Below are 57,671 nucleotides of genomic sequence, written 5' to 3' on the forward strand. Positions count from 1 at the left end.
CTCGGTCAACCCGGTGCGCATCGAGGGCCAGAAGACGGCGGCGTTCGAGATCGTCGACGCGCTGGGCGCCGCGCCGGACGTGCACGCCCTTCCTGTGGGCAACGCGGGCAACATCACCGCGTACTGGAAGGGCTACACCGAATATCACCACGACGGAGTCATCGACAAGCTGCCCCGCATGCTCGGCACCCAGGCGGCCGGCGCGGCGCCACTGGTGCACGGCACCCCGGTCCGCCACCCCGAGACGATCGCGACCGCTATCCGCATCGGTGCGCCCGCATCGTGGGCCGCCGCGGTCAACGCGCAGCAGCAGTCCAACGGGCGCTTCCTGGCCGCCACCGACGAGGAGATCCTCGCCGCGTACCACCTGGTGGCCGAGAGCGAAGGCGTCTTCGTCGAGCCCGCATCCGCAGCCAGCATCGCGGGTCTGCTCAAGGCGGTTGACGACGGTTGGGTGGCGCGCGGCTCGACCGTGGTGTGCACGGTCACCGGCAACGGCCTCAAGGATCCCGACACCGCGCTGAGGGACATGCCGACCGTGTCCCCGCTGCCGGTTGATCCGGTGCTCGTCGTCGAAAAGCTGGGGCTGGCCTGAGAAATGACGTCCCAGATGCTGCCCGCCGGGCTGGTTGCGAGCGCCGTGGTGTCGGCCTCCAGCGCCAACCTTGGTCCCGGTTTCGACAGCCTCGGCCTGGCATTGAGTCTCAGCGATGAGATCGTCCTGGAGACAACGGATTCGGGCCTGGTGGTGCTGGTCGAGGGGGAGGGTGCCGGGCAGGTGCCGCGCGGCCCCGAACACTTGGTGGTGCGCGCCGTCGAATGCGGGCTGCGCGCCGCGGGCGTGCGCGCGTCAGGGCTGGTGGTCCGCTGCCGCAACGCCATCCCGCACTCCCGCGGCCTCGGCTCGTCCGCGGCCGCCGTGGTTGGCGGCCTGGCAGCAGCGAATGGCCTTGTGACACAGGCGGATTCGAAGCCGTTGAGCGACGCGCAGCTAATTCAGCTGTCTTCGGAGTTCGAGGGTCATCCCGACAACGCCGCCGCCGCGGTGCTCGGCGGTGCGGTGGTCTCCTGGATCGATCGCTCCGGTGAGCGGCCCCGCTACTCGGCAGTGTCGGTGCGGCTCCACCCCGACATCCGTCTGTACTGCGCGATACCCCAAGAGCGCTCCCTGACCGCCGAGACGCGGGTGCTGCTGCCCGCTCAGGTGAGTCATGACGATGCCCGGTTCAACGTCAGCCGCGCGGCCCTGCTGGTGGTAGCGCTCACCGAACGCCCGGACCTGCTCATGCCGGCCACCGAGGATCTGCTCCACCAACCGCAGCGCGCGCCGGCGATGCCGGCCTCCGCGGAATATTTGCGGCTGTTGCGGCGTAATAACGTGGCAGCGACGCTTTCGGGGGCAGGCCCGGCGCTGATCGCGCTGAGCACGGAGCCGGAGTTGCCCGCGGACGTGGTGGAGTACGGGGCCGCGAACGGATTTGCCCTCGCTGAGATGACCGCCGGCGAACGAGTTCGCTGGAGCCCGGGAGTCACAGTCCCCGGTTGATCCACAGCGTGGCCGGAGGGTTTGCTTGCTTCCGACAAAGATGCGGGCTATCCTCGGACGCGTCCAGCAATTGCAGCATCTGCATCTGCATCAATACTGCGTTGCCGCTAGGACAACACCAATTCTTCTCGTGAACGAGGTTCGCCGCTTACTCCGCCGACTGAGGCGATCACCGTTGCAGAGTCGATGATTGGGTGCACTCGGCAAATTTGGCTGAATGCAACGAACCCCCCGAATGACCTGATCAACGGGGGAAGAAAGGAAATCCGTGACCGATACGGACCTGTTCACGGCTGACGCGAGCACCGACAGCAATGACGTGCCGAACGCCGTGACCCCGGACACATCCGACGTCAAAACCAATGCCCCGGTTGGCTCTCTGTCGACCATGGTGCTTCCCGAACTGCGCGCGCTGGCTAACCAGGTCGGCGTCAAGGGGACGTCGGGCATGCGCAAGAACGAACTCATCGCCGCCATAAAGGAAATCAGGGGGCAGTCCAACGGGACGTCTGCCCCTGCCGCCCCCGAGGACGGCGGCAAATCCGACGCCGCCAGTGCTGACGCACCGGTCGGCGAGGACCACCAGAACGGTTCGACAACTGAGCAGCCCCGCCGTGAACGGCGCAGCGCCTCCCGCGAGCCGGGATCAGCCCGCACCGGTGACGAGGCGGATGGCGAGCGCTCACGCAACCGCGAGGCCAATGCGACCGGTGAGGACCACACCCGCCAGGGCGGCAAGCGCGACAACCAGAGCGACGAGCGCGGCCAAGACTCAGGCAGTGATCAAAGCGGTGATCAGCAGGGCTCGGGCGGCCAGCAGTCTCGTGGCGGCTCCAACCAGCAGGACGACGACGGCGAGGGCCGTGGAGGCAGGCGCGGCCGCCGCTTCCGCGACCGCGATCGCAGGCGGCGCGGTGAGCGGTCCGGCGAGGGCGGCGACACCGAACTTCGTGAGGACGACGTCGTGCAGCCGGTCGCCGGCATCCTTGACGTGCTCGACAATTACGCGTTCGTCCGCACCTCCGGTTACCTGGCCGGTCCGCACGACGTCTACGTGTCCATGAACATGGTGCGCAAAAACGGCCTGCGCCGTGGTGACGCGGTGACCGGCGCGGTTCGCGTGCCCAAGGACGGCGAACAGCCCAACCAGCGTCAGAAGTTCAACCCGCTGGTCCGCCTGGACAGCGTCAACGGCGGTCCGGTCGAGGACGCGAAGAAGCGGCCCGATTTTTCCAAACTGACGCCGCTCTACCCCAACCAGCGGCTTCGCCTGGAGACCACGCCCGACCGGTTGACCACGCGGGTCATCGACCTGATCATGCCGATCGGTAAGGGTCAGCGCGCCCTGATCGTGTCACCGCCCAAAGCGGGTAAGACGACGATCCTGCAGGACATCGCCAACGCGATCACCAAGAACAATCCCGAATGCCACCTCATGGTCGTGCTCGTCGACGAGCGCCCCGAGGAAGTCACCGACATGACGCGCTCCGTCAAGGGCGAGGTCATCGCCTCGACATTCGACCGGCCGCCTACGGACCACACGGCCGTCGCCGAGCTGGCCATCGAGCGCGCCAAGCGGCTCGTCGAGCAGGGCAAAGACGTCGTGGTGCTGCTCGACTCGATCACCCGTCTGGGCCGCGCCTACAACAACGCGTCGCCCGCATCGGGCCGGATCCTGTCCGGTGGTGTCGACTCCACCGCCCTGTACCCGCCGAAGCGATTCCTGGGTGCGGCGCGAAACATCGAGGAAGGCGGGTCGCTGACGATCATCGCCACGGCGATGGTCGAGACCGGATCCACCGGTGACACGGTCATCTTCGAGGAGTTCAAGGGCACCGGTAACGCCGAGCTCAAGCTGGACCGCAAGATCTCCGAGCGGCGGGTCTTCCCGGCGGTCGACGTCAACCCCTCCGGCACCCGTAAGGATGAGCTGCTGCTGTCGCCCGACGAGTTCGGCATCGTGCACAAGCTGCGCCGGGTGCTGTCGGGTCTGGATTCGCACCAGGCCATCGACTTGCTGATGTCGCAGTTGCGCAAGACGAAGACGAACTACGAGTTCCTGGTGCAGGTCTCCAAGACCACACCCGGATCCATGGACAACGACTAGCCGAACCAGGTTCCCCCCGCATCGTCGCCGCGACACATAAACCACGTACGCGACACGCCGGCTGACGCCGCCATGGTTTACGTTTCGACGCAACCCAAGCGCCGGGAATGCCGACGGGTACCCCGTTGTTTTGGGAGAGCAACGGTTGACCTGGCATAATCGGTGCTCGACAAGATCGAAGAGGACAGCATGAAATCTGACATTCACCCCGCTTACGCGGAGACCACCGTGCACTGCGGGTGCGGAAACACGTTCCAGACCCGCAGCACCAAGCCCGGCGGCAACGTCGTCGTCGAGGTGTGCTCGCAGTGCCACCCGTTCTACACCGGCAAGCAGAAGATTCTGGACAGCGGCGGCCGGGTGGCCCGCTTCGAGAAGCGTTACGGCAAGCGCAAAGGCGCCGCGGCGGACAACACCGACAAATAGCTGCGTTGCCGACGCCCGAACTGTGCCAGCGAGCACAGGCCGGGCGTCGGTTTGCGTTTGCGGCAATGGGAACGCGGGAGCGGACCGGGCAGGAGGTGACACGTGACGCAGTCGGTGCAGACGATTGATGTGCTGCTGGCCGAGCACGCCGAGCTCGAGCGACGGCTGGCCGATCCCGACCTGCACAGCAACCCCGTCGAGGCGCGCAAAGCCGGCCGCCGCTTCGCCAGGCTGGCTCCCATCGTCGCCACCTACCGCAAGCTGGAGTCGGCGCGCGGCGACCTGGAGGCCGCGCGTGAGCTGGCCGCCGACGACGACTCGTTCGCCGAGGAGGTCACCGAACTTCAGTCACGGGTCGCCGAACTGGACACCCAATTGACCGACATGCTGGCCCCCCGCGACCCGCACGATCCCGACGACATCGTGCTCGAAGTCAAATCGGGTGAGGGCGGCGAGGAATCGGCGTTGTTCGCGGCGGATCTGGCCCGGATGTACATCCGTTATGCCGAGCGGCACGGCTGGACGGTGACGGTGCTGGATGAAACGACGTCGGACCTCGGTGGCTACAAGGATGCGACGCTGTCCATTGCCAGCAAGGGCGACTCGCCCGACGGCGTGTGGTCCCGGATGAAGTTCGAGGGCGGGGTGCATCGGGTTCAGCGCGTCCCGGTGACGGAATCCCAAGGGCGCGTTCACACTTCGGCCGCCGGGGTCCTCGTCTATCCCGAACCGGAGGAAGTGGGCGAGGTACAGATCGACGAGTCGGATCTGCGCATCGACGTATACCGTTCGTCCGGCAAGGGCGGGCAGGGGGTGAACACCACCGACTCCGCGGTGCGGATCACACATCTGCCCACCGGCATCGTGGTCACCTGCCAGAACGAACGCTCGCAGCTGCAGAACAAGGCGCGTGCGTTGCAGGTGCTCGCCGCCCGGCTGCAAGCGCTGGCCGAAGAACAGGCGCTGGCCGACGCGTCGGCCGACCGGGCCAGCCAGATCCGGACCGTGGACCGCAGCGAACGGATTCGCACCTACAACTTTCCGGAGAACCGGATCACCGACCACCGGATCGGTTTCAAGGCACACAATCTCGATCAGGTGCTCGACGGCGACCTCGACGCGATGTTCGACGCGCTGAGCGCCGCCGAAAAACAGTCCCGGCTGCAGCAGGCATGAGTGCGTTGCGGCGCGCGATCGACTCCGCTGCGGCGCGGCTCGCCGAGGCCGGGATCGACTCCGCGCGTTGGGATGCCGAGGAGTTGGCCGCGCACTTGACCGGCACCGAACGCGGTCGGCTGGCCTTGCTCGAGTCGGCCGGTGACGATTTCCTCGATCGCTACCGCGACGTGGTGGCCGCGCGTTCCCGACGGGTGCCGTTGCAGCACCTCACCGGCACGGCCGCGTTCGGCCCGCTGACGCTGCACGTCGGCCCGGGCGTCTTCATACCGCGCCCGGAAACCGAAGCGCTTCTCGCGTGGGCCACCCGACAGCGCCTCCCGGCCCGGCCCGTCATCGTCGACCTGTGTACCGGTTCGGGTGCATTGGCGGTGGCGCTCGCCCACGAGCACCCCGATGCGCGGGTCATCGGCATCGACGACTCCGACGTGGCCCTCCAATACGCGCGGCGCAACGCGGCCGGCACCGCCGTCGAATTCATCCGCGCCGACGCCACCGAGCCCACGCTGCTGTCCGAACTGGACGGCGAGGTCGACGTGGTGGTGGCCAATCCGCCCTATGTTCCCGACGCGGCAGACGTGGAACCCGAAGTCGCTCAACACGATCCGCATCACGCGGTGTTCGGCGGACCGGACGGGATGGCGGTGATCGCCCCCGTCGTCGCCCTGGCCGGCCGCTGGCTTCGCCCGGGCGGCATCTTCGCCGTCGAGCATGACGACACCACCTCGTCGCAAGCGGTGGAAATAATCCGCACGACAGGGCTTTTCGACGACGTCCTGGCCCGCCGCGACCTCGCCGGCCGACCGCGGTTCGTCACCGCCCGCAGAAAGCGGGGGCGGGCGTGACAGAGGTCTTCGACTGCTCCGATCCCGGCCAGCGTTCCCGCGGGATCGCCTCGGCGGCCGGCGCGCTCAAGGGTGGCCGATTGGTCGTCATGCCGACCGACACCGTCTACGGCATCGGCGCCGACGCGTTCAACAGCGCCGCGGTCGCCGCCCTGCTATCGGCGAAGGGGCGGGGCCGCGACATGCCGGTCGGCGTGCTGGTCGGTTCCTGGCACACCATCGAGGGCCTGGTCTACACCATGCCGGGCGGGGCCCGAGACCTGATCCGCGCGTTCTGGCCGGGCGCGCTGAGCCTGGTGGTGACGCAGGCACCGTCGCTGCAATGGGACCTCGGCGACGCCCGCGGCACCGTGATGCTGCGGATGCCGTTGCACCCGGTGGCCATCGAGTTGTTGCGTGAAGTGGGACCCATGGCCGTTTCCAGCGCGAACGTCTCCGGTCGTCCGCCCGCGGTGGACGCCGACGAGGCCCGCAGTCAACTCGGCGATCTCGTCGACGTCTATCTCGACGCGGGGACGGCCGAGCAACGAGCGGCCTCCACGATCGTCGACCTGACCGGACCCGCCCCGCGGATCCTGCGACCCGGCCCGGTGAGCGCCGAACGGATCGCGGAAGTGCTCGGTGTCGATCCCGAAAGCCTGACCGTTCAGGCCTGACCGGAGCGGTTCCCCCGTTGCCAGGTTGGTGCAGTACGGTCTCGACGTGTCCAGCGACCCGGCCGGTGATGTAGCGAACCTTGCCAGTGGTTTGCTCGCACTGTCTGACCGGGGCGCCGGCGTCCCCCTGCGCGAGCTGGCACTCGTGGGGCTGACCGCGGCGATCATCACCTACTTCGCGACCGGCCCGGTGCGGGTGCTCGCCACCCGGCTCGGTGCGGTTGCCTATCCGCGGGAACGCGACGTGCACGTGACGCCCACCCCGCGCATGGGGGGGTTGGCGATGTTTCTCGGCGTCGTCTCGGCCGTCTTCCTGGCGTCGCAGCTTCCGGCGCTCACCCGCGGGTTCGTCTACTCGACGGGTATGCCCGCGGTGCTGGTGGCAGGCGCGGTCATCATGGGCATCGGCCTCATCGATGATCGTTGGGGGCTCGACGCCCTGACGAAGTTCGCCGGCCAGATCACCGCGGCCAGCGTGTTGGTCACCATGGGCGTGGCCTGGAGCGTCCTGTACATCCCGATCGGCGGCGTCGGCACCATCGTGCTGGACCAGGCCTCGTCGATCCTGCTCACGCTGGCGTTGACCGTCTCCATCGTCAACGCGATGAACTTCGTCGACGGGCTCGACGGGCTGGCCGCCGGGCTCGGGCTGATCACCGCGCTGGCGATCTGCATGTTCTCGGTCGGACTGCTGCGCGATCACGGCGGCGATGTCCTTTTCTATCCGCCCGCCGTGATCTCCGTGGTGCTCGCGGGGGCCTGTCTGGGCTTCCTGCCGCACAACTTTCACCGCGCCAAGATCTTCATGGGTGATTCCGGCTCGATGCTGATCGGCCTGATGCTCGCCGCGGCCTCCACCACCGCGGCCGGCCCCGTCTCGCAAAACGCCTATGGCGCGCGCGACGTGTTCGCGCTGCTGTCGCCGTTCCTGCTGGTCGTCGCCGTCATGTTCGTGCCGATGCTCGATTTGCTGCTGGCGATCGTGCGCCGCACCCGCGCGGGCCGCAGCGCGTTCAGCCCCGACAAGATGCACCTGCATCACCGGTTGCTGCAGATCGGGCACTCCCACCGCCGGGTGGTGTTGCTGATCTACCTCTGGGTGGGCATCGTCGCCTTCGGCGCCGCCAGCACCATCTTCTTCAATCCCCGCCACACCGCGGCGGTGATGCTGGGCGCCATCGTGATCGCCGGCATCGCGACGGCGATCCCGCTCATACGCCGGCGCGACGAGTACGACGACGAGGACTACGACAGCTAGTAGTAGGGGTGCCTTTCGATATGGTACGGTGCAGGTAGAGCCCCAAAAAGCCGCACAAATTGCCGGTCCATCGGACACAGATCCGGTCGGGTCGGCTGAGGACTCGCGCCGGGAGATACCCCTTGGGCGATTCCACTGTGACGTGCGATACGCTCGGCGGGCCACCGATCAGTCGGTCGGGGGACTCCCGCTCCATCAACTTGGGATTGAGGTGCTGCAGTGACGACACCAGCGCAGGACGCGCCGTTGGTGTTTCCCTCTGTTGCGTTCCGCCCGGTCCGCCTGTTGGTTCTCAGCATTGCCGTCACCGCGGTGGCAGTCATCGCCGCCAGCATGACCGGTCACCCGATGGCCGGGGTATTCTTCGGCGTCGGGTTGCTGCTCGGTTTGCTCAACGCCCTCTTGGTGCGTCGCTCGGTCGCGTCGATCACCGCGAAGGAACATCCGCTGAAAAGCACGATGGCGCTCAACTCGGCCACCCGGCTGGCCATCATCACCGTCATCGGGCTGATCATCGCCTACGTCTTCCGGCCCGCCGGCCTGGGCGTCGTGTTCGGATTGGCGCTTTTCCAGGTCTTGTTGGTGGCGTCGACGGCGCTTCCGGTTTGGAAGAAGCTGCGCGCCGGCGACTGGGCGGAGGCCCATCCCGCGGACGGAGGCGGCGTGATCGCGGGATCGGACGGAACGGAAGGAAAGAACAGCAACGATGACTGAGACGACGTTCCTGGCCGAATCCGCCATCGAGGTCGGCGAGCACACCCACGCCACGTGGCTGGGCATGACGGTGAATACGGACACGATCCTGTCCACCGCGATCGCGGCGGTGATCGTGCTCGCGCTGGCCTTCTTCCTGCGCGCGAAGATCACCTCCACCGGCGTTCCCAGTGGCGTGCAGCTGTTCTGGGAGGCCATCACCGTCCAGATGCGCGACCAGATCGAAAGCGCGATCGGGATGCGGATCGCGCCGTTCGTGTTGCCACTGGCCGTCACGATCTTCGTGTTCATCCTGATCTCCAACTGGCTGTCGGTGCTGCCGCTGCAGTACACCGACAAGTCCGGGCACACCACCGAGCTACTGAAGTCGGCGGCCGCCGACATCAATTACGTCCTGGCGCTGGCCCTCTTCGTCTTCGTCTGCTATCACGTGGCCGGCATCTGGCGCCGCGGCATCGTCGGACACCCGCTCGCGGTGCTCAAAGGTCACGTCGCGTTCTTGGCGCCGATCAACCTCGTCGAAGAACTGGCCAAGCCGATCTCGTTGTCGCTCCGACTTTTCGGCAACATCTTCGCGGGCGGCATCCTGGTCGCATTGATCGCGCTCTTCCCGCCATACATCATGTGGGCACCCAACGCCATCTGGAAGGCCTTCGACCTGTTCGTCGGGGCGATCCAGGCGTTCATCTTCTCGATCTTGACCATCCTCTACTTCAGCCAAGCCATGGAGATCGAGGAACACCATGACTGAGACCATCACGAATTGCTTTGTCCCACGCACCATTACAGAGGCCTGGTAGACCGCTACCAGCTATCAAGGAGGATAAGAATGGCTCTGGACCCCCAAGTCGCTGCCGCTGCGCTCATCGGCGGTGGACTCATCATGGGCGGCGGCGCGATCGGCGCCGGTATCGGTGACGGTATCGCCGGTAACGCGCTGGTCTCCGGCATCGCCCGGCAACCCGAGGCACAAGGCCGGCTGTTCACGCCGTTCTTCATCACCGTCGGTCTGGTCGAGGCGGCCTACTTCATCAACCTGGCGTTCATGGCGCTGTTCGTCTTCGCCACACCCGTCGGCACCTAATTCGCTGTGATGGGTGACGCGAACCTGAGCGTTCTGGCATCCAGCCAGGTGCTGGCCGAGGGAGGCAACAACTTCCTCGTTCCGAACGGCACTTTCTTCTTCGTGCTGGCGATCTTCTTGATCGTGCTGGCCGTCATCGGCACGTTCGTCGTGCCGCCGGTCATGCGGGTGTTGCGCGAGCGTGACGCCATGGTCGCCAAGACGGTCGCCGACAACAAGAAGGCCGGCGAGCAGTTCGACGCCGCCAAGGCCGACTACGAAGAAGCCCTGACGGAAGCGCGGGTTCAGGCGTCGTCATTGCGCGACAATGCCCGCGCCGAGGGCCGTAAGCTGGTCGAAGACGCGCGCGCCCGGGCGGAGCAGCAGGTGATGTCGACGTTGCAAATGGCCTCCGAGCAATTGAAGCGGGAGAGAGACGCCGTGGAGCTGGATCTGCGCGCCAATGTGGCGGCCATGTCGGCGACGCTGGCCAGCCGGATCCTCGGTGTAGAGGTGGCTCCGGCCACCGCGGCCACCGGTAAGTCTGGGCGGTAAGCGCGTATGTCGACTTTCATCGGGCAGTTGATCGGTTTCGCGGCCATCGTCTTCTTGGTCGTGCGGTACGTCGTGCCCCCGGTGCGCCGTCTGATGGCCGCTCGCCAAGACGCCGTCCGCCAGCAGTTGAAAGACTCTGCGGCGGCGGCCGATCGGCTGAGTGAGTCGACCACGGCCCACAGCAAGGCCGTGGAATCCGCCAAGGTCGAAGCCGAACGGCTCGTCGAGGAGGCCCAAACGGACGCGGGCCGCATCGCCGAGCAGTTCCGGGCCCAGTCCGAGGTCGAGTCCGAGCGCATCACCGTCCAAGGCGGCCGCCAGGTCGACCTGCTGCGTACGCAACTGAGCCGCCAGCTTCGCCTGGAGCTCGGCCACGAAGCGGTGCGGCAGGCCGGCGAATTGGTGCGCAACTACGTCGCCGGGCCGGCGCAGCAATCGGCCACCGTCGACCGATTCCTGGACGACCTCGAAGCGATGGCCCCTGCGCCCGCGGAGGTTCAATACCCGCTGATGGCGAAGATGCGCTCCGCCAGTCGCGCGGCGGTGGCGGGGCTGTCGGAGCGGTTCAGTGACATCGCCAAAGGCCTTGACAACAAAGCCCTTTCCGATCTGTCAGCCGAGCTTGTTTCGGTAGCCGAAATGCTGGACCGCGAGATCGTCGTCACCCGGTATCTGACGGTGCCCGCCGAGGATGCGGCGCCGCGGGTCCGGTTGATCGAGCGGTTGGTCTCCGGCAAGGTCGCCGACGCCACGCTCGACGTCTTGCGGCTGGCCGTCTCGGAGCGTTGGTCGGCCAACTCCGACCTGGGCGCCGCCATCGAGCACATCTCGCGGCAGGCGCTGCTCGAAGTCGCCGAACGTGAGAACAAGGTCGACGAAGTCGAAGAGCAGTTGTTCCGGTTCTCCCGCATCCTGGACTCGCAGCCGCGGCTCGCCATCCTGCTGGGCGACTACGGCGTCCCGGTGGAAGGCCGAATCGGCTTGCTGCGCAAGGTGCTTGACAGCGCGAGCGACACAGTCAATCCGATCGTGCAGGCGCTGCTGACGCAGACCGTCCAACTGCTCAGAGGCGAGTCGGCCGAGGAGGCCGTCCAGTTCCTGGCGAAGGTCGCGGTGGCACGTCGCGGCGAGATCGTCGCACAGGTCGGTGCGGCGGCCGAGCTCAGCGATGCTCAGCGGTCTCGCCTCACCGACGTGCTCGGCCGCATCTACGGCCACCCGGTGACGGTGCAGCTGCAGATCTCCGATGAACTGCTGGGCGGCCTGCTCATCTCCGTGGCGGACGAAGTGATTGACGGGACACTCGCTTCGCGCCTTACGGCAGCCCAGGCGCAACTGCCCGACTGACACCAACCATTCATCACAAGCACACGCGAACCAAGATCAAGTAGGAAGACGAAAAGCCATGGCCGAGTTGACAATCTCCGCTGATGACATCCAAAGCGCCATCGAGGAGTATGTAGGCTCTTTCACCTCCGACACCTCACGTGAAGAGGTCGGTACCGTCGTCGAGGCCGGGGACGGCATCGCGCACGTCGAAGGCTTGCCCTCCGTCATGACGCAGGAGCTGCTCGAGTTTCCGGGCGGGGTTCTCGGCGTCGCCCTGAACCTCGACGAACACAGCGTCGGCGCGGTGATCCTGGGTGACTTCGAGAAAATCGAAGAGGGTCAACAGGTCAAGCGCACCGGGGAGGTCCTGTCCGTCCCGGTCGGCGACGCCTTCCTGGGGCGCGTGGTCAATCCGCTCGGCCAGCCCATCGACGGTCGGGGGGACATCGACACCGACATCCGCCGCGCGCTGGAGATCCAGGCTCCGTCGGTGGTGCAGCGGCAGAGCGTGAGCGAGCCGCTGCAGACCGGCATCAAAGCCATCGACGCGATGACCCCGATCGGTCGAGGCCAGCGGCAGCTGATCATTGGCGACCGGAAGACCGGCAAGACCGCTGTGTGCGTCGACACCATCCTCAACCAGCGGGAGAACTGGGAGAGCGGCGACGAGAAAAAGCAGGTCCGCTGCGTGTACGTCGCGATCGGGCAGAAGGGCACCACGATCGCGTCGGTCCGGCGAGCGCTCGAAGAGGGCGGCGCTATGGACTACACCACCATCGTCGCGGCCCCGGCATCGGACTCGGCAGGCTTCAAATGGCTTGCGCCATATACCGGTTCGGCGATCGCCCAGCACTGGATGTACGACGGCAAGCACGTACTGATCGTCTTCGACGACCTGAGCAAGCAGGCCGAGGCGTACCGCGCGATCTCGCTGCTGCTGCGCCGCCCGCCGGGCCGCGAGGCCTACCCCGGCGACGTTTTCTACCTGCACTCGCGGCTGCTGGAGCGCTGCGCAAAGCTCTCCGACGAACTCGGTGGCGGCTCGCTGACCGGCCTGCCGATCATCGAGACCAAGGCCAACGACATCTCGGCCTACATCCCGACCAACGTCATCTCGATCACCGACGGGCAGTGCTTCCTGGAGTCCGACCTGTTCAACCAGGGGGTGCGGCCCGCCATCAACGTCGGTGTGTCGGTGTCCCGCGTGGGTGGTGCGGCACAGATCAAGGCCATGAAAGAGGTGGCAGGCTCGCTGCGTCTGGACCTGTCGCAGTACCGCGAACTGGAATCGTTTGCCGCCTTCGCTTCGGACCTGGACGCCACCTCCAAGGCGCAGCTGGAGCGGGGTGAGCGGCTCGTCGAACTGCTCAAGCAACCGCAATACCAGCCCATGCCGGTTGAGGAGCAGGTGGTTTCGATCTTCCTGGGTACCGGGGGTCACCTGGACTCCGTGCCCGTCGAGGACGTCAGGCGTTTCGAAACCGAGCTGCTCGACCACATGCGCGCGTCCGAGGAGAAGTTCCTGGCCGGTGTCCGCGACAGCGGAAAGCTTCCCGAAGAGGCCGAAAAGCAGCTGACCGACATCATCAACAACTTCAAGAAGGGCTTCGCAGCCACCGGCGGCGGATCGGTCGTGCCCGACGAACACGTCGAGCCGCTGGACGAAGAAGACCTCGGGAAGGAATCGGTGAAGGTGAAGAAGCCGGCGCCGGAGAAGAAGGCAAAGAAAGAGAAGAAGTAGCAACCCATGGCTGCCACACTTCGCGAATTACGCGGCCGGATCCGCTCGGCGGGGTCGATCAAAAAGATCACCAAGGCGCAGGAGATGATCGCGACATCGCGCATCGGAAAGGCGCAAGCCCGGCTGGAAGCCGCCAGGCCCTACGCATTTCAGATCACGGCGATGCTGACCACGCTGTCGTCCGAAGCCGCGCTGGATCACCCCCTGTTGGTCGAACGGGAAGAACCCAAGCGGGCCGGCGTCCTGGTGGTGTCCTCCGACCGTGGTCTGTGCGGCGCCTACAACTCCAGCATCTTCCGTCGGTCCGAGGAGCTGTTCTCCCTGCTGCGGGAGGAAGGTAAGACGCCGGTCGTGTACACGGTCGGCCGGAAGGCGCTGAACTACTTCAAGTTCCGCAACTGGGACATCACCGACTCGTGGACGGGCTTCTCCGAGCAACCTCAGTACGAGAACGCCGCCGAGATCGCTTCGACACTGGTCGACGCCTTCATGAAGGGCACCGGCGACGAGTCGCAGGACGACCAGGGCGTCGACGAACTGCACGTCGTCTACTCGGAGTTCAAGTCGATGATGTCGCAGGCGGCGGTCGCTCACCGGATCGCTCCCATGGTGGTCGAGTACGTCGAGGAACCGCCGGAAGTACGTACCCTGTATTCGTTCGAGCCAGACGCGACAACGCTTTTCGAGTCGCTGCTGCCGCGTTACGTGACGACCCGCGTCTACGCCGCGCTGCTCGAATCGGCGGCGTCGGAGCTCGCTTCGCGTCAACGAGCGATGAAGTCGGCAACCGACAACGCGGACGACCTGATCAAAGAGCTCACGCTGATGGCCAACCGCGAGCGCCAGGCCCAGATCACCCAAGAGATCAGCGAAATCGTCGGCGGCGCAAACGCGCTCGCCGACGCTAAGTAGCACACGAGGAAGAGAAAACATATGGCTGCTACTACTGGAACGACAGAAAAGGCCGACAAGGCCACGAACTCCGAGACCAGCGGCCGCGTGGTGCGAATCACCGGTCCTGTGGTCGACGTCGAGTTCCCGCGCGGTTCCGTGCCGGAGCTGTTCAACGCGCTTAACGCCGAGATCACGTTCGAGGAGCTCAAGAAGACCCTCACCCTGGAGGTCGCGCAACACCTCGGCGACAACCTGGTGCGCACCATTTCGCTGCAGCCCACCGACGGGCTGGTCCGCGGCGTCGAGGTGACGGACAGCGGCAAGCCGATCTCCGTGCCGGTCGGCCAGGAGGTCAAGGGTCACGTCTTCAACGCGCTGGGTGACTGCCTGGACAAGCCGGGCTACGGTGAGGAGTTCGAGCACTGGTCGATTCACCGCAAACCGCCTCCCTTCGAAGAGCTCGAGCCCCGCACCGAGATGCTCGAGACCGGATTGAAGGTCGTCGACCTGCTCACGCCATACGTGCGTGGCGGCAAGATCGCCCTGTTCGGCGGTGCCGGCGTGGGCAAGACGGTGCTCATCCAGGAGATGATCAACCGTATCGCCCGGAACTTCGGTGGCACTTCGGTTTTCGCCGGTGTGGGCGAGCGCACCCGTGAGGGCAACGACCTGTGGGTCGAGCTCAAGGAAGCCGACGTGCTCAAGGACACCGCGCTGGTGTTCGGCCAGATGGACGAGCCGCCCGGCACCCGTATGCGCGTGGCCCTCTCCGCCCTGACGATGGCCGAGTGGTTCCGCGACGAGGCGGGCCAGGACGTGCTGCTGTTCATCGACAACATCTTCCGGTTCACCCAGGCCGGGTCGGAGGTATCGACGCTGCTCGGCCGTATGCCTTCCGCGGTGGGATACCAGCCCACGCTGGCCGACGAGATGGGTGAGCTGCAGGAGCGCATCACCTCGACGCGAGGCCGCTCGATCACCTCGATGCAGGCGGTCTACGTGCCCGCCGACGACTACACCGACCCTGCGCCGGCGACCACGTTCGCGCACCTGGACGCCACCACCGAGCTGTCGCGCTCGGTGTTCTCCAAGGGCATCTTCCCCGCCGTGGACCCGCTGGCATCGAGCTCGACGATCCTCGACCCCAGCGTGGTCGGTGACGAGCACTACCGGGTGGCGCAGGAAGTCATCCGAATCCTGCAGCGCTACAAGGATCTTCAAGACATCATCGCGATCCTCGGTATCGACGAGCTGTCCGAGGAGGACAAGCAGCTGGTCCAGCGCGCCCGGCGCATCGAGCGGTTCCTGTCGCAGAACATGATGGCCGCCGAGCAGTTCACCGGGCAGCCGGGTTCGACAGTGCCGGTGAAGGAGACCATTGAGGCGTTCGACCGCCTGACCAAGGGCGACTTTGACCACATTCCGGAACAGGCGTTCTTCTTGATCGGTGGCCTGGACGACTTGGCCAAGAAAGCCGAAGGCTTCGGCGCCAAGTTGGATTCCTGAAGGCGTGAGCGAAAGGCTCTGAAAGGCTCTGTGGCATGGCCGAATTGAACGTTGAGATAGTTGCCGTAGACCGGAAGATCTGGTCGGGTGAGGCGACGTTTTTGTTCACCCGCACGACCGTCGGTGAAATCGGCATCATGCCCCGGCACATTCCGATCGTCGCCCAGTTGGTCGACGACGCGATGGTGCGCGTGGAACGCGAAGGCGACGACGATCTGCGGGTCGCCATCGAAGGCGGGTTCCTGTCGGTCACCGAGGAGTCGGTGACCGTTCTGGCCGAATCCGCCGCGTTCGAGTCGGAGATTGACGAAAGCGCCGCCAGGGAGGATTCGGAGTCCGACGACCCGCGCATCGCGGCGCGGGGGCGCGGCAGATTGCGCGCCGTCGGCGCGATCGACTAATCGCCGATGAGCGCGCCCATGATCGGCATGGTCGTGCTCGTCGTCGTCCTGGCGGGCGCGGTCGTCGCGCTGAGCTATCGGTTGTGGAAGCTGCGCCAGGGTGGCACCGCGGGGATCATGCGAGACATTCCCGCGGTCGGGGGCCACGGCTGGCGCCACGGCGTGATCCGTTACCGCGGCGGTGAGGCCGCGTTCTACCGGCTCTCCAGTCTGCGGCTGTGGCCTGACCGTCGACTCAGCCGCAGGGGAGTGGAGATCGTCTCCCGCCGCGCACCCCGCGGCGATGAATTCGACATCATGACCGACGAGATCGTCGTGCTGGAGCTGCGCGACACGACGCAGGATCGCCGGACCGGTTACGAGATCGCGCTCGACAAGGGCGCTTTGACCGCGTTCTTGTCCTGGCTGGAATCGCGCCCGTCACCGCGCGCTCGCCGTCGCAGCGTTTAGGCCCTGCCCCGCAGGCTAACCGGGGGGCGCGGCGTCGCCGCCGGGTTGGCCACCTGGCTTCCAGAGCACGTCGCCATTGGGATTGGCCGCGCGCGCCAGGATGAAGAGCAGGTCCGACAGGCGGTTCAAGTACTTCGCCGGGAGGACGTTGATCTGCTGCGGCGCGGCCTCGACCGCCGCCCAGGCCGAGCGTTCCGCGCGACGAACAATGGTGCGGGCGACGTGCAACAGCGCCGACAGCGGCGAACCACCGGGCAGCACAAAGGAATTCAGCGCCGGCAGGTCCTCGTTATATTTGTCACACCAGCCCTCGAGCCGATCGATGTAGGGCTGGGTGACCCGCAGCGGTGGATATTCGGGGTTCTCCACCACCGGGGTCGACAGGTCCGCGCCGGCGTCGAACAGGTCGTTCTGGATCTGCCGCAGCACGCCGGCGATCTCCTGGTCGGGCTGGCCGAGGGCGATCGCGACGCCGATCGCCGAGTTGGCCTCGTCGCAGTCCGCGTAGGCGACCAGGCGGGGGTCGTTCTTGGAGACCCGCGAGAAATCACTCAATCCCGTCGTGCCGTCGTCACCGGTTCGCGTATAGATGCGGGTCAGGTGTATCGCCATGACGAAAACGGTACTGCGGCTCGCGAGAGCGCCGGGCCTCGGCTGACCCCTCGCCGCTTCGCGGCTGGGGGGGCGCCCCCACCTCACTCCGCGCCACGGAGCGCATCGTCGTCAAGCGGGCTGACTGACAACCCGATACCGCTTCACTAGACTGACGCGGGTGGCTGAGCGATTCGTGGTGACCGGCGGCAACCGGTTGTCCGGCGAAGTCGCAGTGGGGGGCGCCAAGAACAGCGTGCTCAAGCTGATGGCCGCGACGCTGCTGGCCGAGGGCACCAGCACCATCACCAACTGCCCCGACATCCTCGATGTGCCGTTGATGGCCGAGGTCTTGCGCGGCCTGGGAGCCACCGTCGAACTCGACGGCGACGTCGCCCGCATCACCTCACCCGACGAGCCGAAATACGACGCCGACTTCGCGGCGGTGCGACAGTTCCGGGCGTCGGTCTGCGTGCTCGGGCCGCTGGTCGGACGGTGCAAGCGGGCCAGGGTCGCGCTGCCCGGCGGTGACGCGATCGGTTCCCGTCCGCTGGACATGCATCAGGCGGGCCTGCGCCAGCTGGGCGCCCAGTGCAACATCGAACACGGTTGCGTCGTCGCGCACGCCGATACCTTGCGCGGCGCGGAGATCCAGCTCGAGTTTCCCTCGGTGGGGGCCACGGAGAACATCCTCATGGCCGCCGTGCTGGCCGAGGGCGTCACCACGATCCACAATGCGGCGCGCGAACCCGACGTCGTGGACCTGTGCACCATGTTGAACCAGATGGGTGCGCAGGTCGAGGGTGCCGGCTCGTCGACCATGACCATCACCGGGGTCCCGCGGCTGTACCCGACCGAGCACCGGGTGATCGGGGATCGCATCGTTGCCGCCACCTGGGGCATCGCCGCCGCGATGACCCGGGGAGACATCTCGGTGACCGGCGTCGACCCGGCCCACCTCCAGGTGGTGCTGCACAAGCTGCACGACGCCGGCGCGACCGTCACCCAGACGGACAACAGCTTTCGGATCACCCAGTACGAACGCCCCAAGGCCGTCAACGTGGCGACCCTGCCGTTCCCCGGGTTCCCGACGGATCTGCAGCCGATGGCGATCGCCCTGGCGTCGATCGCCGACGGCACCTCGATGATCACGGAGAACGTTTTCGAGGCCCGTTTCCGCTTTGTCGAAGAGATGATCCGGTTGGGCGCGGACGCCCGGACCGACGGTCACCACGCAGTCGTGCGAGGCCTGCCGCAATTGTCGAGCGCCCCGGTGTGGTGTTCGGACATTCGGGCCGGTGCGGGCCTGGTGTTGGCGGGGCTCGTCGCCGACGGTGACACCGAGGTTCACGACGTCTTTCACATCGATCGCGGCTACCCGTTGTTCGTGGAGAACCTGGCGATTTTGGGAGCGGAGATCGAGCGGGTAGAGTAACCAAAGTCAGTGCCCCACAGGGGCGGTCGCCACACCAGGCGGCCGACACCCCGGGCGCTTGACTCCCTCGCTGGATTGGTACTAGCCTGGCACGGCTGCTCCCGAAACGGTCTCCGGAAGACCAAAACTGGGAGTTGACTCCACTGCCGGACTTGTATTAAGCTGGCAGGGTTGCCCCAAAACGGGCGAAACAAGTGTTGTTTGAGAACTCAATAGTGTGTTTGGTCTTTTTATTTGTTGTTGTTTTTTGGCCATACCTAGCACTCCCCGTGTGTGGGTATGGCAACTTTTGATGCCAGTTATTGGTGTCTTTTTGTTAGGTCAGATTTTCTCTGATTTGAAATTCACCTCGTTCTGCGAGGAGATTTTGTTTGGAGAGTTTGATCCTGGCTCAGGACGAACGCTGGCGGCGTGCTTAACACATGCAAGTCGAACGGAAAGGCCCCTTCGGGGGTACTCGAGTGGCGAACGGGTGAGTAACACGTGGGCAATCTGCCCTGCACTTCGGGATAAGCCTGGGAAACTGGGTCTAATACCGAATAGGACCACTTGGCGCATGCCTTGTGGTGGAAAGCTTTTGCGGTGTGGGATGGGCCCGCGGCCTATCAGCTTGTTGGTGGGGTGATGGCCTACCAAGGCGACGACGGGTAGCCGGCCTGAGAGGGTGTCCGGCCACACTGGGACTGAGATACGGCCCAGACTCCTACGGGAGGCAGCAGTGGGGAATATTGCACAATGGGCGCAAGCCTGATGCAGCGACGCCGCGTGGGGGATGACGGCCTTCGGGTTGTAAACCTCTTTCAGCAGGGACGAAGCGCAAGTGACGGTACCTGCAGAAGAAGCACCGGCCAACTACGTGCCAGCAGCCGCGGTAATACGTAGGGTGCGAGCGTTGTCCGGAATTACTGGGCGTAAAGAGCTCGTAGGTGGTTTGTCGCGTTGTTCGTGAAAACCGGGGGCTTAACCCTCGGCGTGCGGGCGATACGGGCAGACTAGAGTACTGCAGGGGAGACTGGAATTCCTGGTGTAGCGGTGGAATGCGCAGATATCAGGAGGAACACCGGTGGCGAAGGCGGGTCTCTGGGCAGTAACTGACGCTGAGGAGCGAAAGCGTGGGGAGCGAACAGGATTAGATACCCTGGTAGTCCACGCCGTAAACGGTGGGTACTAGGTGTGGGTTTCCTTCCTTGGGATCCGTGCCGTAGCTAACGCATTAAGTACCCCGCCTGGGGAGTACGGCCGCAAGGCTAAAACTCAAAGGAATTGACGGGGGCCCGCACAAGCGGCGGAGCATGTGGATTAATTCGATGCAACGCGAAGAACCTTACCTGGGTTTGACATGCACAGGACGCGTCTAGAGATAGGCGTTCCCTTGTGGCCTGTGTGCAGGTGGTGCATGGCTGTCGTCAGCTCGTGTCGTGAGATGTTGGGTTAAGTCCCGCAACGAGCGCAACCCTTGTCTCATGTTGCCAGCGGGTAATGCCGGGGACTCTTGAGAGACTGCCGGGGTCAACTCGGAGGAAGGTGGGGATGACGTCAAGTCATCATGCCCCTTATGTCCAGGGCTTCACACATGCTACAATGGCCGGTACAAAGGGCTGCGATGCCGTAAGGTTAAGCGAATCCTTTTAAAGCCGGTCTCAGTTCGGATCGGGGTCTGCAACTCGACCCCGTGAAGTCGGAGTCGCTAGTAATCGCAGATCAGCAACGCTGCGGTGAATACGTTCCCGGGCCTTGTACACACCGCCCGTCACGTCATGAAAGTCGGTAACACCCGAAGCCAGTGGCCTAACCCTTTGGGAGGGAGCTGTCGAAGGTGGGATCGGCGATTGGGACGAAGTCGTAACAAGGTAGCCGTACCGGAAGGTGCGGCTGGATCACCTCCTTTCTAAGGAGCACCACGAAAAGCACTCCAACTGGTGGGGTGCGAGCCGTGAGGGGTTTCCGCCTGTAGTGGGCGGGAGCCGGGTGCACAACAGCAAATGATTGCCAGACACACTATTGGGCCCTGAGACAACACTCGGCCAGTCCGTGTGGTGTCCCTCCATCTTGGTGGTGGGGTGTGGTGTTTGAGTATTGGATAGTGGTTGCGAGCATCTAAACGGATGCGTTGCCGGCAACGGTCGCGTGTTCGTTGAAATGTGTAATTTCTTCTTTGGTTTTTGTGTGTAAGTAAGTGTTTAAGGGCGCATGGTGGATGCCTTGGCATCGAGAGCCGATGAAGGACGTGGGAGGCTGCGATATGCCTCGGGGAGCTGTCAACCGAGCATTGATCCGAGGATTTCCGAATGGGGAAACCCAGCACGAGTGATGTCGTGTTACCCGCATCTGAATATATAGGATGCGGGAGGTAACGCGGGGAAGTGAAACATCTCAGTACCCGTAGGAGAAGAAAACAATTGTGATTCCGTTAGTAGTGGCGAGCGAACGCGGAACAGGCTAAACCGCATGCATGGATAACCGGGTAGGGGTTGTGTGTGCGGGGTTGTGGGATTGATATTTCTCAGCTCTACCTGGCTGAGGGGTAGTCAGAAAGTGTCGTGGTTAGCGGAAGTGGCCTGGGACGGCCCGCCGTAGACGGTGAAAGCCCGGTACGCGAAAACCCGGCACCTACCTTGTATCAACACCCGAGTAGCAGCGGGCCCGTGGAATCTGCTGTGAATCTGCCGGGACCACCCGGTAAGCCTAAATACTTCTCGATGACCGATAGCGGATTAGTACCGTGAGGGAATGGTGAAAAGTACCCCGGGAGGGGAGTGAAATAGTACCTGAAACCGTGTGCCTACAATCCGTCAGAGCCTCCTTGTGGGGTGATGGCGTGCCTTTTGAAGAATGAGCCTGCGAGTCAGGGACACGTCGCGAGGTTAACCCGTGCGGGGTAGCCGCAGCGAAAGCGAGTCTGAATAGGGCGCATCCCCTTTGGGGTGTAGTGGCGTGTTCTGGACCCGAAGCGGAGTGATCTACCCATGGCCAGGGTGAAGCGCGGGTAAGACCGCGTGGAGGCCCGAACCCACTTAGGTTGAAGACTGAGGGGATGAGCTGTGGGTAGGGGTGAAAGGCCAATCAAACTCCGTGATAGCTGGTTCTCCCCGAAATGCATTTAGGTGCAGCGTTACGTGTTTCACCACGGAGGTAGAGCTACTGGATGGCCGATGGGCCCTACTAGGTTACTGACGTCAGCCAAACTCCGAATGCCGTGGTGTATAGCGTGGCAGTGAGACGGCGGGGGATAAGCTCCGTACGTCGAGAGGGAAACAGCCCAGATCGCCGGCTAAGGCCCCTAAGCGTGTGCTAAGTGGAAAAGGATGTGCAGTCGCAGAGACAACCAGGAGGTTGGCTTAGAAGCAGCCACCCTTGAAAGAGTGCGTAATAGCTCACTGGTCAAGTGATTGTGCGCCGATAATGTAGCGGGGCTCAAGCACACCGCCGAAGCCGCGGCAACCGTAAGGTTGGGTAGGGGAGCGTCCCCCATGCGACGAAGCTACCGGGTAACCGAGTGGTGGAGTTTGGGGGAGTGAGAATGCAGGCATGAGTAGCGATAAGGCAAGTGAGAACCTTGCCCGCCGTAAGACCAAGGGTTCCTGGGCCAGGCCAGTCCGCCCAGGGTGAGTCGGGACCTAAGGCGAGGCCGACAGGCGTAGTCGATGGACAACGGGTTGATATTCCCGTACCCGTGTGTGGGCGTCCCTGACGAATCAGCGGTACTAACCACCCAAATGGTGGTCTATCAATCCCTTCGGGGTGCGAGGATCGCCGGCTGCGTGGGATCTTCGCTGGTAGTAGTCAAGCAATGGGGTGACGCAGGAAGGTAGCCGTACCAGTCAGTGGTAATACTGGGGCAAGCCCGTAGGGAGAGCGATAGGCAAATCCGTCGCTCATTAATCCTGAGAGGTGATGCATAGCCGATTGAGGCGAATTCGGTGATCCTCTGCTGCCAAGAAAAGCCTCTAGCGAGCACACACACGGCCCGTACCCCAAACCGACACAGGTGGTCAGGTAGAGCATACCAAGGCGTACGAGATAACTATGGTTAAGGAACTCGGCAAAATGCCCCCGTAACTTCGGGAGAAGGGGGGCCGAAATACCGTGAACACCCTTGCGGTGGGAGCGGGATTCGGCCGCAGAAACCAGTGGGTAGCGACTGTTTACTAAAAACACAGGTCCGTGCGAAGTCGCAAGACGATGTATACGGACTGACGCCTGCCCGGTGCTGGAAGGTTAAGAGGACCCGTTAACCGTAAGGTGAAGCGGAGAATTTAAGCCCCAGTAAACGGCGGTGGTAACTATAACCATCCTAAGGTAGCGAAATTCCTTGTCGGGTAAGTTCCGACCTGCACGAATGGCGTAACGACTTCCCAACTGTCTCAACCATAGACTCGGCGAAATTGCACTACGAGTAAAGATGCTCGTTACGCGCGGCAGGACGAAAAGACCCCGGGACCTTCACTACAACTTGGTATTGGTGTTCGGTACGGTTTGTGTAGGATAGGTGGGAGACTGTGAAACCTCAACGCCAGTTGGGGCGGAGTCGTTGTTGAAATACCACTCTGATCGTATTGGACACCTAACGTCGAACCCTTATCGGGTTCACGGACAGTGCCTGGCGGGTAGTTTAACTGGGGCGGTTGCCTCCTAAAATGTAACGGAGGCGCCCAAAGGTTCCCTCAACCTGGACGGCAATCAGGTGTTGAGTGTAAGTGCACAAGGGAGCTTGACTGCGAGACTTACAAGTCAAGCAGGGACGAAAGTCGGGACTAGTGATCCGGCACCCCCGAGTGGAAGGGGTGTCGCTCAACGGATAAAAGGTACCCCGGGGATAACAGGCTGATCTTCCCCAAGAGTCCATATCGACGGGATGGTTTGGCACCTCGATGTCGGCTCGTCGCATCCTGGGGCTGGAGCAGGTCCCAAGGGTTGGGCTGTTCGCCCATTAAAGCGGCACGCGAGCTGGGTTTAGAACGTCGTGAGACAGTTCGGTCTCTATCCGCCGCGCGCGTCAGAAACTTGAGGAAACCTGTCCCTAGTACGAGAGGACCGGGACGGACGAACCTCTGGTATACCAGTTGTCCCACCAGGGGCACCGCTGGATAGCCACGTTCGGACAGGATAACCGCTGAAAGCATCTAAGCGGGAAACCTTCTCCAAGATCAGGTTTCTCACCCTTTTAGAGGGATAAGGCCCCCCGCAGACCACGGGATTGATAGGCCAGACCTGGAAGCTCAGCAATGAGTGCAGGGAACTGGCACTAACCGGCCGAAAACTTACCAACACACAATCGCAACCACTTTCCATTTCCAGCGGCAATAGCCGCGGAAACTTGGACACCACACCCCCCACCGAAACCAAATTTAAATAGAGTTACGGCGGCCACAGCGACAGGGAAACGCCCGGTCCCATTCCGAACCCGGAAGCTAAGCCTGTCAGCGCCGATGATACTGCCCATGCGGGTGGAAAAGTAGGACACCGCCGAACATACACAAAAACACCCCCGGCAACGGGGGTGTTTTTGCATTCACAATGTCGGCGATTCCTAGTCGAATAATGTCAAAGTCGCATTCGCCGATGCGTGTTTTCTTTCCAGCCCGAGCAGGGTTTGCTTTCGCTCGAGGCCGCCGCCGTAGCCGGTGAGGCTACCGTTTGCGCCGATCACTCGATGGCAGGGAACGACAATCGCAATGGGGTTATGGCCGTTGGCCAATCCCACCGCCCGTGCGGAACCGGGAGCTCCAATCTGTTCCGCAATCTTTCCGTACGACCTCGTTTCGCCGTATGGAATTGTTTGTAACGCTTTCCACACTCGGCGCTGGAACTCGGAGCCGTGCAGCTCGAACTCGAAATCGAATTCTGTCAGTTCGCCGGCGAAATAGGCGTCGAGTTGCTCCGTGGCCTCTTGGAATGCGGCCGGGTTCCTTGCCCAGCCGGTCCGGTTCGGTTCGTAGGTCTGGTCGACCATCCGAAGCATGGTCAAAACCGATGCGTGCCCCGCCAGGGTCAACGGCCCGATCGGGCTTTCGATGGTGCGGTACTCGATCATGCGACCTCCTGTGGTGGCCATTGGTTAACCGGATGCTCGAGGGTGGTCCAAAGGTACTGGGTGGCGTAGGACCGCCAGGGGCGCCACCGGGCGGCATGCGTGGCCAGCGCCCCTTCGTCAGTCGGCAAGCCCAGCTGTCTGGCGGCCGAGCGAAGGCCAAGATCGGTGGCGGGGAAGGCATCTGGGTCACCGAGACCGCGCATGGCAATCACCTCTGCGGTCCACGGGCCTACCCCCGGTAGATCCAGCAATTGCCTGCGGGCGGCTTCCCAGTCGCTCCCGCTGTCCAGGACGATACTGCCGTCGGCCAGGCCGGCGACCAATGCGCTCAGGGTTCGTTGGCGGGCTTTGGGGACCGCCAAATGTACGGGGTCGATCTCGGCGAGCTGCTCCACCGACGGAAAGGTATGAGTCAATCCGCCGTCCGGGTCCGTGATCGGCTGCCCGTAGGCGGCGACCAGGCGGCCGGCGTGCGTGCTCGCCGCTTTGGTCGAGACCTGTTGGCCCAGAACCGCGCGCACGGCCAGCTCGGCCTCGTCGACGGTGCGGGGAATGCGTTGTCCGGGTGCCTTGACGATCGCGGGACGCAGGCCGGGGTCACCGGCGAGCGCCTCGTCCACCGCTTGGGGATCGGCGTCGAGATCGAGCAGCCGCCGGCAGCGGGCGATCGCCGTCGTGAGGTCCCGAAAGTCGTCGAGCGTGAGCACGCAGAGGACGTGATCGACGCCCGGTGTCAGGGCGACGATGGCGCTGCCGATCGGGAGGCGAAGGGTGCGTCGATACGCGCCACCGCGAACTTCCTCGCAGCCGGGCACTGCGCTGGCGGCCAAATGGCCGAAGACGCCTTCGTAGGCGAATGGGGTGCGAACCGGCAGGCGAAGGCACACCGTTCCGGTCGAAGCGGCACCCGATCTGGACCGGGCCGCCGCCAGCCGGCGCAGTTCCGTCGGCGTGTTCTCGAAGACCAGGCGCACGGTGTCGTTGAACTGGCGGATGCTGGAAAACCCCGACGCGAAGGCGACGTCGCCGAACGGCAAAGCAGTGGTCTCGATCAGCAGGCGGGCGGTCTGCGCTCGCTGGGCGCGGGCCAGCGCGAGCGGGCCGGCGCCCACTTCGGCCTGCAGCAGCCGCTCCAGCTGGCGGGTGGTGTAGCCGAGGTGGGCCGCCAGGCCGCCGACACCCTCGCGGTCCACCGTGCCGTCGGCGATGAGCCGCATCGTCCGTGCGACGACGTCGCCGCGCACGTTCCATTCCGGCGAACCCGGCGACGCGTCGGGGCGGCACCGCTTGCACGCCCGGAATCCCGCCCGCTGAGCGGCGGCGGCGGTCGGGTAGAACCGCACGTTGCGTGCGAACGGCGGCCGCACCGGGCAGCTGGGGCGGCAATAGATGCGGGTGGTCAGGACCGCCGTGACGAACCAGCCGTCGAACCGGGCGTCCTTGGACTGGACGGCGCGGTAGCAACGTTCGAAGTCGTCATGCACGCTTCAAGACTTACACCCGTCCGCCGACAAAACTGGCGGAAAAGCGACATGGTAGTGCGGAGGTTGCGGTTTCATCCGATCCTCCCCGGCCGCCCGAAGGTTGCAGGTACGTTAGAGCAGCTATATGTTTCGCTCTATGTCAAGTTGCCCCGGATCATGAGCCGCCTCGCACGCCGCGACCGGCCACGGCTTGTGCGGTTAGGCGAGATGGCTCGCCCAGCCGTGTTCGGCGCCGGCATGTGTTCGTTGGCTTGCGGCTCGTCCCGCTGACGCTCATGGGGGGGCCACTGCTACCGGGGAGTCGTGCGGCGGAGGCCGAAGACGTCTCCGATTTCCTCGATGCCTGCTCTACCAGACCGGCATGCTTACTTTTGGAGGGCGAGGCCGGTATCGGCAAAACCACCTTGTGGTTGGCCGCAATCGAGCAGGCCCGCACACGAGGCATGCACGTGCTCACCGCGCGCGCAGCGGCGACCGAATCGGTGACGGCCTACATTTCCTTGGCGGACCTGTTTTCGGGGCTCCGGGCAGAAGTTCTTGACGCGCTCCCAGCGCCGCAACGCGTGGCGGTCGACCGAATGTTGTTGCAGGTCAGTGACGATGGGCAGGCAACCGACCAGCGTGCGATTGCGGCGGCATTCCTTTCGGTGGTCGAGATCCTGTCGGATCGTGCACCCGTGCTGGTGGCCATTGACGACCTCCAATGGCTGGACCCTTCGAGTGCTCGCATCATCGCGTTCGCGGCACGACGGTTCTCAGGCCCAGTCGGGCTGCTCGCGACTGTGCGCACCGGCGACGGTGACGATGTGTCGTGGTTCCAGTTCGAAAACCCGAATGGCATAACGCGAATTGCGCTCAAGCCCTTGAACGTCGGCGGACTGCATCAAGTCATCAAGGCGCAGTTGGGGCGCTCGGTTTCACGACATGCCATGTTGCGCATCCACGACGCTTCTGGCGGCAATCCCTTCTATGCCATCGAATTAGCGCGCGCCATACCCGAGGGGCAAACGGGCATCGAAATGACTCTGCCGACCACATTGACCGGGCTGGTGACCTCCAAAATCGGGGTGCTCGACGACGATGTGCGCGAAATCCTTCTTGCCGCAGCATGTCTGGCCGAACCGACGGTAGACGTCGTGTCGGAGGCGACAGGTCAGGCCGTCGATGAGTGCGTTGAACGACTGCTCGCTGCAGAGCAGCGTGGCATCATCACGATTGACCGTAACCGGCTCCGATTCACTCACCCGCTACTGACCGCTGCCGTCTATACCGCCGCCTCGCCGGCACAAAGGCGCAACATGCACAGGCGGCTCGCAGCGCTGGTCGACCACCCGGAATTGCGCGCTCGCCATCTGGCACTGGCCGCCACCCACGGCGACCCGGCGACGCTGGAGGCTCTCGACGCCGCCGCCGAGTTGGCCAGCAGGCGTGGGGCGCCGGCGGCGGCCGCCGAGTTCACCGAATTAGCCATCGAGCTCGGTGCAAATAATCCTGAGCGTCAGATCCGTTGCGCGACCCTTCACTTCAGCGCCGGTGATGCCGCGCGCGCACGCGAGGTTCTCGAGGAAGTGCTCAAGACCTCAGCGCCGGAGAACGTCCACGCTGAGGCCCTCAGTTTGCTGGGACTGTGGGCACTGCTCGACGGTAGTTCCCGGGACGCCGCCAGGCTCCTGCAGCGAGCGGCGGACGCGGCCACCGGAGACAATGGGTTGCTTGGCCGGATACTGGTGTCGTTGTCCTTCGCCCGGATTAACAATCACGAGTTCGACGCCGCCGTCCAGGCGGCCAACGAGGCGGTGAACAGGGCGGCCCGGCTAGACGACCGTCAGGTCCTGAGCCAGGCGTTGAGCATGCAAGTTCTGGTGCACTTCCTGGTCGGTGACGGGTTCGACGAAGCAACCTTGCGAACAGCGCTGCTACTCGACGACGGCCAAGAGCCGTCATCGGCCATGCTGTGGCCAACTCTCCAGCGCGCCGCGCTGCTCAACGCGACGGGACGACTTGACGATGGGCGCCGAGAGCTCAGGACAATTCGGCAGCGCTATGTAGAGCGTGGTGCGGACAGCGAAATGATGGTCGATGCCTTCCATGGCGCGCTCAACGAAATCTGGCGTGGCGACTTCGCGGAAGCATCGCTCATCGGTGAGGACGCCCTGCAGCGTGCGCGCCTCCTCGACGAAGACCTGCCGCTGGCGGTGGCATTGCTGGTTCAGGCCATGGTGGCCGCCTACGCCGGCGACGAGCCTGTGGCTCGCCGCGATGCCCGGGCCGCGCTGAGCGCAGCTCAGCGCTGTGATTCGCCAGCACTGGTCACGGTGTGGCCGACGACCACACTTGGGTTTCTTGAACTTTCCCTCGGCAACTACGAGGCGGTGCTGCAGACTTTGGCGCCGCTGCTCGGCCGACTCGAGCAGCACCCGCGCGCCACGGAAATCTTCGTCACCCCGTTTCTGCCCGACGCGGTCGAGGCGCTGATTCACCTTGGCCGGTTCGACGAGGCCCAGAGCCTGATTGACATTTTGGAGGGCAACGGACATCGGTTGGACAGGCCGTGGATGCTGGCATCGGGGTCGCGTTGCCGGGCGATGCTCCTAGCCGGTAGACGAGATCTGAGCGCGGCGCTAGAGGCCGCCGAACGCGCGATGGCCGAGCATGAGCGGCTACCGATGCCATTTGAGCGCGCCCGCACGCAATTGCTTCTTGGTGAGATTCTGCGCAGACAGCGCGGCAGAGAGAACGCCGCTGCAGCGGTGCGTACGGCCGCGACCGTCTTCGAAGAGCTCAACACGCCGCTTTGGGCGCAACGTGCGCGAAACTCCTTGGAACGCATCAACTTCGGCCGAGACGAGTCGAAGGTGCTGACGTCAGCGGAGCAACGGATCGCCGACTTGGCAGCAGGCGGCAGGACCAATCACGACATCGCCGCTGCACTGTTCATCAGTCCTAAGACCGTCGAAGTGCACCTCTCTAGGATTTATCGCAAACTCGGCATCCGATCCCGCGCGGAACTAGGCCGTCGCCTGGACCAACTGAAAAGCGACTCTTAGCAACCGCTCTGAGTCCTACTCGGGTCCGCGGGGGAGGCGCCGCAACGTTGTATCCGCATCGCGAAAAGGACTTGGACGCCGCGTATCAGGGAATCTGGTAGGCGCAACGTCCCGGCTTGTGCTCGGTGAGGTGTACGGGCTGGCCGTCCACCAAGATCGAGCAGTCGTGAGTACCGTGGTGGTCCGTGTAATTCAAGGCCAGGAACTTGCTTCCGGGAACCTGTACCGTCTGCGACCACGGCGTAGCAACCCATGTGGTGTTGCTGGCCGGATACACCGGCGTCCCGGGGTCGGGAATGGCCGAGAAGACGTCACCCGCTCCCAGGACCTGGTAGGTCACCGTGTGCTCACCGGACGCGGTCGAGTTGGTCTGTGGCTTCAGTCCGCCGGTGGCGCCGACCCCCGCGTTGGCGTTTTCCTGCCACGTTTCGTTGCGCCTCTGCGGGCTGACGCACACTGCATCGCCGTCGAATGCCTCGCGCCATACCAACCCCGAGACGCACGTCTTGGGCCCGTAAGCGCCTCCACCGGCGTAGCCCTGGCCCGCGGCCGCGGCCGAATTCTCGGACTGAACTTCCGACGCGACTGACGGCGAGACGCACACGTTGTCACCCGGTCGGGCTTGGCGCGGAACCTGCCCGGCGGCGTCGCCGGGAATGCAGCCGCCATTCGCAGAAGCGACCGGGACCGTGAAGCTGAAAGTGGCAAGGGCCGCGCCGAGCAGCAACATGGGTATCGGGACTGCCCGCCGGCCCTTACGTCTTTCGGCTCGCCCCGGCTCGCGGCCGGGTTCGTTTACGGACTTGGCCTCTGGCGCCGAATCACAAGACATCAGAACAACTCCTGTCGCCGCCTACGTTCTGTTCGCGCCTCAAAGCTAAAGCGGCGGGGTCCGCGATGGAATACGGAGTTTCCCTATCGGTTCGATGGCCGAACTTCGAAGTGATAGTGCTTTCCCTGATGTGTGGCCGGCCGGTGCACCGCTAGCGTTTGATCGTCTCCTTCAAATCTTCAAACAACAGGAGTTCGATGCGAAGCAGAGCCAGCGCCAAGGCAAACCGGATGTTGACCATCGCGGCGATCATGGCTCTCGCTTTCGTCCTGACGACGCCGGCCGCCATGACGTCAATAGCGGGAATTGTGGTGCCGCAGAAGTACCAGTTGATCTCGACCTCGACACCGCCGACACCACCTACTCCGTTGATCGCCAACGACCATGGCTATGTGCGTGTGACCACGGTGTCCCACGCGATCGGCTGTTCTGTCAGCGTTGAACTGGTCGCTTGCGAAACCTCCTCAGACGGCTGGCCTCCTCGCGGCAACGGTCGCCCTTCTCATACCGTGAGTGTCAGCGCGGACGGCAACTTCCAATTCGTCGACGCGGATCTTGGCGCGCTTGCCGGCAAGGTTGAGCTGCAACCCGGTACATACGAGGCGCAAGGCTGGTCCGTCGTGGCGACCGGGGACAGTTTCATTTTCACCAATGACCGCACTGGCCACGGCATGCAGGTGAGTACCCAAGTCGCGCGACCCCTCTAGGACTCGCCTTTCCGCTGCCCGCGCGCCGCAAGACTATAGGGGAATTACCGATACCGCCCTGGGGTCTCGCGGGCTGCCCGTCCAGGGGACACAGCAGAACGCCGCCGCCGCGAACAACATGCAACCTCAGACGCGGATGTCCACTGCAGCGCACTCCTGGAGTCCGCAATTCCGCGCCATGGCCACGGGTCCGGCTCAAATGAACTGCAGGTGGCTCTGCTCGACGAACCCGTAGCCACGCTGGATCTGATTCGAGTTGACTTGGCACCAACCATTTTTACATGGCACGCCTATGTAGACCTGGGACCCGTTCGTCAACTTGCCGACCTTGGCCGCGACCACGCCAGTCTTGGGATCGGGGACGTCATTGTGTGCGATGTCGAACACATCGGCATCCCCGCCGATCACCTTGGCAAATTGCTGGTACGGCACCGGTGCTGGGGCCGGTGCGACTTTCGGGGGAGCCGGCTTACCAAGGACGACGGCGACAATGCTCTTGTCCGCACCGCCGTCCCGAAACATGCCTACGCCAAAATCCTTATTGTCGCAGTCATGGATGGGAATCCGTTCCTGTGCAACTAGTTCGGATGTAGCCCTGGCAGTGGGATCATCGCGAACGAGATTGCCGCTGGTGGCGCCCTGGTAGCCGTGAGGGTTGATGTGCTCATAGGCGTCGTTTGGGAGTCTGGCGAGTTCCTGTGCCGCGGCTTCGAGTTGACCGGAATACGCCAGGGGTGGGCAGGTCGATTCGGCGCGGGCGCCATTGACGGCGCCCCGAATTGCGTCGAGAGAATCGGCATGCGCGAGTGGAGTCGCGGTGATCCCCGCGAACGCGACCAAGCTGGCTGTCGTGGCTGAGAGGACGACCGCTATGTCTGGTCGTGTCCTGGTCATGACGCCTCCTTGCTACGTCACTCCGGTGCAGTTCCCGCCACGCTATGCCGAGCTTTGCGCGGTACCAATAGGGCGTTTCCCTATGACTTTGGCTCTCAGACGAGTGATCCGGTGCGGCGGATCGTCGCGGGCGCCGTTGATCGCGCTCGACGCGGGTGTAGGGGAACTCCCTATTGATACCCGCAATCCGGCGCACCTAATGTCGAAAGTCGTTGGGCTGTTGAGTCACCGGGTGTGGTGGAGGTACCTGTTCATGAACTGGCTAGGCAATTGTGGTGCCGCGCCCGGACGGCGACGTCGCCCGCACATATTGACCATCGCTGCGTTGTGCTGCGTAGCAGCCGGTTGCGGATCGAACGGGCCGACGGCCGGCGGCGGCGGTGGGGCGACGGTGCCACAATCCGCGGTCGCTTCGAAGCCATCCGCTGCGGCACGCATCGATGCCTGCGCCATGATTGCGCCGGAAGAGATTTCGTCGTTGCTCGGCGTCTCGGTGGCGGGTGTGTCGACGGGCAAGGATCCCGAACAGGGCGATTGCACATGGCAGAACACAGCGACCGAGGAATCGCTGTCGCTCACCATCAGCAATCCCGGCACTGCCCTCAACAATAAGTTGCCCGCCCCCGGCTTCCCCGACGTCACCAAGCCGGGGCCGGACGGCATGCGTTACATGGGAGGCGGCGAGGTGGAATTCGCCGCCGGCAACCGCGTGAATACGGTACAGGTGGCCGTATTGCGACTATCGCCCGACGAGGCGAATGCCGCAGCAGTGAAACTGGCTCGCGAAATCGCACCGCAAGTGCCCCGTTAGCCCTGGACGACAGCTGCGGGAGCGTATGACGTGACGCGTGACGATGCCGGCCCGTCATCGTGCTATCTGGCGGAGTGGTACACCCGTCAGAACAACGATCGACCAATCACGGACATTGCACATTGCTTACGAGGATCATTGGCGACAATCGCCCCCGAAGCCGATCCACCTCAGCTGCTCTACGCGGTGGCGGTCCCGCAGGACGCCTACATGTTCGGCGTATTCGCCGCCAACTCCGCCGATCTTGTTGTCCTCGCGTGCCTGCGGGCAGGACTTCCGGCGGACCGGGTGTCCGCGGCCACCCAGGTGCCACCGATCGGTCCCAGGGCGAGGTAGCGGTTAGCCACAACGTATGGCACGGTAGCGCGGCGGACTGTTACAGCCCCAGATGTGTAGGGGTGCTGGTCTTCTCGCCGTTTCAACCCGGAGTGACCTTCCCGTCAGCGTCCGACGGTCGTCGTCAAATGATCTGCAGCCAAGCACTGTAGGGCGCGAATGGCCCCGCGCCGCGGGTTGGTGACACGTCGGATAACGCAGCTATGCGTCGCGCGGTCCCGATAGCCGGATGCGCAAGCTCAATGCTTCGCCAGCACAACCGTGACGACGTCGACGCTGCGGTCTTCATGACGGACGAAGCCCACTCCGTACACAGTGTTGCTGCAATCGGCAATGGCGCCGTGCGCCTTGGAGGTCAGGCTGTCGATGGCTTTCGCTGCCGGATCGCCGGATGCCAGAAATCCGACTTGCCCAGGCGTGAACGCGGGAGTTTCCGTCCTGGCGTACTGCTGAGCCACGCCCTCGAGTGCAGTTTGATAAGCCAAGCCAGGGCAGCCGGTTTCGCTGCGTGCCTGAACTACCGCACTCGCCTCCAGGTCGAGTCCCGGGCCGTGCGCCTGGTTGACGGGCGGAGGGGTCGTGGGCGTCGTGGAGGACTGGCCGAGCACGATGGTGACGACATCGACGCTGCGATCTTCATGCCGGATGAAGCCCACGCCGAAGTCGTTGTACTTGCAATCGTGAACCGCGCCTTTCGCTTTTCCCATCGCGCTGTCAGCAGCCTTGGCATATGGGTCGCCGGAGCCCAGGAAGGCGACGACGGTGCCCGCGTAGCCGGCCAGCTGCACCGGGGCCTTTTCCGTGGTGGCGTACTGCTGAGCGGCATTGTCGAGGTCGCCACGCTCGGTCAGCGGGGGGCATGCGGTGGAGCGGCGTTCGTTGTTGACGTATTGCTTTGTGTCCTGTTGGTCGGCACGAGCGAGCCCGGCCGGCCCCGCAGCGGAGAACAGGGCGACACCAGTGGCGGCCGTCATCGCGAACGCGAGCGTTGAATTCATCCTTCGTGCCATCCCGTTCTCCTCTTTCCCTATCGGGTCACCAATGCCGAGGACGACGCGCACGGCCAGTGGTTCACTTCGTTCCCTCGACTCTCACCCGTTGGGAGGAGGGAAAAAATAAGGAGTTTCCCTATCGATCGACTGCGGTCGGCTACCGGATGAACTGCGTCGGGCGTAGTGCGAACACCGCCCCGTGCTGCACAGTGATCCGGCGGACCACAGCGCTCACCTATGCGGCGCCCTCGGTAACTTGGCGAGGCGCCGACGTCGCGGTACGGGTCGGCGTCGGCCAGCGAACCATCCTCGGCCCGGGCACACAATTCTGCCGTTGATGGGCATCAGATCAACGCGTAGTCCGGCTGACACCAAGCCGGCGGTGGTGACGAGACTCGCCGCTTTCCGACACCATCCACGGCTGACGATGCAATGCGGCACAGATCGCATCCAGCAGTCTCCGCAGGCCGCACCCTGGGTGCATGGAAACGAAGGCCGGCGCACACGGCGGCATCGTGGTACCACGTCGGCCGGTGGCTCGGCGGGGGAGTACTCCATCGCGCGCTGTTGCGGATCGGCGCCCGATTGGTGGCGTCGGTATGCGTGGGGGAGCGCCGCCGGGACGATGACGCCGGCGACCAGGCCGGCGTCATCGCCCAGCGGGGCGGTGCCGGTTATTACGGGCTAGGAGGGGTTCCGACGCAAACGCCGCCGGCGCAGGCGCCCGCGCCGCCGGGTCCGGCGGAAGCCCCGGCGCCTGGCACACCCGCACTCGCCCCGCCGGGACCGGCGCCGGCGCCGGAACCACCCGGTCCGGCGGTCGTGGCGCCACCGGGTCCGGTCTCGGGGCCGCCGCCGCCCGGTCCGGCGGGAGTCGTTGCCGCCGGTGCCGTCGTGGTGACGCTCGCGGGCGTCGTGACGGTGGTGGTGACGGTCGACGTCGTCGGGTTCTTGTTGTTGTTGTTCGAGCTGCATCCCGCGGTGAACGAACTCAGGGCGATTGCCGCGGCGATGCCCGCGGCGACGGAAACACGGCGGGCAGTCCCACTACCGGTCATGTCAACACCAATCTCTATGAGGGGCGATGTCCTTAATCCCGTTACCCACTCGGGCCGGAAATCAATCGCGCCACGCGGGCGAGTCGGCGGGCGAAGCCAGCCGGGTGGGGCGCTCGTGTCCGCGAAGCGTCACGGTCTCACCCAAACTCCAACGGGCGCGTTCCTTCTCGCTCGCGCCCTCCAGCGCGCCGGACGTCGCAAGCAGCCGGCCGGGGTGTGACTTGGCCAGCTCGCACAGCCGGGCCGCCTCGTTGACCGGCCCACCGATCACGGTGTACTCGAAGCGTTCCCTGGCGCCGACATTGCCGGCGACCACTTGCCCCGCCGCCACGCCGATACCGGCCTGGCACTCCGGCATTTCGTTGTCGAGCCGCTCGGCGATGGCGCGAGCGGTGGCCAGCGCCTCGTCTTCCGGACGGTCCAGATGATTGGGCGCTCCGAAGATCGCCAACGTCGCGTCGCCCTCGAACTTGTTGACCAGCCCGCAGTGTCGGTCCACTTCCTCGACAACGATGCCGAAGAATTGATTGAGCACCGAAACGACTTCGGCCGGAGGCCTGCTGGTCACCAGTTGGGTAGAGCCGACGATGTCGATGAATACGACTGCCACGTGACGTTCTTCGCCGCCCAGCTTCGGTCGCTCGCGTTCCGCGGCCAGGGCGACCTCGCGCCCGACGTGCCGGCCGAAGAGGTCGCGGACGCGTTCGCGCTCGCGCAAACCGTCGACCATCGCGTTGAATCCGCGTTGTAGCTCACCGAGTTCGGTCCCGTCGAACACCACGAGGTCCCCCCGCAGATCACCGCGCTCGACACGCCTCAGCGCCGCGCGGACCACGCGCACCGGAGTCGCGGTGAGCCAGGCCAGGATCCACATCAACAGGCAACCGAAGATGAGCGTGGCGATCGACACGATCAGCACGCCGACGGCGAATTGCGTTTCGGTCAGATTGCGCATCAGGGCCTGGAAGCCCGCCAGGAAGGCGATGCCGAGAACGGGCAGGCCCGATCCGAGGAACCAGACCACCATGGTCCGGCCCATGATCCCCGAGGCGAATCGCCGCGGCGGTGGCCCCGCTTCGAGCGCCTGAGCCGCAGCCGGGCGCAGCGCGAACTCGGCGAGCAGATAACTGCCGGTCGCCACCAAGATGCCGCAGATGCCCACCGCGATCAGGAAGCGCGGGATGAACAGCGTGTTGACCAGGCCGTAAAGCGTGGTCAGCACCGTCGCCCCGACACTCCACAGGATGAGATCGAAGCGGGCGATGCGCCAGGGGGCGAGGAAGGTGTTGCGCTCGTCCTCCCGGCTCGGCGTGCGCTCCTCGATGGCCCAGCGCAGCGATACGACGGTCCTGCGGGTGATCCAATAGGTGCCCACCGCCAGTGCCAGCGCGATGTAGGCCGGCGATGCCGCGAAGGTGATCCACCACGGCGCGTCGAACACGCTCGGCTGCGGAATGGCGATGGTCACCAGGAGCAGCGCGACGGCGATGCCGATCAGGTTGGCGCCCAAGACCAACACCGTCAGGATGACCTGGATGCGAATGCGGCGACGGAGCTGGCTTTCGGACACCCGGCCCAGCAGCAGCGAGCCGTACGCCGGGGTCTCCGGTAGCCGGCCGCTCTGACGGGTGACCGTCTCGAGCACCCGGCCGATGCGTTTTGCCAAGCTCTGGTTGGCCGACATGGTGGCGTCAGCCTAATTTGTCGGCCACGCTCTAAGGTGAGTCGGGTGCGTCTAGTCATCGCCCAGTGCACAGTGGACTATGTCGGCCGGCTCACCGCGCATCTTCCTTCGGCGCGCAGGTTGCTGTTGTTCAAGGCGGACGGCTCGGTCAGCGTGCACGCCGACGACCGTGCCTACAAACCGCTGAACTGGATGAGTCCGCCGTGCTGGCTCAGCGAGGAGGCCGGTGATCTGGCGCCCGTGTGGGTGGTGCAGAACAAGGCCGGCGAACAGTTGCGCATCACCGTCGAGTCGGTCGAGCACGACTCCAGCCACGACCTCGGCGTTGACCCCGGCTTGGTCAAGGACGGCGTCGAAGCCCACCTGCAGGCGTTGCTCGCCGAGCACGTGCAACTGCTCGGCGAGGGTTACACGCTGGTGCGCCGGGAATACATGACCGCGATCGGGCCGGTCGACCTGCTGTGCCGTGACGAGCAGGGCGGTTCCGTCGCGGTGGAGATCAAGCGGCGGGGGGAGATCGACGGCGTCGAGCAGCTCACCCGCTACCTCGAGTTGCTCAATCGCGACAGCGTGCTGGCACCGGTGAAGGGGGTGTTCGCGGCCCAGCAGATCAAGCCGCAAGCGCGCACGCTCGCCACTGACCGCGGGATCCGTTGCATCACATTGGATTACGACAAGATGCGGGGGATGGACAGCGACGAATACCGGCTGTTCTGAGCCTCGCGGCTAGGCTGGCCGCATGGCCCGGCGTCGTACCCCGCCACGTCGGCAGCGCCCGTCCCCCTCGCCGCCGGCGCTGCGCCGGCTGGAGATCGGGCCGGACGGCCACGAGTACGAGGTGCGTCCCGTCGCGGCGGCCCGCGCGGTCAAGACCTACCGCTGTCCCGGTTGCGATCACGAAATACGCTCGGGCACGGCTCATCTGGTGGTCTGGCCGACTGATCCGACCCTCGGCGGGGCCGAGGATCGTCGCCATTGGCATGCCGCGTGCTGGACCCACCGCGCCACGCGCGGGCCCACCCGGAGGTGGTCCTGACCGCCGCGTCTCAGGCGGCCGGTTCGACCAGTTCGATGAGAACGCCGCCGGCGTCCTTGGGGTGGATGAAGTTGATCCGTGAGTTTGCCGTACCGCGGCGGGGCACATCGTAGAGAAGCCGGATGTCCTGAGAGCGCAGGTGCTCGATCACGCTGTCGAGGTCGCTCACCCGGACGGCCATCTGCTGGATGCCGGGCCCGCGCTTGTCGATGAACTTGGCGATGGTCGAGGAGTCGTCGATCGGTGCCATCAGCTGGATCTGGGTGGTACCGGCCGGGGCGCCCGGCGCGGCCAGCATGGCCTCGCGGATTCCCTGCTCCTCGTTGACTTCCTCGTGCACAACGATCATGCCGAGGTGGTCGTGATACCACGCGATGGCCGCGTCCAGGTCGGCGACTGCGATGCCGACGTGATCGATCGCCGTCACCAGCGCGGTGGCCAGGACCTGACGGGCGTCAACTTGATCGGTCGTCATCACATAAAGGTAACCTGGCGGCAAAGATTGCGCTTCTCCGGGAGGCCAAATCGGCCGTCCAGGGGAGCCTTAGTAGGCCTTAGGAGAGAGTAATGACGACTTCGGTGATCGTTGCTGGAGCGCGGACGCCGATCGGCAAGCTGATGGGTTCGTTGAAGGATTTCTCGGCCAGCGATCTGGGTGCCATTGCCATCGCCGGCGCGCTCGAGAAGGCCAACCTGCCCACCTCCGCGGTCGAGTACGTGATCATGGGCCAGGTGTTGACGGCCGGGGCCGGCCAGATGCCGGCCCGCCAGGCGGCCGTGGCGGCCGGCATCGGCTGGGACGTTCCGGCGCTGACCATCAACAAAATGTGCCTATCCGGCATCGACGCGATCGCGCTCGCCGACCAACTGATCCGCGCCGGGGAGTTCGACGTGGTGGTGGCCGGGGGGCAGGAGTCGATGACCAAGGCGCCGCATTTGCTGATGGACAGCCGGGCGGGCTACAAGTACGGCGACGTCACGGTGCGCGACCACATGGCCTACGACGGCCTGCACGATGTGTTCACCGACCAGCCGATGGGCGCGCTCACCGAGCAGCGCAACGACGTGGACAAGTTCACCCGCGAGGAGCAGGACGAGTTCGCTGCGCGGTCGCATCAGAAGGCGGCCGCGGCGTGGAAGGACGGCGTCTTCGCCGACGAAGTGGTGCCGGTCAACATCCCGCAGCGCAAGGGTGATCCGCTGCAGTTCACCGAGGACGAGGGGATCCGCGCCAACACCACCGTCGAGTCCCTGTCCGGCCTCAAGCCGGCATTCCGTCGCGACGGCACCATCACCGCCGGTTCGGCGTCCCAGATCTCCGACGGGGCGGCGGCCGTGGTGGTGATGAACAAGGCCAAGGCGGAGGAGCTCGGTCTGACCTGGCTGGTTGAGATCGGCGCGCACGGTGTCGTGGCCGGACCGGACTCCACCCTGCAGTCGCAGCCGGCCAACGCGATCAAGAAGGCGCTCGGCCGCGAGGGCATCTCCGTCGACCAGCTCGACGTGGTGGAGATCAACGAGGCGTTCGCGGCGGTCGCTTTGGCATCGACCCGCGAACTCGGCCTCGATCGCGACATCGTCAACGTCAACGGCGGGGCGATCGCCGTCGGGCATCCGATCGGCATGTCGGGCGCGCGGATCACGCTGCATGTGGCGCTGGAACTGGCCCGCCGGGGCTCCGGCTACGGCGTCGCCGCCCTGTGCGGCGCGGGTGGTCAGGGCGACGCCCTGATCCTGCGGGCAAACGCGAAGTAGCCGGTTTCGTCGGCGCGGGTCGACTCTCAACGAGGTTGCTGGATCGACCCGCGCGGGGACTTTTGTGATCTTCGTCATATCCCCCGCTCGAGGCCCGTCGGGAGCGACTCCCGGTCCGCCGAGGTGCCACCCGACCGGGTGGATCGGTCGCCGATGCGCATGCCAAACTTGACGTCGTGACGCGTCCGCGACCCTCGATTGGCCCCGCGCTTGCCGGTGCGGTCGACTTGTCCGGCCTCAAGCAGCGGGCCCAACAGCAACAGCAGCCGGCCGGCGGCGCACCGGCGGCCGGTGGCGGCGGCCCTGGGGTATCCGCGATCACCGAGGCCAATTTCGAGACCGAAGTCCTGCTCCGGTCCGAGGAAGTGCCCGTGGTGGTGCTGCTCTGGTCACCGCGCAGCGACGCGTGCGTCCAGCTTGTCGACATTTTGTCCGGGCTGGCCGCCGAGGACGGCGGCAAGTGGTCGCTGGCGACGGTCAACGTCGACGTGGCGCCCAGGGTGGCGCAGATATTCGGCGTCGACGCGGTGCCAACGGTCGTGGCGCTGGCCGCCGGGCAGCCGCTGTCCAGTTTTCAAGGCATGCAGCCGCCCGACCAGCTGCGTGGGTGGATCGACTCGCTTCTCTCGGCGACGGCCGGGAAACTCCGGGGCCCAAGCAATTCCGCGGACTCCGACGGGGTTGATCCCGAGCTGGCCGCAGCGCGCGAACAACTCGAGGCCGGAAATTTCGAGGCAGCCAGAGGTTTGTATGAAGCGATATTGGATGCCAACCCGGGCAGCGCCGAAGCAAAGGGCGCGATCCGGCAGATCGACTTTCTCATGCGTGCGACCGCACATCCGCCGGACGCCCTCGCCACGGCCGACGCGGCACCGGGCGACATCGATGCGGCCTTCGCGGCCGCCGACGTCCAGATCCTCAACCAGGATGTCAGCGCGGCGTTCGATCGGCTGATCGCGTTGGTGCGCAACACATCCGGGGACGAGCGCACCCGCGTACGCACCAGGCTGATCGAGCTCTTCGAGCTCTTCGATCCGGCGGACCCCGAGGTCGTCGCCGGGCGGCGCAACCTCGCCAACGCGCTCTACTGAGCCTCCCGGTCGTCGGCCCTTAACGGGCCTACGCGGGCTCTAGCCACAGGGCCGAGTTCGGCGGCAGCACCAGCACCGCCGAGGCCGGGCGGCCATGCCACGGATCCTCGGTGGCGTCCACCCCGCCCATGTTGCCGATCCCGGAGCCGTTGTAGTCGGTGGCATCGGTGTTGAGCACCTCACGCCAGTGGCCGGCGGACGGCAGGCCCAGCCGGTAGCCGCTGTGCTCGCTGCCCGCGAAGTTGAACACGCAGGCCATGACCGAGCCGTCGTTGCCGTACCGCAAGAAGCTCAACACGTTGTTGGCCGAGTCGTTGGCATCGATCCAGGAGTAGCCGTCGGGAATGGTGTCCTGGCTCCACAGTGCCGGATGGCTGCGGTAGATGTCGTTGATGTCGTGCACCATCCGCAGGATGCCGTTCGAGAACCCTTGCTCGTCGAGTTGCCACCAATCCAGGCCGCGTTCCTCGGACCACTCGGCGCGCTGGCCGAATTCTTGCCCCATGAACAGCAACTGCTTGCCGGGATGCGCCCACTGGTAGGCGAGCAGGCTGCGCAGCCCGGCGGCCTTGACGTGGTTGTTGCCCGGCATCCGGCCCCACAGCGTGCCCTTGCCGTGCACCACCTCGTCGTGGCTGATCGGCAGCACGTAGTTCTCGCTGAAGGCGTAGAGCATCGAGAACGTCATCTCGCCGTGGTGGTAGTTGCGGTAGACCGGATCGCGGCTGATGTAGTCGAGCGTGTCGTGCATCCAGCCCATGTTCCACTTCATCGAAAAGCCCAGGCCGCCAAGGTTCGTCGGGCGCGTAACCCCTGGCCAGGACGTCGACTCCTCTGCGATGGTCACGATGCCCGGTGCCGACTTGTGCACCGTGGCGTTCATCTCCTGCAGGAACTGCACGGCCTCCAGGTTTTCCCGGCCGCCGTAGACGTTCGGCGTCCAGCCGCCTTCGGGGCGCGAGTAGTCCAGGTACAACATGGAGGCGACCGCGTCCACCCGTAGCCCGTCGACGTGGAACTCCTCGAGCCAATACAGCGCGTTGGCCACCAGGAAGTTGCGCACCTCATTTCGGCCGAAGTCGAAAACGTAAGTGCCCCAGTCGAGTTGCTCGCCACGCTTGGGATCGGAGTGCTCATAGAGCGGGGTTCCGTCGAACCGCCCCAGCGCCCAGGCGTCCTTCGGGAAGTGTGCCGGCACCCAGTCCACGATGACGCCGATGCCGGCCTGGTGCAGGGAGTCGACCAGCAACCGGAACTCGTCGGGGGTGCCGAATCGCGATGTCGGCGCGTAGTACGAGGTCACCTGGTAGCCCCACGACCCGGCGAACGGGTGCTCGGCAACCGGCAGCAGCTCGACGTGGGTGAACCCGCGCTCGAGAACGTAGGCGGTGAGCTGGTGCGCCAGGTCGCGGTAGCTGAGGCCGGGCCGCCAGGAGCCCAGGTGCACCTCGTAGGTGCTCATCGGTTCGAACACCGGGTTGCGCTGGGCGCGCTGTTGCATCCAATCCGCGTCCCGCCAGGTGTACTCGCTGCGTGTCACGCGGGAGGCGGTGTGCGGCGGCACCTCGGTGGCGAAGGCCATCGGATCGGCCCGCTCGGTCACCACCCCGTCGGCGCCGTGCACCCGGAACTTGTACAGGCCCTCCATGGGGAAGTCAGGCCAGAACAGCTCCCAGACGCCCGAGGAACCCAACGACCGCATGGGGGCATCGCTGCCCGTCCAGCCGTTGAACTCGCCGATGAGGTTGACGCCTTTGGCGTTGGGCGCCCACACCGCGAACGAAACCCCGTTGACGACACCGTCGGCCGTGGTGAAGGAGCGGGGATGCGCGCCGAGCACGTCCCAGAGTCGTTCATGGCGGCCCTCGCCGAACAGGAAGAGGTCGACCTCGCCCAGGGTGGGCAGGAAGCGGTAGGCGTCGGCGACCGTGTACGGGTCGGATCCCTCGTACTTGACTTCCAGCCGGTAATCGATCAGGTTGACGAACGGCAAGGCCACGGCGAACAGGCCAGAATCGATGTGCTCCAACGGAAACCGATCGTCTCCGACCAGCGCGGCGACCTCGACCGCGTGCGGGCGGAACGCCCGGATGACGGTGTGGTCACTGTATTCGTGGGCGCCCAGGACCCCGTGCGGGTTGTGATGCGTGCCGGCCAGCAGGCGCGACAGGTCCGCGGGGTCGGGCGCCAGGTGCGTCCTGGCGAGTTGATCGGCTTGGCTCATGTCACAATCCCTCCGGTCCGTGTGGTGGCCTACGGAGCAGTTTCATCCGGGACTCCTGCGGGATCAGTGGCATGTTGATGACATGCGCCACCGCTCGGGCAGGGTCGATGCGGACGTAATTGGCCTGCCCCCATTGGAATTCCTGGCCGGTGATTTCGTCGCGCACCCAAAATCGCTCGTAGGGCTCCATACCCAATGCCGCCATATCCAAAAACACGGTGGCTTCCTCGGCGCCGAACGCGTTGAGCGTCACCACTACCAACACACAGTCGCCGGTCGCGGGGTCGAACTTGCTGTAGGCCAGCAACGCGTCGCTGTCCACGCTGTGGAAATGGATGGTGCGCAACTGTTGCAGCGCGGGATGCAGGCGGCGAATCTCGTTGAGTCGCGCGATGAACGGCTCCAATGAGCGTCCCTCGGCGAGCGCGCCCGCGAAATCGCGGGGTCGCAGCTCGTACTTCTCCGAATCCAGGTACTCCTCGCTGCCCTCCCGCACCGCGCGGTGTTCGAACAGCTCGTAGCCCGAATACACGCCCCACGCCGGGCCCATGGTCGCGGCAAGCACCGCGCGGATCGCGAACATGCCGGGGCCGTTGTGCTGCAGGACGGCATGCAGGATGTCCGGGGTGTTCACGAACAGGTTCGGGCGCCGGAAGTCCGCGGAGGCGGCGATGGCGTCGCCGAATTCGGTGAGTTCCTGCTTGGCCGTGCGCCAGGTGAAGTAGCTGTAGGACTGGGTGAACCCGAGCTTGGCCAAACCGTATTGCCGGGCCGGCGGCGTGAAGGCCTCCGACAGGAAGAGCACGTCGGGGTCGATGCTCTTCGCCTGCGCTATCAGCCACGCCCAGAAGTTCGGCGGCTTGGTGTGCGGGTTGTCGACCCGAAAGAACTTGACGCCGTGGTCCATCCAGTGCCGGACGACGCGCAGGACTTCGTCGTAAAGACCGGCCGGGTCGTTGTCGAAGTTGAGCGGGTAGATGTCCTGATACTTCTTGGGCGGGTTCTCCGCGTAGGCGATGGTGCCGTCGGGCAGTTCGGTGAACCACTCACGATGATCGCGTGCCCACGGATGGTCCGGCGCGCACTGCAACGCCAGGTCGAGCGCCACCTCCATGCCCAGTTCCCAGGCCGCGGCGACGAAGGCATCGAAGTCCTCGATGGTGCCCAGGTCGGGGTGGACGGCGTCATGGCCGCCCTCGTCGCTGCCGATCGCCCACGGCGAACCGACATCTCCGGGCGCGGCGGTGGGAGAGTTGTTGCGGCCCTTGCGGTGAACCTTGCCGATCGGGTGGATCGGCGGCAGGTATACGACGTCGAAACCCATCGCCGCGATCCGCGGCAGTTGGGCGGCCGCTGTCGCGAACGTGCCGTGAACGGGGTTGCCCGCGGCGTCCCAGCCGCCGGTCGAACGGGGGAACATCTCATACCAGGAGCCGAAGCGGGCCAGCGGACGATCCACCCAGACGCCGTACTGTTCGCCGCGCGTGACCAGATCCCGCAATGGATACTCGGCCAGAATCTCCTCGGTTTCCGGCGCCAACGCCAGCGCGGAACGGGTGACCGGGTCCCCGGGGTTCCGCAGCGCCGCGGCGGCCGCCAGGAGTGGGTCACGCCGCGCGCGGGGCACCCCCATGGCGGCGCGTTCCAACAGCGCGGCCCCGACCAGAAGGTCGTTGGACAGTTCCGTCTCGCCCTGGCCGGCCTCCAGCTTGGCCACCACGCCGTGCCGCCAGGAGTGGACGGGGTCGCCCCAGCCGTCCACCCGGAAAGTCCACAGGCCGACCCGGTCGGGTGTGAATTGTCCGTGGAAGACATAGGGCTCGAGGCCCAGCGTCATCGGCAGCAGCAGCGGCTTGACCCGTTGCTGGTCCACCCCTCCGTCGAGGTCGGTTGCGGGCTTCACGGGAGCCTGAACCGCTTTGATCCGGCGGGTTTCGGTCACCTGCGGATAGCGCGGCCCCAGGTAGCGCACCACCAGGGTCGCGGCCACGGCTTCGTGGCCTTCCCGCCACACCGCCGCACGGACCGGGACGGCCTCGCCGACCACCGCCTTGGCGGGATACGCGCCGCAGGAAACGACGGGTTGGACGTCATCGATCTCGACACGACCAGGCACCACAGCTCCGTTCCGAATTGTGTGCGGCCAAACCGCGGTGTGCTCGTCGCGGAATGCCTCTCGTCTGGCGAAACTTCCTGTCGTGGGGAACTGCCTCTGCGGGGAAGCACCGTTGCAGCCCCGATAATTACCCGATACCCACCCTAGTGTCCGGTCACACCCTCGGCGGGAAAAGCGATCACCGCCGCCGTGCGCGGGGCGAAATCCTCAGTAAGGTAAGGACGCGTGAAAGCCCTCCGCCGCTTTACCGTCCGTGCTCACCTTCCCGAACGGCTGGCCGCGCTGGATCAGCTGTCGACCAACTTGCGATGGTCGTGGGACAGGCCGACCCAGGACCTGTTTGCGACCGTCGACGTCGACCTGTGGGAGCGGTGTGGCTCTGACCCGGTGGCGTTGCTGGGCGCGGTGAATCCGGCACGCCTCGACGAGTTGGCGCTCGACGAGGCGTTCCTGGGCCGGCTCGATGAGCTGGCCGCCGACCTGAACGACTACCTGAGCCGTCCGCTGTGGTACCAGCAGCAGCAGGCCGAAGGTGTGGCGATGCCGGCGGCCGTCGCCTATTTCTCGATGGAGTTCGGCGTCGCCGAGGTGCTGCCCAACTACTCCGGCGGCCTGGGCATCCTCGCCGGGGACCATCTGAAGTCGGCCTCCGATCTCGGGGTACCGCTGGTGGCGGTGGGCCTGTACTACCGGTCCGGGTATTTCCGCCAGTCGCTGACCGCGGACGGCTGGCAGAACGAGACGTACCCGTCACTGGACCCCCAGGGGCTGCCGCTGCGACTCCTCACCGATGCCGCCGGGGAGCCCGTCCTGGTCGAGCTGACGCTTCCCGATTCCGCCCAACTGCACGCGCGGATCTGGGTCGCGCAGGTGGGCCGGGTCCCGCTGCTGCTGCTCGACTCCGACGTCCCCGAGAACGAGCACGAGCTGCGCGGCATCACCGACCGGCTGTACGGCGGTGATCAGGAGCACCGGATGCGCCAGGAGCTGCTGGCCGGCATCGGCGGGGTGCGGGCGATCCGCGCGTTCACCGCAATCGAAGGGCTGCCCGCACCCGAGGTGTTCCACATGAACGAGGGGCACGCCGGTTTCCTCGGAGCGGAACGCATCCGCGAATTGATGACCGACGCCGGGTTGGACTTCGACACCGCGCTGGCCGTCGTGCGGTCCAGCACCGTGTTCACCACCCACACCCCGGTGCCCGCCGGCATCGACCGATTCCCGATCGACATGGTGCGGCTCTATTTCGACGGGCATGCCGGAGATGACCCCGATAACGGAGACGACCCCGTTGAGGCGACCGAGAAGGTCGGTGACAAGGGTGCGCCCGCGTTGTTGCCGGGCGTGCCGACCGCCCGCATCCTCGCGCTCGGCGCCGAGGACGATCAGACCAAGTTCAACATGGCGCACATGGGTCTGCGGCTGGCGCAGCGGGCCAACGGCGTCTCGCTGCTGCACGGCGAGGTGAGCCGCGCGATGTTCAACGAGCTGTGGCCCGGGTTCGACGCGGATGAGGTGCCGATCGGCTCGATCACCAATGGAGTTCACGCGCGCACCTGGGCGGCGCCGCAGTGGTTGCAGTTGGGGCGTGAGCTGGCCGGGTCGGATTCGTTCGGCGATCCCGGCGTGTGGCTGCGACTGAACCAGGTCGACGCGGGTCACCTCTGGTGGATCCGCTCGCAACTGCGCTCGTTGCTGGTCGACGACGTCAGGCGCCGGCTGCGCAAATCGTGGCTGGAACGCGGCGCCTCGGACGCCGAATTGGGTTGGATTTCAACGGCGTTCGATCCGAACGTGCTGACCATCGGTTTCGCCCGGCGGGTGCCCACCTACAAGCGGCTGACGCTGATGCTGCGCGACCCGCAGCGGCTCGAACGCCTGCTGCTCGATGAGGACAGGCCGATTCAGCTGATCGTCGCCGGGAAGTCGCACCCGGCCGACGACGGGGGCAAGGCGCTGATCCAGCAGGTCGTCCGCTTCGCCGACCGTCCCGAGGTGCGCCACCGCATCGCCTTCCTGCCCGACTACGACATGTCCATGGCGCGGCTGTTGTACTGGGGTTGCGACGTCTGGCTGAACAACCCGCTGCGGCCGCTGGAGGCCTGCGGCACCTCCGGGATGAAGAGCGCGCTCAACGGCGGGCTGAACCTGTCCGTCCGCGATGGCTGGTGGGACGAATGGTACGACGGCGAAAACGGTTGGGAGATACCGTCTGCCGACGGACTGACCGACGAGGCCCGTCGCGACGACCTGGAGGCCAGCGCGCTCTATGACCTGCTGGAGCAGGCGGTGGCTCCGAAGTTCTACGAGCGTGACGAACACGGCGTGCCGCCCCGGTGGATCGAGATGGTGCGGCACACATTGCAGACGCTCGGACCGAAGGTGCTCGCCTCGCGCATGGTGCGCGACTACGTCGATCAGTACTACACGCACGCGGCGCAGTCGCTGCGCAGGACGGTCGGGCCCGCCGAAGACGGTGAGGACGCCGCCGAGTTCGGCGCCGCCCGCGAGCTGGCCGCGTACCGTCGGCGCGCCGAGGAGGCCTGGCCCAAGATCTCCATCACCGACGTGGACAGCACCGGGCTGCCGGACACGCCGGTGCTCGGCTCCAAGCTGACGCTGACCGCAACCGTGGCGCTGGACGGGCTCGCGCCCGACGAGGTCAGGGTCCAAGGGCTGGTTGGCCGGGTGGACGCCAGCGACGCGCTGCTGGACCCGATCACCGTCGAGATGTCGTACACCGGGACCGCCGAAGGCGGCAACCAGGTGTTTTCGACGACGCTGTCGCTACCGCTGGCGGGGGCCGTCGGGTACACGGTGCGCGTGCTGCCCCATCACCCGATGCTCGCCGGCAGCGCCGAGCTCGGTCTGGTCACGCTGGCCCGCTGACCTCAAGCGGGCAGGCCCTCGGCCGCGGTGCGCAGCCGCTCCAACGCGGCGCGAACCTGCGCCGGGTTGGTGGTCTGCCAGAACGGCGGCAGCGAGGCACGCAGGTAGCCGCCGTAGCCGGCGGTGGCCATCCGCGAGTCCAGTACGGCAACCACTCCGCGGTCGGTGACGCGGCGCAACAGCCGGCCCGAGCCCTGCGCCAACAACAATGCGGCATGGCTGGCGGCCACCGCCATGAAGCCATTGCCGCCGTGCGCCGCGACCGCGCGTTGGCGCGCGCCCAGCAGCGGGTCGTCGGGGCGCGGGAAGGGGATGCGGTCGATGAGCACCAGAGATAGTGACGGCCCCGGCACATCGACGCCCTGCCACAGCGACAAGGTGCCGAACAGGGACGTCGGCGCGTCGGCGCTGAATTGCTCGACCAGCGCGGAGGTGCTGTCGTCGCCTTGACACAGGACCGGCGTCGACAACCGTTGGCGCATGGCCTCGGCGGCGGCCCGGGCTGCCCGCATCGACGAGAACAACCCCAGGGTTCGTCCGCCCGCCGCGGTGATGAGTTCGGCGATCTCGGTCAGCTGCTCGGCCGACCCGGTGGCATCCCGGCCCGGTGGCGGCAGATGAGCCGCGACGTAGAGGATTCCGGCCTTGGCGTGCTGGAACGGCGAGCCGACGTCGACACCGCGCCAGCGGGCATCCTTCGGCTCTGGCCCGGTGTCTTCAGCGGTCAGACCCCATGCCGCGGCCATCGCGTCGAAGGATCCGCCGATGGTCAGGGTCGCCGAGGTCAGCACCGTCGTGGAACGGGAGAACACCCGGCCGCGCAGCAGGCCGGCGACCGACAGTGGTGCCACCCGCAACACCGGCCGCATGGAGCCCCGGTTGTCCTCGTGATCGACCCACACCACCTCGGTGCGATCGGGAATCGCGGGGCCGAACGACGTCAGGGCCCGCGACGCGGTATCCGAGATCTCGCTCAGCGCCGCCACCGCTTCGGCGCGGGCCGCGGCCGCTTTGGCGTCGCTCGTGGTGTCGATCGCCGAGCGCGCGGCGGTCGCCGCGTCGCGCAGCGCGGTCAGGTAGGTCGCCAGCTCCTCGTCGAGGCGGTCGATGCGGCCCGGCGTGGCTTCGTGGATGGCCGCCGCGAAGTTGGCTGTCGCCGCTTCCAACCGTTGTGTCAGTTCGGGATTCACCAACCGCGCGATCCGCCGGGCCGCGACCCCCAGGGTTGCCGGCGTCAGCTCCGCGGTGGCCACCGAGGTCACCCGGTCCACCAACTCGTGGGCCTCGTCCACGACCAGCAGCGCGTGTTCGGGCAACACCGCAGAGTCGGCGACCGCGTCGATGGCCAGCAGCGCGTGGTTGGTGACGACGATGTCGGCACCGCCGGCCCGGCTGCGCGCCCGTTCGGAGAAGCACTCCGAGCCGAACGGGCAGCGTGCCACGCCCAGGCACTCCCGCGCCGAAACGCTGACCTGGGACCACGATCGATCTGGCACACCGGGTTTCAGGTCGTCGCGGTCACCGGACTCGGTCGTCGACGCCCAGGCGGTGAGTCGTTGGACGTCGCGCCCCAGCGCCGTGGCCGCCATGGGATCGAAGAGTTCCTCCTGCGGCCGGTCCCCCGCATCATCCTCGGCTTCGGCGCCGCCGTTGTGAATTTTGTTCAGACACAGATAGTTTCGGCGGCCCTTGAGGAGCGCGAACTGCGGGCGGCGGGGGAGCGCGTCGGCGATCGAATCGATCAGCCTGGGCAGATCGCGGTCGACGAGCTGTCGCTGGAGCGCGATGGTGGCCGTGGACACGACGACCGGTGAGTCGTCGTCGATGGCCCGGACGATCGCGGGCACCAGGTAGGCCAGCGACTTTCCGGTGCCCGTACCGGCCTGCACGACCAGATGCTCACCGGTTTCGAACGCCCGTGCCACGGCGCTGGCCATCTCGAGTTGGCCGCTGCGTTCACTGCCGCCGAGGGCGGCCACGGCGATGGCCAGCAACTCGGGCACGGACACCTCGGACGTGGTCAGCCTCTTTTGCTCTGCGGTGTTACCGAGCCGGCGGGGATCAGCGTCGTGGGGATCGCGGGCTCCCCGTTCGATAGGTTCAGACCCTCCCACGGCAGACTGTGCAGTCCGGAAGCTACCAGCTCGCGCGCCGCGGCCACACTCGGTTCGGACACCGCGTCGCCGCCGCGGACCAGCGGGACGGTCAACATCCGCGACGGTTCGGTAACCGGGGGCCGATGGCCCGCCGGATACACGACCTCCTCGGTGACGGTGCCGGACGAGCGCGTCAGGCGCAGCGCCTCTTTGCGGCCGCCGCGGGATTCCTTGTGGCTGCTGCGCTTTTGCACCGGCATCCCGTCGACTTCGACGAGTTTGTAGACCATGTTCGCCGTCGGTGCGCCCGAGCCCGTCACCAGCGAGGTGCCGACGCCGTAACTGTCCACCGGTTCGGCACCCAGGGCGGCGATGGAGAACTCGTCGAGGTCACCGGAGACCACGATGCGGGTCCGGTGGGCCCCCAGCCGGTCGAGCTGCTCGCGAACCTGGCGTGCCAGGACACCCAGCTCGCCCGAGTCGATGCGGACCGCGCCGAGCGACTCCCCGGCGGCGGTCACGGCATTGGCCACACCGGTCGTGACGTCATACGTGTCCACCAGCAGCGTGGTGCCAACGCCCAGCGCAGCCACCTGGGCGCGGAAGGCGGCCAGTTCGGTCACCTCGGCGGGTTCCCCGCTCGCGTGCAACATGGTGAACGCGTGCGCCGAGGTGCCCTCCGCGGGGATTCGGTATCGGCGCTGCGCCTCCAGATTGGAGGACGCGGCGAAGCCGGCGATATAGGCGGCCCGAGCCGCGGCGATCGCAGCGTGTTCGTGGGTTCTCCGTGATCCCATCTCGATCAACGGCCGGCCCCTGGCCGCACTCACCATTCGCGCGGCCGCGGACGCGACCGCCGTGTCGTGGTTGAAGATCGACAATGCCAGCGTCTCGAGCACGACACATTCGGCGAAAGTGCCGGTCACCGACAGCACGGGAGAGCCGGGGAAGTACAGCTCGCCTTCCGCGTAGCCGTCGATGTCGCCGGTGAACCGGAAATCGCGCAAGTAACGCAACGTGTCCGGATCGAGGAACCGCGCCAGCAACTGGCACGCCTCGTCGTCGAAGCGGAACCGCGGCAACGCTTCGAGCAGACGGCCAGTCCCGCAGACCACGCCGTAACGGCGGCCCTCGGGGAGCCGGCGCGCGAACAACTCGAAGGTCGTCGGTCGAGAGGCCGTGCCGTCGCGTAATGCCGCGTCCAGCATCGTCAACTCGTATTTGTCGGTAAGCAGCCCAGTTACGACCGGGTCGTTCATTCCATAACGGTATCGGCTGGCGTCGGGGGCTCGGAAACGTCACCCGTCCCTCGGTATCGTGTAAGCCATGGTTGTAATGTCAGCGCCCGCTAAGCCGGGCACTACAGGACAACGCGAGTCCGCTCCGCTAGACGTCACGGCGAGCCCGTGGGTCACGATCGTGTGGGACGACCCGGTCAACCTGATGACCTACGTGACGTATGTGTTCCAGAAGTTGTTCGGCTACAGCGAGCCGCACGCCACCAAGCTGATGTTGCAAGTGCACAACGAAGGCAAGGCGGTGGTGTCGGCCGGCAGCCGGGAGTCCATGGAAGTCGACGTGTCCAAGCTGCATGCCGCCGGGTTGTGGGCGACCATGCAGCAGGACCGGTAATCCTCGAGGGCTTCGGCGATTACCCGTGCGCAAGTGGAAGCGCGTCGAGACCGCGGACGGTCCCCGTTTTCGGTCCGCCCTGGCGTCTCATGAGGCGGCCCTGCTGAGAAACCTGGCCACGGCCATGGTCGGTTTGCTCGACGAGCGTGAATCCTCCGCGCCCGCAGACGAACTCGAGGAGATCACCGGTATAAAGACCGGGAACAGCGATCCGCCCAAGGATCCGACTCTGCGCCGGCTGCTGCCCGATTTCTTCCGTCAAGACGACGATCACGGGCTGGCTCCCGACGATGCCGACAGCATCAACGCCGCGCTGCGCAGCCTGCACGAACCCGAGATCATCGGCGCCAAACGCCTTGCCGCACAACGGTTGTTGGACACCGTTCCGAATGACGGCGGCCGGTTCGACCTCACCGAGGAGGACGCGAACGCCTGGATCGCGGCGGTCAACGACATTCGGCTGACGCTGGGAGTCATGCTCGAGGTCGGCCCGGAGGGGCCCGAGCGCCTGCCCGCCGACCACCCGCTGGCCGTGCACTTCGACGTGTATCAGTGGTTGACCGTGTTGCAGGAATACCTCGTCCTGGTGCTCATGGGGACCAGATGATCCCGTTGGCCGCCGGATGAACGCCATCACCGACGTCGGAGGCATCCGCGTCGGCCACTATCACCGACTCGACCCCGACGCGACCCTCGGCCAGGGATGGGCCCGCGGCGTCACCGTCGTGCTGACCCCGCCCGGGACCGTGGGCGCGGTCGATTGCCGCGGCGGCGCGCCCGGTACCCGGGAGACCGACCTGCTGGACCCGGCCAACACCGTCCGGTACGTCGACGCGGTGTTGCTCGCCGGCGGGAGCGCCTACGGTCTGGCCGCCGCTGACGGCGTCATGCGCTGGCTCGAGGAGCGAGAACGGGGCGTGGCGATGGATGGCGGGGTGGTGCCCATCGTGCCCGGCGCGGTGATCTTCGACCTGCCCGTCGGTGGCTGGGACCGACGCCCGACGGCGGAGTTCGGCTACCTGGCGTGCGAAGCCGCCGTCGGCCGCGACGATGCGCCGGCGGTGGGCAGCGTCGGCGCCGGTATAGGGGCGCGTGCCGGGGTGCTCAAGGGCGGTGTCGGGATGGCCTCGACGGTGCTGCCGTGCGGGGTGACCGTCGGCGCGGTGGTCGTGGTGAACTCCGCCGGCGACGTCGCCGACCGGGCCACCGGTCTGCCGTGGATGGCGGACCTGATCGGGGAGTTCGCCCTGCGGCCGCCGCCGGCCGAGCAGGTGGACGCCTTCGCCCAACTGCCGACCGCGTCCGGCCCGCTGGAGAACCCGCTCAACACCGTCATCGGGGTGGTGGCGACCGACGCCGCGCTGAGCCCGGCCGCGTGCCGGCGCGTCGCCGTCGCCGCCCAGGACGGGCTGGCTCGCACCGTTCGGCCCGCGCACACCCCGTACGACGGCGACACCCTGTTCGCGCTGGCGACAGGGGCGATAGAGGTGCCGGCCCCGCCCGACGCGCCCGCCTCCTTTTCGCCGGAGATGCGGCTGGCCGCGGAGGTGGGTGCCGCTGCGGCCGACTGCGTCGGGCGTGCGGTGCTGGCCGGCGTCTTCGCCGCGGATCCGGTCGCCGGCATACCGACCTACCGTGACGTCTTGCCCGGGGCGTTCGGCCCATGAGGGGTTCACCACCGCGAGCGCCGGTAACCTGCAGCTATGGGTAAGACCACCCCCAAGGGACGCCCCGGCGTACCGGCGCAGCAGCCGAAGCGGCCCGGGTGGGTGGTGGGCGGGACGACGATCCTCACCTTCATCGCGCTGCTCTACCTGATCGAGCTCGTCGACCAGCTGACCGGGCATTCCCTGGACGAGAACGGCATCCGGCCGCTCGAAGCCGACGGCCTGTGGGGAATCATCTTCGCCCCGGTCCTGCACGCCAACTGGCAGCATCTGATGGCCAACACGATCCCGCTGTTGGTGCTGGGTTTCCTGATGACGCTCGCCGGTCTCAGCCGGTTCGTCTGGGCCACCGCGATCGTGTGGATCCTGGGCGGCTTCGGCACGTGGCTCATCGGCAACGTGGGCAGTGCCTGCGGGCCGACCGACCACATCGGGGCCTCCGGCCTGATCTTCGGCTGGCTGGCCTTCCTGCTCGTGTTCGGGATCTTCGTGCGCAGGTTCGCCGACATCGCGATCGGGCTGGTCGTGTTGTTCGCCTACGGTGGCGTGCTGCTGGGCGCCATGCCGGTGCTCGGCAGATGTGGTGGGGTGTCGTGGCAGGGTCACCTGTGCGGTGCTCTCGCCGGTGTCGTCGCCGCCTACTGGTTGTCCGCACCGGAACGTAAGGCTCGCGCGAAGAGAAAAGCCGGCGCCGCGCTGCCGCGTCCCAAGACATGAGCTCGCCGATGGCGCCCGTCGGGATCTTCGATTCCGGCGTCGGTGGGCTGACCGTCGCGCGGGCAATCATCGACCAATTGCCCGACGAGGACATCGTCTACGTCGGCGACACCGGCCACGGGCCATACGGTCCGCTCACCATCCCCGAGGTTCGCGCGCATGCGCTGGCCATCGGGGACGACCTCGTCGGGCGCGGGGTCAAGGCGTTGGTGATCGCGTGCAACACGGCGTCGGCGGCCTGCCTGCGGGACGCTCGCGAGCGCTACGACGTACCGGTCGTCGAGGTGATCCTGCCGGCGGTGCGTCGCGCGGTCGCCACGACCCGCAACGGTCGCATCGGCGTCATCGGCACGCAGGCCACCATCAACTCGCACGCATACCAGGACGCGTTTGCCGCCGCCCGCGACACCGAGATCACCGCCGTGGCGTGTCCGCGCTTCGTCGACTTCGTGGAGCGTGGCGTGACCAGCGGGCGCCAGGTGCTCGGACTGGCCGAGGGCTACCTCGAACCGCTGCAGCGCGCGCAGGTCGACACGCTGGTGCTCGGGTGCACGCACTATCCACTGCTGTCCGGCTTGATCCAGCTCGCGATGGGCGAGCACGTGACGCTGGTGTCCAGCGCCGAGGAAACCGCCAAGGAGGTGCTTCGGGTGCTCACCGAACGTGAGCTCCTGCGTCCTCATGACGCCCCGCCCGCGACACGGGTCTTCGAGGCGACGGGTGACCCCGAGGCATTCACCGCGTTGGCGGCGCGGTTTCTGGGTCCCGCGGTCACCGGCGTGCAACCCGTCCACCACGTGAGAATCGACTAGGGCGTTGACGGTGCCGGCGGCGAGATTCTCATCACACGAATGCGGCGATGTTTTCGTCACGGTCCTATCGGGCATGGCACAGTAGTGTCCGTGCGAATAACCGTGCTCGGCTGCTCGGGCAGCGTGGTGGGGCCGGATTCGCCCGCGTCGGGTTATCTGCTCCGGGCACCGGACACACCGCCGTTGGTCATCGACTTCGGCGGCGGCGTGCTGGGTGCGCTCCAGCGCTACGCTGATCCCGCCTCCGTGCACGTGCTCCTGTCTCACCTGCACGCCGACCACTGCCTGGATCTGCCCGGGTTATTCGTGTGGCGGCGCTACCACCCGTCGCGCCCGGACGGCAAGGCGCTGTTGTACGGCCCCGGCGACACCTGGTCTCGATTGGGTGCGGCGTCGTCGCCGTACGGCGGCGAAATCGACGACTGCTCAGACATTTTCGACGTTCGGCACTGGGTCGACGGCGAACCGGTCACGTTCGGATCGCTCACGGTGACACCCCGCGTGGTGGCCCACCCGACGGAGTCCTACGGCATGCGGATCACCGACTCCACCGGCGCCTCGCTGGTCTACAGCGGTGACACCGGCATGTGTGACCAACTGGTCGAGCTGGCCCGGGACGCCGACGTCTTTCTGTGCGAAGCCTCCTGGACGCATTCGCCGGACCGCCCGCCCGCGCTCCATCTGTCGGGCACCGAGGCCGGCCGGGCGGCGGCGCAGGCCGGCGTTCGCGAACTGTTGCTGACGCACATCCCGCCGTGGACCTCGCGGGAGGACGTGATCAGTGAGGCCAAGGCCGAGTTCGACGGGCCCGTGCATGCGGTGGTGTGCGGCGAGACGTTCGACATCCGCCGCTCCGAAAGGGTCTGAGCACCCCGCGTTAGGGTTGGCGTCGTGACGAGACGAGAAGACGGCCGCCTTGACGACGAGCTTCGCCCCGTGGTCATCACCCGCGGATTCACCGAGCACCCGGCGGGGTCGGTGCTCATCGAGTTCGGGCACACCAAGGTCATGTGCACCGCCAGCGTCACCGACGGGGTGCCGCGCTGGCGCAAGGGATCAGGTCTCGGCTGGTTGACCGCCGAGTACGCGATGCTGCCGTCGGCCACCCACACGCGCTCCGACCGCGAAGCCGTGAAGGGACGCCTGTCCGGGCGCACCCAGGAGATCAGCAGGCTGATCGGCCGGTCGCTGCGGGCCTGCATCGATCTGGCGGCGTTGGGGGAGAACACCATCGCCGTCGACTGCGACGTGCTGCAGGCCGACGGCGGCACCCGGACCGCCGCCATCACGGGTGCCTTCGTCGCGCTGGCCGACGCCGTGACGTACCTGGCGGCGGCGGGCAAGTTGTCCGATCCCCGACCGTTGTCGTGCGCCATCGCGGCCGTCAGCGTCGGGGTGGTCGACGGCAGGATCCGGGTCGACCTGCCGTACGAGGAGGACGCCCGCGCCGAGGTCGACATGAACGTCGTCGCCACCGACACCGGGACCCTCGTGGAGGTGCAGGGGACCGGCGAGGGCGCGACCTTCCCGCGCTCGACGCTGGACAAACTGCTCGACGTGGCGCTCGCCGCCTGCGACAAGTTGTTCGCCGCCCAGCGTGAGGCGCTGGCACTGCCTTATCCGGGTGAGTTGCCCGAGAGTGGCCCAGCGCCGAAGTCTTTCGGTAGCTGATCCGCTTCTGGTCGCCGGGATCCGCAGACGGGCTCGCAGGACGGGTCAAGGTTCGAGTCTGCGGGCCAGCGGTCACGGGGTGGACATTGGTCGGTCGGAGCGTGGCCATTGTCGTCGACTCAAAGTTGCCGACCTTAGCCGCCGAAAATACCGCTCTGGTAAACTGATTGGCGTCCAACGAATTTAGGCAAGCCAATCTTTTGCCGCGTTTTTTTAGGATCAATTGATGGGCAATCGGCCGGTCCCACTTGAACATGCTTTCCTCAATACGCCCTGGTGGGCGATGGGGCAGATGACGAATGAACATGCGGAACCGCGCATCAACGAAGTCGCGACCCGCGCAAGGGCGGGGTTGCTCAATATCATCTCGGCAATCACGATCGCATTATTGCTTTTGCGTCCCGAAACCGATCCGGTGATCATCGTTGGTCCGCTGGTGCTTTTCGACATGTTGGCGGCGGCGGTTACCGGACTGACTCCGTTCAGCCCCACCGGAATTCTCGGCACGGCGTTAACGATGGGCATTCGCCCGGTGTGGAAGCCGACGCGGCCGAAACGGTTTGCCTGGTTGCTCGGTGCCGGTTTGGCAGCAACGTGTCTTGCCATGCGCCTGTTAGGGGCGTCGCCAGTGGCGATGGCGGCCGTTGTTGCGGTTTGTTTCGTCCTGACGTGGTCGGAGGCCACGCTGGGATTTTGTGTGGGCTGTTACATGCACAAATTGGTTTGGGGCTGCCAGGACTGCGAAGTTCCTTACGTCAGGCGGATAACCCCTCAGGTTGCGATGAGCCAGGAACCTCCCGCAATCAACGTGGATAGTCGCGCGTAGGCCCGGGGCGCAAAGCAGGCGGCTCGGGATCCGCCCGATCGTCAAACCGGAGCGGGTTAGCTCGCACCCGCCGCGATCACCTGGTCCACCTCGAGGGCCCGGTCGGCCATCTCGGCGTGTGCCTTATCCAGGGCGTCGGCCTGGTCTTCGTCGGCCTTCATCAGCGCCTCGATGTCGACGCCGGCCATGTCGTGGACACCCATGTCACGGAAGGCCTTCTGCACCTTCTCGCCCCACAGCCCGATGTCCTTGACGATCGGCACGATGCGGCTGAACAGGTGCGACCGGAACTGGATCATCAGCGGGGACGTGTCGACCCACTCGGCGCAGGCTTGGACGTCCAGGCCGAGGGTCTCGAAGACCTCCTCGCCGCGGAACCGGTCACGCATCAGGTAGCAGGCGTCCACGACGAACTCTTCGCGCTCGTCCCGCTCGGCCTCGGTCAGCGCGGAGTAGTAGTCCTTCAGCGAGATTCGGCCGAACGCGACGTGCCGCGCCTCGTCCTGCATGACGTAGGCGAGCACCCCCTTGGCCAGCGAGTCGGGCGCCGCCATGTCACGCAGCACC

General features: G+C 65.8%; 51 protein-coding genes and 3 rRNA genes (1 of these 54 running past the window's edge). 39 read left to right on the forward strand and 15 right to left on the reverse strand.

The genetic code is table 11. The features are described 5' to 3' along the window. From A5692_RS24385 to A5692_RS24470, 18 genes are all read left to right on the forward strand, one after another. Nucleotides 1–595, forward strand: a 595-nt coding sequence (locus tag A5692_RS24385) for a pyridoxal-phosphate dependent enzyme (RefSeq protein WP_156766251.1), incomplete at its 5' end; no start/stop codon positions are given. A gap of 3 nt (nucleotides 596–598) precedes the next feature. Beyond that, on the forward strand, nucleotides 599–1,546 hold the full coding sequence (gene thrB / locus A5692_RS24390) for a homoserine kinase (RefSeq protein ID WP_156766252.1): 948 nt from the start codon (nucleotides 599–601) through the stop codon (nucleotides 1,544–1,546). Nucleotides 1,547–1,814: 268 nt separating this feature from the next. Further along, nucleotides 1,815–3,653 carry a transcription termination factor Rho gene (gene rho, locus A5692_RS24395; protein ID WP_068061112.1) on the forward strand — a complete coding sequence of 613 codons (1,839 nt, stop codon included), beginning with the start codon at nucleotides 1,815–1,817 and terminating at the stop codon, nucleotides 3,651–3,653. Nucleotides 3,654–3,842: 189 nt separating this feature from the next. After that, entirely contained in the window at nucleotides 3,843–4,079 is a 237-nt protein-coding gene (gene rpmE / locus A5692_RS24400) for a 50S ribosomal protein L31 (protein ID WP_068061257.1), read from the forward strand. Nucleotides 4,080–4,181: 102 nt separating this feature from the next. Then, entirely contained in the window at nucleotides 4,182–5,255 is a 1,074-nt protein-coding gene (gene prfA / locus A5692_RS24405) for a peptide chain release factor 1 (protein WP_068061116.1), read from the forward strand. Beyond that, nucleotides 5,252–6,100: a peptide chain release factor N(5)-glutamine methyltransferase gene (gene prmC, locus A5692_RS24410; protein ID WP_068061119.1), complete on the forward strand. Its 849-nt coding sequence runs from the start codon at nucleotides 5,252–5,254 to the stop codon at nucleotides 6,098–6,100. The genes prfA and prmC overlap by 4 nt, the downstream gene beginning before the upstream one ends. Then, on the forward strand, nucleotides 6,097–6,756 hold the full coding sequence (locus tag A5692_RS24415; RefSeq protein WP_068061122.1) for an L-threonylcarbamoyladenylate synthase: 660 nt from the start codon (nucleotides 6,097–6,099) through the stop codon (nucleotides 6,754–6,756). The genes prmC and A5692_RS24415 overlap by 4 nt, the downstream gene beginning before the upstream one ends. A gap of 28 nt (nucleotides 6,757–6,784) precedes the next feature. Then, the gene (locus tag A5692_RS24420; RefSeq protein WP_068061125.1) at nucleotides 6,785–8,014 is read left to right on the forward strand and encodes a glycosyltransferase family 4 protein; all 1,230 of its coding nucleotides are present in this window, start codon (nucleotides 6,785–6,787) and stop codon (nucleotides 8,012–8,014) included. A 219-nt stretch (nucleotides 8,015–8,233) separates the two neighbouring features. Further along, nucleotides 8,234–8,728, forward strand: a complete 495-nt coding sequence (locus A5692_RS24425) for an ATP synthase subunit I (protein WP_068061128.1) — start codon at nucleotides 8,234–8,236, stop codon at nucleotides 8,726–8,728. Next, nucleotides 8,721–9,479 (forward strand): F0F1 ATP synthase subunit A, encoded by a 759-nt coding sequence (atpB, locus tag A5692_RS24430; RefSeq protein ID WP_067920855.1) that lies wholly within the window; start codon nucleotides 8,721–8,723, stop codon nucleotides 9,477–9,479. The genes A5692_RS24425 and atpB overlap by 8 nt, the downstream gene beginning before the upstream one ends. Before the next feature lie 84 nt (nucleotides 9,480–9,563). Then, nucleotides 9,564–9,812, forward strand: coding sequence for a F0F1 ATP synthase subunit C (locus A5692_RS24435; protein ID WP_024636915.1), 249 nt, complete (start codon nucleotides 9,564–9,566; stop codon nucleotides 9,810–9,812). 9 nt (nucleotides 9,813–9,821) lie between these two features. Beyond that, the gene (locus A5692_RS24440; protein ID WP_068061131.1) at nucleotides 9,822–10,346 is read left to right on the forward strand and encodes a F0F1 ATP synthase subunit B; all 525 of its coding nucleotides are present in this window, start codon (nucleotides 9,822–9,824) and stop codon (nucleotides 10,344–10,346) included. A gap of 6 nt (nucleotides 10,347–10,352) precedes the next feature. Then, on the forward strand, nucleotides 10,353–11,693 hold the full coding sequence (locus A5692_RS24445; RefSeq protein WP_068061134.1) for a F0F1 ATP synthase subunit B/delta: 1,341 nt from the start codon (nucleotides 10,353–10,355) through the stop codon (nucleotides 11,691–11,693). A gap of 58 nt (nucleotides 11,694–11,751) precedes the next feature. Then, nucleotides 11,752–13,416 (forward strand): F0F1 ATP synthase subunit alpha, encoded by a 1,665-nt coding sequence (gene atpA / locus A5692_RS24450; protein ID WP_068061137.1) that lies wholly within the window; start codon nucleotides 11,752–11,754, stop codon nucleotides 13,414–13,416. Between the two features lie 6 nt (nucleotides 13,417–13,422). Then, nucleotides 13,423–14,328 (forward strand): F0F1 ATP synthase subunit gamma, encoded by a 906-nt coding sequence (locus tag A5692_RS24455; protein ID WP_068061143.1) that lies wholly within the window; start codon nucleotides 13,423–13,425, stop codon nucleotides 14,326–14,328. A gap of 21 nt (nucleotides 14,329–14,349) precedes the next feature. After that, nucleotides 14,350–15,816, forward strand: coding sequence for a F0F1 ATP synthase subunit beta (gene atpD / locus A5692_RS24460; protein WP_068061145.1), 1,467 nt, complete (start codon nucleotides 14,350–14,352; stop codon nucleotides 15,814–15,816). Between the two features lie 35 nt (nucleotides 15,817–15,851). After that, nucleotides 15,852–16,217 carry a F0F1 ATP synthase subunit epsilon gene (locus A5692_RS24465; protein ID WP_067924789.1) on the forward strand — a complete coding sequence of 122 codons (366 nt, stop codon included), beginning with the start codon at nucleotides 15,852–15,854 and terminating at the stop codon, nucleotides 16,215–16,217. A gap of 6 nt (nucleotides 16,218–16,223) precedes the next feature. Next, nucleotides 16,224–16,667 carry a DUF2550 domain-containing protein gene (locus A5692_RS24470; RefSeq protein ID WP_067924787.1) on the forward strand — a complete coding sequence of 148 codons (444 nt, stop codon included), beginning with the start codon at nucleotides 16,224–16,226 and terminating at the stop codon, nucleotides 16,665–16,667. A gap of 15 nt (nucleotides 16,668–16,682) precedes the next feature. Here the strand turns inward: A5692_RS24470 and A5692_RS24475 are convergent, their stop codons facing one another. Then, the gene (locus A5692_RS24475; protein WP_068061147.1) at nucleotides 16,683–17,279 is read right to left on the reverse strand and encodes a cob(I)yrinic acid a,c-diamide adenosyltransferase; all 597 of its coding nucleotides are present in this window, start codon (nucleotides 17,277–17,279) and stop codon (nucleotides 16,683–16,685) included. 160 nt (nucleotides 17,280–17,439) lie between these two features. On the opposite strand from A5692_RS24475, the gene murA reads away from it, so the two are divergent. The 4 genes from murA to rrf all read left to right on the forward strand — a co-directional run bounded on the left by murA (nucleotide 17,440) and on the right by rrf (nucleotide 24,165). Then, entirely contained in the window at nucleotides 17,440–18,693 is a 1,254-nt protein-coding gene (murA, locus tag A5692_RS24480; RefSeq protein ID WP_067924781.1) for a UDP-N-acetylglucosamine 1-carboxyvinyltransferase, read from the forward strand. 368 nt (nucleotides 18,694–19,061) lie between these two features. Further along, nucleotides 19,062–20,581: ribosomal RNA gene (locus A5692_RS24485) — 16S ribosomal RNA — on the forward strand. A 282-nt stretch (nucleotides 20,582–20,863) separates the two neighbouring features. Then, a 23S ribosomal RNA gene (locus tag A5692_RS24490) occupies nucleotides 20,864–23,962 on the forward strand. Nucleotides 23,963–24,052: 90 nt separating this feature from the next. After that, nucleotides 24,053–24,165: ribosomal RNA gene (rrf, locus tag A5692_RS24495) — 5S ribosomal RNA — on the forward strand. Together the 16S, 23S and 5S rRNA genes form the textbook arrangement of a ribosomal RNA operon. Nucleotides 24,166–24,223: 58 nt before the next feature. Here the strand turns inward: rrf and A5692_RS24500 are convergent. Both A5692_RS24500 and A5692_RS24505 read right to left on the reverse strand, forming a co-directional pair. Further along, nucleotides 24,224–24,727 carry a methylated-DNA--[protein]-cysteine S-methyltransferase gene (locus A5692_RS24500; protein ID WP_068061150.1) on the reverse strand — a complete coding sequence of 168 codons (504 nt, stop codon included), beginning with the start codon at nucleotides 24,725–24,727 and terminating at the stop codon, nucleotides 24,224–24,226. After that, nucleotides 24,724–26,211 (reverse strand): DNA-3-methyladenine glycosylase 2 family protein, encoded by a 1,488-nt coding sequence (locus tag A5692_RS24505; protein ID WP_068061153.1) that lies wholly within the window; start codon nucleotides 26,209–26,211, stop codon nucleotides 24,724–24,726. The genes A5692_RS24500 and A5692_RS24505 overlap by 4 nt, the downstream gene beginning before the upstream one ends. 275 nt (nucleotides 26,212–26,486) lie before the next feature. Here A5692_RS24505 and A5692_RS24510 point away from each other — a divergent pair, with 275 nt between their 5' ends. After that, nucleotides 26,487–29,258: a LuxR family transcriptional regulator gene (locus tag A5692_RS24510; protein ID WP_068061260.1), complete on the forward strand. Its 2,772-nt coding sequence runs from the start codon at nucleotides 26,487–26,489 to the stop codon at nucleotides 29,256–29,258. A gap of 85 nt (nucleotides 29,259–29,343) precedes the next feature. Here the strand turns inward: A5692_RS24510 and A5692_RS24515 are convergent, their stop codons facing one another. Both A5692_RS24515 and A5692_RS24520 read right to left on the reverse strand, forming a co-directional pair. Next, entirely contained in the window at nucleotides 29,344–29,988 is a 645-nt protein-coding gene (locus A5692_RS24515; protein WP_068061156.1) for a hypothetical protein, read from the reverse strand. Between the two features lie 253 nt (nucleotides 29,989–30,241). After that, nucleotides 30,242–30,469: a hypothetical protein gene (locus A5692_RS24520; RefSeq protein WP_068061159.1), complete on the reverse strand. Its 228-nt coding sequence runs from the start codon at nucleotides 30,467–30,469 to the stop codon at nucleotides 30,242–30,244. Here A5692_RS24520 and A5692_RS29270 point away from each other — a divergent pair. After that, on the forward strand, nucleotides 30,459–30,797 hold the full coding sequence (locus tag A5692_RS29270) for a hypothetical protein (RefSeq protein ID WP_156766253.1): 339 nt from the start codon (nucleotides 30,459–30,461) through the stop codon (nucleotides 30,795–30,797). The two genes, A5692_RS24520 and A5692_RS29270, sit on opposite strands and share 11 nt — an antisense overlap. Before the next feature lie 195 nt (nucleotides 30,798–30,992). Here the strand turns inward: A5692_RS29270 and A5692_RS29275 are convergent, their stop codons facing one another. Continuing rightward, complete coding sequence (locus A5692_RS29275) at nucleotides 30,993–31,691, reverse strand: hypothetical protein (protein WP_156766254.1); 699 nt, start codon at nucleotides 31,689–31,691, stop codon at nucleotides 30,993–30,995. 391 nt (nucleotides 31,692–32,082) lie between these two features. Here A5692_RS29275 and A5692_RS24535 point away from each other — a divergent pair, with 391 nt between their 5' ends. Further along, on the forward strand, nucleotides 32,083–32,502 hold the full coding sequence (locus A5692_RS24535) for a hypothetical protein (RefSeq protein WP_156766255.1): 420 nt from the start codon (nucleotides 32,083–32,085) through the stop codon (nucleotides 32,500–32,502). Nucleotides 32,503–32,640: 138 nt separating this feature from the next. Beyond that, nucleotides 32,641–32,838 carry a hypothetical protein gene (locus A5692_RS29280; RefSeq protein WP_156766256.1) on the forward strand — a complete coding sequence of 66 codons (198 nt, stop codon included), beginning with the start codon at nucleotides 32,641–32,643 and terminating at the stop codon, nucleotides 32,836–32,838. Nucleotides 32,839–33,077: 239 nt separating this feature from the next. On the opposite strand, the gene A5692_RS24545 is transcribed toward A5692_RS29280, so the two are convergent. The 3 genes from A5692_RS24545 to A5692_RS24555 all read right to left on the reverse strand — a co-directional run bounded on the left by A5692_RS24545 (nucleotide 33,078) and on the right by A5692_RS24555 (nucleotide 36,572). Beyond that, nucleotides 33,078–33,899 carry a hypothetical protein gene (locus tag A5692_RS24545; RefSeq protein WP_156766257.1) on the reverse strand — a complete coding sequence of 274 codons (822 nt, stop codon included), beginning with the start codon at nucleotides 33,897–33,899 and terminating at the stop codon, nucleotides 33,078–33,080. Between the two features lie 608 nt (nucleotides 33,900–34,507). After that, nucleotides 34,508–34,888, reverse strand: coding sequence for a hypothetical protein (locus A5692_RS29585; protein ID WP_068061181.1), 381 nt, complete (start codon nucleotides 34,886–34,888; stop codon nucleotides 34,508–34,510). 61 nt (nucleotides 34,889–34,949) lie between these two features. After that, on the reverse strand, nucleotides 34,950–36,572 hold the full coding sequence (locus A5692_RS24555; RefSeq protein WP_068061183.1) for an adenylate/guanylate cyclase domain-containing protein: 1,623 nt from the start codon (nucleotides 36,570–36,572) through the stop codon (nucleotides 34,950–34,952). Nucleotides 36,573–36,617: 45 nt separating this feature from the next. Between A5692_RS24555 and nucS the strand changes: the two genes are divergently transcribed. Further along, entirely contained in the window at nucleotides 36,618–37,289 is a 672-nt protein-coding gene (nucS, locus tag A5692_RS24560) for an endonuclease NucS (RefSeq protein WP_068061185.1), read from the forward strand. A gap of 22 nt (nucleotides 37,290–37,311) precedes the next feature. Then, nucleotides 37,312–37,608 carry a hypothetical protein gene (locus tag A5692_RS28640; protein ID WP_082963056.1) on the forward strand — a complete coding sequence of 99 codons (297 nt, stop codon included), beginning with the start codon at nucleotides 37,312–37,314 and terminating at the stop codon, nucleotides 37,606–37,608. A 10-nt stretch (nucleotides 37,609–37,618) separates the two neighbouring features. On the opposite strand, the gene mce is transcribed toward A5692_RS28640, so the two are convergent. Then, entirely contained in the window at nucleotides 37,619–38,086 is a 468-nt protein-coding gene (gene mce, locus A5692_RS24565) for a methylmalonyl-CoA epimerase (RefSeq protein ID WP_197514559.1), read from the reverse strand. Between the two features lie 89 nt (nucleotides 38,087–38,175). On the opposite strand from mce, the gene A5692_RS24570 reads away from it, so the two are divergent. Together A5692_RS24570 and A5692_RS24575 are read left to right on the forward strand one after the other, a co-directional pair. Beyond that, entirely contained in the window at nucleotides 38,176–39,363 is a 1,188-nt protein-coding gene (locus tag A5692_RS24570) for an acetyl-CoA C-acetyltransferase (protein ID WP_068061190.1), read from the forward strand. Between the two features lie 176 nt (nucleotides 39,364–39,539). Beyond that, nucleotides 39,540–40,454 (forward strand): tetratricopeptide repeat protein, encoded by a 915-nt coding sequence (locus A5692_RS24575; protein ID WP_068061193.1) that lies wholly within the window; start codon nucleotides 39,540–39,542, stop codon nucleotides 40,452–40,454. Nucleotides 40,455–40,482: 28 nt separating this feature from the next. Here the strand turns inward: A5692_RS24575 and glgB are convergent, their stop codons facing one another. Next, entirely contained in the window at nucleotides 40,483–42,678 is a 2,196-nt protein-coding gene (gene glgB / locus A5692_RS24580; protein ID WP_068061196.1) for a 1,4-alpha-glucan branching protein GlgB, read from the reverse strand. A 1-nt stretch (nucleotide 42,679) separates the two neighbouring features. Beyond that, nucleotides 42,680–44,794: an alpha-1,4-glucan--maltose-1-phosphate maltosyltransferase gene (locus A5692_RS24585; RefSeq protein WP_068061267.1), complete on the reverse strand. Its 2,115-nt coding sequence runs from the start codon at nucleotides 44,792–44,794 to the stop codon at nucleotides 42,680–42,682. Between the two features lie 225 nt (nucleotides 44,795–45,019). Between A5692_RS24585 and glgP the strand changes: the two genes are divergently transcribed. Continuing rightward, a complete protein-coding gene (glgP, locus tag A5692_RS24590; protein WP_068061199.1) occupies nucleotides 45,020–47,683 on the forward strand; it encodes an alpha-glucan family phosphorylase in 2,664 nt (887 codons plus the stop codon). Between the two features lie 2 nt (nucleotides 47,684–47,685). Here glgP and A5692_RS24595 read toward each other — a convergent pair whose 3' ends face one another. Both A5692_RS24595 and A5692_RS24600 read right to left on the reverse strand, forming a co-directional pair. Then, a complete protein-coding gene (locus A5692_RS24595) occupies nucleotides 47,686–49,707 on the reverse strand; it encodes an ATP-dependent DNA helicase (RefSeq protein WP_068061270.1) in 2,022 nt (673 codons plus the stop codon). Then, nucleotides 49,704–51,038 (reverse strand): nicotinate phosphoribosyltransferase, encoded by a 1,335-nt coding sequence (locus tag A5692_RS24600; protein WP_068061207.1) that lies wholly within the window; start codon nucleotides 51,036–51,038, stop codon nucleotides 49,704–49,706. The genes A5692_RS24595 and A5692_RS24600 overlap by 4 nt, the downstream gene beginning before the upstream one ends. A gap of 67 nt (nucleotides 51,039–51,105) precedes the next feature. On the opposite strand from A5692_RS24600, the gene clpS reads away from it, so the two are divergent. From clpS to A5692_RS24640, 8 genes are all read left to right on the forward strand, one after another. Next, nucleotides 51,106–51,411, forward strand: a complete 306-nt coding sequence (gene clpS, locus A5692_RS24605; RefSeq protein ID WP_068061210.1) for an ATP-dependent Clp protease adapter ClpS — start codon at nucleotides 51,106–51,108, stop codon at nucleotides 51,409–51,411. A gap of 25 nt (nucleotides 51,412–51,436) precedes the next feature. Then, nucleotides 51,437–52,018, forward strand: a complete 582-nt coding sequence (locus A5692_RS24610) for a DUF2017 domain-containing protein (protein WP_068061214.1) — start codon at nucleotides 51,437–51,439, stop codon at nucleotides 52,016–52,018. A gap of 16 nt (nucleotides 52,019–52,034) precedes the next feature. Continuing rightward, the gene (locus A5692_RS24615; protein ID WP_068061217.1) at nucleotides 52,035–53,078 is read left to right on the forward strand and encodes a P1 family peptidase; all 1,044 of its coding nucleotides are present in this window, start codon (nucleotides 52,035–52,037) and stop codon (nucleotides 53,076–53,078) included. A gap of 36 nt (nucleotides 53,079–53,114) precedes the next feature. Beyond that, entirely contained in the window at nucleotides 53,115–53,795 is a 681-nt protein-coding gene (locus tag A5692_RS24620) for a rhomboid family intramembrane serine protease (RefSeq protein ID WP_068061220.1), read from the forward strand. Next, the gene (murI, locus tag A5692_RS24625; RefSeq protein ID WP_068061223.1) at nucleotides 53,792–54,607 is read left to right on the forward strand and encodes a glutamate racemase; all 816 of its coding nucleotides are present in this window, start codon (nucleotides 53,792–53,794) and stop codon (nucleotides 54,605–54,607) included. The genes A5692_RS24620 and murI overlap by 4 nt, the downstream gene beginning before the upstream one ends. 84 nt (nucleotides 54,608–54,691) lie before the next feature. Then, a complete protein-coding gene (locus A5692_RS24630; protein WP_068061226.1) occupies nucleotides 54,692–55,474 on the forward strand; it encodes a cyclic nucleotide-degrading phosphodiesterase in 783 nt (260 codons plus the stop codon). Nucleotides 55,475–55,498: 24 nt separating this feature from the next. Beyond that, nucleotides 55,499–56,278, forward strand: a complete 780-nt coding sequence (gene rph / locus A5692_RS24635) for a ribonuclease PH (RefSeq protein ID WP_068061229.1) — start codon at nucleotides 55,499–55,501, stop codon at nucleotides 56,276–56,278. A gap of 226 nt (nucleotides 56,279–56,504) precedes the next feature. Then, the gene (locus A5692_RS24640) at nucleotides 56,505–57,104 is read left to right on the forward strand and encodes a DUF4395 domain-containing protein (RefSeq protein WP_231984446.1); all 600 of its coding nucleotides are present in this window, start codon (nucleotides 56,505–56,507) and stop codon (nucleotides 57,102–57,104) included. 56 nt (nucleotides 57,105–57,160) lie between these two features. On the opposite strand, the gene A5692_RS24645 is transcribed toward A5692_RS24640, so the two are convergent. After that, nucleotides 57,161–57,671, reverse strand: the end of a protein-coding gene (locus tag A5692_RS24645) for a ferritin-like domain-containing protein (protein WP_068061232.1). 590 nt of this gene lie beyond the right edge of the window; the window shows 511 of its 1,101 coding nt (coding positions 591–1,101); its start codon lies beyond the right edge, outside the window; it ends in the stop codon at nucleotides 57,161–57,163.

Origin of the sequence: Mycobacterium sp. E342 (genome assembly GCF_001667665.1) — a bacterium.
GTDB lineage: Bacteria > Actinomycetota > Actinomycetes > Mycobacteriales > Mycobacteriaceae > Mycobacterium.

What these genes read in the sequence shown, in the direction of transcription:
- thrB (WP_156766252.1), top strand. Translation starts at nt 599, where the DNA reads ATGACGTCCCAGATGCTGCCCGCCGGGCTGGTTGCGAGCGCCGTGGTG.
- rpmE (WP_068061257.1), top strand. Translation starts at nt 3,843, where the DNA reads ATGAAATCTGACATTCACCCCGCTTACGCGGAGACCACCGTGCACTGC.
- prmC (WP_068061119.1), top strand. Translation starts at nt 5,252, where the DNA reads ATGAGTGCGTTGCGGCGCGCGATCGACTCCGCTGCGGCGCGGCTCGCC.
- atpB (WP_067920855.1), top strand. Translation starts at nt 8,721, where the DNA reads ATGACTGAGACGACGTTCCTGGCCGAATCCGCCATCGAGGTCGGCGAG.
- A5692_RS24440 (WP_068061131.1), top strand. Translation starts at nt 9,822, where the DNA reads ATGGGTGACGCGAACCTGAGCGTTCTGGCATCCAGCCAGGTGCTGGCC.
- A5692_RS24445 (WP_068061134.1), top strand. Translation starts at nt 10,353, where the DNA reads ATGTCGACTTTCATCGGGCAGTTGATCGGTTTCGCGGCCATCGTCTTC.
- atpA (WP_068061137.1), top strand. Translation starts at nt 11,752, where the DNA reads ATGGCCGAGTTGACAATCTCCGCTGATGACATCCAAAGCGCCATCGAG.
- A5692_RS24455 (WP_068061143.1), top strand. Translation starts at nt 13,423, where the DNA reads ATGGCTGCCACACTTCGCGAATTACGCGGCCGGATCCGCTCGGCGGGG.
- atpD (WP_068061145.1), top strand. Translation starts at nt 14,350, where the DNA reads ATGGCTGCTACTACTGGAACGACAGAAAAGGCCGACAAGGCCACGAAC.
- A5692_RS24465 (WP_067924789.1), top strand. Translation starts at nt 15,852, where the DNA reads ATGGCCGAATTGAACGTTGAGATAGTTGCCGTAGACCGGAAGATCTGG.
- A5692_RS24470 (WP_067924787.1), top strand. Translation starts at nt 16,224, where the DNA reads ATGAGCGCGCCCATGATCGGCATGGTCGTGCTCGTCGTCGTCCTGGCG.
- A5692_RS24475 (WP_068061147.1), bottom strand. Translation starts at nt 17,279, where the DNA reads ATGGCGATACACCTGACCCGCATCTATACGCGAACCGGTGACGACGGC.
- A5692_RS24500 (WP_068061150.1), bottom strand. Translation starts at nt 24,727, where the DNA reads ATGATCGAGTACCGCACCATCGAAAGCCCGATCGGGCCGTTGACCCTG.
- A5692_RS24510 (WP_068061260.1), top strand. Translation starts at nt 26,487, where the DNA reads ATGGGGGGGCCACTGCTACCGGGGAGTCGTGCGGCGGAGGCCGAAGAC.
- A5692_RS24515 (WP_068061156.1), bottom strand. Translation starts at nt 29,988, where the DNA reads ATGTTGCTGCTCGGCGCGGCCCTTGCCACTTTCAGCTTCACGGTCCCG.
- A5692_RS29275 (WP_156766254.1), bottom strand. Translation starts at nt 31,691, where the DNA reads ATGACCAGGACACGACCAGACATAGCGGTCGTCCTCTCAGCCACGACA.
- A5692_RS29585 (WP_068061181.1), bottom strand. Translation starts at nt 34,888, where the DNA reads ATGACCGGTAGTGGGACTGCCCGCCGTGTTTCCGTCGCCGCGGGCATC.
- A5692_RS24555 (WP_068061183.1), bottom strand. Translation starts at nt 36,572, where the DNA reads ATGTCGGCCAACCAGAGCTTGGCAAAACGCATCGGCCGGGTGCTCGAG.
- A5692_RS28640 (WP_082963056.1), top strand. Translation starts at nt 37,312, where the DNA reads ATGGCCCGGCGTCGTACCCCGCCACGTCGGCAGCGCCCGTCCCCCTCG.
- A5692_RS24570 (WP_068061190.1), top strand. Translation starts at nt 38,176, where the DNA reads ATGACGACTTCGGTGATCGTTGCTGGAGCGCGGACGCCGATCGGCAAG.
- glgB (WP_068061196.1), bottom strand. Translation starts at nt 42,678, where the DNA reads ATGAGCCAAGCCGATCAACTCGCCAGGACGCACCTGGCGCCCGACCCC.
- A5692_RS24600 (WP_068061207.1), bottom strand. Translation starts at nt 51,038, where the DNA reads ATGAACGACCCGGTCGTAACTGGGCTGCTTACCGACAAATACGAGTTG.
- clpS (WP_068061210.1), top strand. Translation starts at nt 51,106, where the DNA reads ATGGTTGTAATGTCAGCGCCCGCTAAGCCGGGCACTACAGGACAACGC.
- A5692_RS24615 (WP_068061217.1), top strand. Translation starts at nt 52,035, where the DNA reads ATGAACGCCATCACCGACGTCGGAGGCATCCGCGTCGGCCACTATCAC.
- A5692_RS24620 (WP_068061220.1), top strand. Translation starts at nt 53,115, where the DNA reads ATGGGTAAGACCACCCCCAAGGGACGCCCCGGCGTACCGGCGCAGCAG.
- murI (WP_068061223.1), top strand. Translation starts at nt 53,792, where the DNA reads ATGAGCTCGCCGATGGCGCCCGTCGGGATCTTCGATTCCGGCGTCGGT.
- A5692_RS24640 (WP_231984446.1), top strand. Translation starts at nt 56,505, where the DNA reads ATGGGCAATCGGCCGGTCCCACTTGAACATGCTTTCCTCAATACGCCC.